The organism is Herbaspirillum sp. BH-1 (assembly GCF_002870055.1).
GTDB classification, from domain to species: domain Bacteria; phylum Pseudomonadota; class Gammaproteobacteria; order Burkholderiales; family Burkholderiaceae_D; genus Herbaspirillum; species Herbaspirillum frisingense.
Window position 1 is genome coordinate 458,619 of sequence record NZ_PKOI01000001.1, and the last position, 57,671, is coordinate 516,289.

Below are 57,671 nucleotides of genomic sequence, written 5' to 3' on the forward strand. Positions count from 1 at the left end.
TGGCCACAGTGTTGCGCGAGTTCTTCCTGCGGCGTGCGGCGGCCGGCAGCCAGGGACGGGTGGCGATCCTGGCCGGCAACGGCATGGTGTCGCTGCAGATCGCACTGGCCTTGCAGAGCATGAAGCTGCGCTTCCCCGATGATCTGGGGCTGTTGTGCTTCGATGAACTGGCCTGGTCGCCGTTGGTGGGCAGCGGCATCAGTACCATCGAACAACCGACTTACGAAATCGGCTTTACCGCCATCGAGCGCCTGCTGGTACGCATTCAGGGCGAGCGTTCGGTGCGCATGGAACTCCTGCTGGATGGGCGACTGATCCATCGTGGATCGTCGGCCAGCGTGGCCGAGCATCCAGAGCGCGCCCGGGTGGCAGGCATCAGCGAAAAAATCCACACGACGAACACCCTCCAGTACGCCACAGCCTAGCGTGCGTCTGGAACCGGTACCACCGGCAGTCGAGGAAATACAGACTACTGGTAAGACCTTAGAACAGGACGGAGGATCAGATGCCGTCGGGGTTCGTCAACAGCAGCAAGCCCGGCCTGGCCGGGTTACAGACCTGATCGCGGGATCAAAGCAGGCACAGGCAATAAAGAGGGGCGCAAGAATTCATCCGGCGACCAGCGGGAGGGGTTCCGAGCCAAACGGACTGCCGTCACCACGGCAACTATCGAGGAGACCTACATGAGCATCAAGAAGATTTTCAACGCCAAATTCGTCGCACTGACGCTGGCAGCCGCCTGCGCGGTCGCCGGTGCCGCCAGCGCCAGCGCGCAGAGCATTGCCGAGCTGACCAAGAAGGGCAAGATCACCATCGGTGTGGTGAGCGGCACGCCGCCGTTCGGTTCGGTCGATGCCAAGGGCGTACCCATCGGCTACGACGTGGACGTGGCCAACCTGATCGGCAAGTACCTGGGTCTGCCGGTGGAAATCGTGCCGCTGGTGCCACCGGCCCGTATCCCGGCGCTGGAGTCGGGCAAGGTCGATATGCTGGCCGCGACCCTGGCGCCTACGCCTGAGCGTGCCAAGTCGGTGCTGTTCACGATCCCCTACAGCGGTTTCGAGCTGTCCATCGTTGGCCCGGTCGGTTCCAACTACAAGAAGCTGGACGACCTGGTGAAGAAGAAGGTGGGTGTCTCGCGTGGTTCGACCAACGACACCGCGCTGACCCGCCTGGCGCCTCCGGGTACCGTGCTGGTACGTTTCGAGGATGACTCCACCGTGACCCAGGCCCTGCTGTCGAACCAGGTCGATGCGATCTCGATTCCCAACACCATGGCCAATGAAATCGTGAAGTCGCGTGGCCAGGGCAAGATCGAAGTCAAGTTCCCGTACTCGGTGCAGCCGAACTCGATGACCGTGCGCAAGGGCTCCTACGAGCTGCAGCAGTGGCTCAACAACTTCATCTACTACGTCAAGCTCAATGGCGAACTGGATGCGATCTCGCGCAAGTGGTCCGGCCCGCTGCCGAACCTGCCAGTGTTCTGATGGCTGGTGCCGGTTGCGTCGCATTTGACGGAACCGGTCTGGCAGAAGCGGCTGCACGCAAGGCTTGGCTCTGCGGTGCAGCCTGGGTAGAACAGATCACGCGCCGGTCGGGAAGGAACGGCTGGCGCGGGTTTGTGGGAGGAGCACACGATGCATTACGATTTTCAGTTCGCGTTCATCTTCCAGCATCTTGATCAGTTGCTGGTTGGCGCGCTGCTCACCATACGCTTGAGCGCGCTGTCGATGATCTGCGGTTTGGCGGTGGGTATCTTCGGCGCCATCATTTCCATCCACGGCAGCGCGCCGGCGCGCTTTGCGGTCACCTCCTATGTGGAACTGATCCGCAGCACGCCTTTCCTGGTGCAGCTGTTCATCATCTTCTTCGGCCTGCCTTCGATCGGGGTGCAGGTCGATGCCAACATTGCCGCGCTGGTGGCGATGACGGTCAACCTCGGAGCCTATTCGACCGAGATCGTACGGGCCGGCATGATGGCCATCCATCCCTCGCAGATCGAGGCGGCGCAGGCGCTGGCCATGACGCGCGGGCAGGTGATCCGCCACGTGGTGCTCACGCCCGCGCTGGAAAAGGTCTATCCGGCCCTGGCCAGCCAGTTCACGCTGATGATGCTGGCCTCCAGTATCGTCTCGGCGATTTCGGCGGAAGAACTCACGGCCACGGCCAACCTGCTGGACGCCGAGACCTTCCGCAGCTTCGAGATCTATCTGGTAGTGATGGTGCTCTACATCCTGCTGGCATTGCTGTTCCGACTGGCCTTCTGGCTGATCGGTCTGGTGGTCTTCAAACGCCGTCGCCGTCTGGGCGTGGCGCGTCCGAGGAGAATGTAATGCTCGCCGAATTTTCCCTTGATAACTTCATCTTCCTGCTGGAAGCGGCGCAGTGGACGCTGTTGCTGTCGGTGCTGGCCTTCGTGGGCGGTGGCATCGCCGGCTTCATCGTGGCGCTGATGCGCACTTCCCATATCGGCGCGCTGCGCGTGCTTTCGACGGTCTATATCCAGATCATCCAGGGCACGCCGGTGCTGATCATCCTGTTCCTGTCCTTCTACGGGCTGGCGATCTTCGGTTACAAGCTGCCGCCGATGGTGGCGGCCACCATCGCCATGACGATCTACTCCAGCGCCTACCTGGGCGAGATCTGGCGTGGTTGCATCGAGGCCGTGCCGGTGCAGCAGTGGGAAGCCTCGACCGCGCTGGCGATGACCCGCTGGCAGCAGTTGCGCTACGTGATCCTGCCGCAGGCGGTGCGCATTTCACTACCGCCCACCGTGGGCTTCCTGGTGCAGATCGTCAAGAACACCTCGATTGCCTCCATCATCGGTCTGGTGGAACTGGCCCAGGCCGGCAAGCTGGTCAGCAATGCGACCTTCCAGCCCTTCCTGGTCTTCCCCATCGTGGCCGGTATCTACTTCGTTTTCTGCTATCCGCTGTCGCGCTTCAGCTTTGCCTTAGAGAGGAAATTACATGCCCATCGTTGAAATTGACAACATCACCAAGCGCTTCGGCAGCAACCAGGTGTTGAACGGCATTTCGCTGTCGGTCGAGCGCGGCCAGGTGGTGGCCATCATCGGCCGTTCCGGGTCCGGCAAGAGCACCATGCTGCGTTGCATCAACGGCCTGGAATCCATTGACAGCGGCAGCATTACCGTGGCCGGTCACAAGCTGACCAACAAGCATGAACACCTGATCGAGCTGCGCAAGGATGTGGGCATGGTGTTCCAGCATTACAATCTCTTTCCGCACCTGACCGTGGAGGAGAACATCATGTTGTCACCCCGCATCGTGAAGAAGACCGCCACCGAGACTGCCCGCGAGACCGCCATCAAGGTCTTGAAGCAGGTCGGCCTGGACCACAAGCGCGACGCCTATCCCGAGCAGCTTTCGGGTGGTCAGCAGCAGCGCGTGGCGATTGCCCGATCGCTGGCCATGGAGCCGCAGGTGATGCTGTTCGACGAGGTGACCTCGGCGCTGGACCCGGAACTGACGGCCGAAGTGCTGAAGGTGATGGAAGAGCTGGCCCGTGGCGGCATGACCATGCTGCTGGTGACGCACGAGATGGAGTTTGCGCGCCGGGTGGCGGACCTGACGGTCTTCATGCACCAGGGCAAGGTGTGGGAGGCGCGTCCTTCCCAGGAGTTCTTCGCCGATCCGCAGACGCCGGAGGCCAAGCAGTTCATCGGTGCGGGAGCGATCAAGTGAGCCCGGTCCTGGTCGCCGCTTCGGCCTATGGCGCCGACCTGGTGCGACGGGTCGGCCATGCCGATCTGGTGCCGATGGTGGCGGCGGCCGGGGCGGCGGGCCTGGAGATACGACGCGAGCTGTTCGATGGTCCGCAGGATCTGACAGCGCTGCGTGCGCTGCTGGCGCAGCACAAGCTGTTCGCGGTGTATTCGGCGCCGCTGGAGCTGTTCGGCGCCGATGGCCGTTTTGACCACGTACAGATGACCCAGACGATGGCCGAGGCCGAAGAGGTGGGGGCGCGTTTCCTGAAGGTGTCGCTGGGGCATTTCTCGGCGGGCAGCGATCTGCAGTCGCTGTTGCGCTTCCTCTCGCATGCCCCCATCGAAGTCCTGCTGGAAAACGACCAGACCCCGCAAGGTGGCCGGCTGGAGCCTATCGTCAGCTTCCTGGCGCTGTGCACCGGCAATGGCTATGCCTTCGGCATGACCTTCGACATGGGTAACTGGCGCTGGCAGGGTGTCGACCCCGAGACCGCCGCGCGCTCGCTGGCGCCGCACGTGCGTTACGTGCATTGCAAGGGCGTGCAGGAGGATCGCGGCAAGCTCAAGGCGGTGCCGCTGCAGGCGCAGGACAGCCACTGGCAGGCCATGCTGGCGCATTTCCCCACGGGCATCCTGCGAGCCATCGAATTCCCCCTGGTGGGCAGCGATCTGGAAGAGACCACGCGCCGCCATGTCGCCATGCTGGCGGCAGTCTGAGGACAACAACAATGACGATGCAACTGGATGTGGTGACCTGGGGTGAAGCCCTGGCACTGCTGGTGGCCGATGAGGTCGGCCCCTTCGAGGAAGTGGAAAAATACACGCGCCGCCTGGCCGGGGCCGAGACCAATGTAGCCATCGGGCTGGCGCGCCTGGGCCTGAAGGTGGGCTGGGCCAGCCGGGTGGGCAATGATGCCTTCGGGCGCTTCATCCGCCAGCGGGTGGCGCAGGAGGGCGTGGATGTCAGCCGTGTGCTGACCGACAGTGAATTCCGTACCGCCATCCAGTTGAAGGCCAAGGCCGTGGATGGGGCCGATCCGGCCATCGAGTATTACCGCAAGGGCTCGGCGGCCAGTCATCTGTCGCTGGCCGATTTCGATCCCAACTACTTCGGTGCGGCGCGGCATCTGCATGCCACCGGCATTGCACCGGCCCTGTCGGCCACGACCATGGCGTTTGCCCATCATGCGATGGATTTCATGCGCAGCCAGGGCAAGACGATTTCCTTCGACCCCAACCTGCGGCCCATGCTGTGGCCTTCGCAGGAAGTGATGGCCCAGCAGTTGAATGCGCTGGCCTTCAAGGCTGACTGGGTGTTGCCGGGCCTGGCCGAAGGCAGGATTCTGACCGGCCGCAGCGAGGCACGCGATATCGCCGCCTTCTATCTGGAACGCGGCGTGCAGATGGTGGTCATCAAGCTCGGAGCAGAAGGCGCCTACTGGCGCAATGCGCAGGGCGAGGGCAGGGTGGCCGGCGTCGCGGTCAAGGAAGTGGTCGATACCGTGGGCGCCGGTGACGGCTTTGCCGTGGGCGTGATCAGCGGCATGCTGGAAGGCTTGCCGGTGGAGCAGGCAGTGATGCGGGGCAACCGCATCGGTGCCTTCGCCATCCAGGTGGTGGGCGATATGGAAGGCCTGCCGACACGGGCCGAGCTGGAGGCGGCTTCGGCCTAGTTTCTTCCGGCGGGTTTTAATACACAGGGATAACGATGAAGCAGCGTGTAGTGGTCTACAAGAAATTGCCCGAAGCGTTGGCGCAGCGCCTGCAGTCGGAGTTCGACGTGAGCTGGTTCGACCGCGTCACCGAGGCCAATCGTGCCGACTTCATCGCCGCGCTCAAGACCGCGCACGGCATGATCGGGGCCAGCCTGCCGATCACCAATGCCATGCTGGAGGGGGCGCCGGAGTTGAAGATCGCCTCCACCATCTCGGTCGGGGTGGACAATTTCGACCTGGAGTATTTCCGCCAGCGCGGCCTGATGCTGGCGCATACGCCCGGCGTGCTGACCGAGGCGACCGCCGACACCATCTTTGCCCTGATCCTGTCCACCGCCCGCCGGGTGGTGGAGCTGGCCGGGTACGTCAAGGCCGGTCAGTGGAAGGGCAGTATCGGCGAGGCCCAGTTCGGCGTGAACGTGCACGGCAAGACCCTCGGCCTGATCGGCATGGGACGCATCGGCAGCGCGGTGGCGCGCCGGGCGCATCATGGTTTCGGCATGCCCATCCTGTATCACAATACCCGCCCCAATCCCGAGACCGAGCGCGAACTTGATGCACGTTATGTCAGCAAGGAAGAGCTGCTGGCGCAGGCCGACTTCGTCTGCCTGATGCTGCCGTTGACGCCCGCCACCGAGCGCATGATCGGCGCGCGCGAATTCGGGATGATGAAGCGCAGTGCCATCTTCATCAATGCCTCGCGGGGGCGTATCGTCGATGAGGCGGCGCTGATCCGGGCGCTGCAGGACAAGACCATCTACGGCGCCGGCCTGGATGTGTTCGAGGTCGAGCCGCTGCCGGTCGAGTCGCCCCTGCTGACATTGTCGAACGTGGTGGCCTTGCCCCACATCGGTTCGGCCACCCACGAAACCCGCCTGGCCATGGCCGAACTGGCCGTCACCAACCTGATTGCCGGCCTGCGCGGCGAACCGGTTCCCCACCTGGCAGTCTGATCCCCACGGATATTGCCCGCAGGCACAGCCCGGGCGATTCCGCTGCATGAAGTTTTTTTCACTTGCGCAGCATTTCCTCTTCCGTTCACGTGAATCTTTGGTGTATGCTGCGAACATTAAAAAGAACGATCGTGCTAAAAAACGGTAGGCAGTTCGTTTTGCTTTTATAATCCTGCGGAAGTTTACGTTTACGTCAATTCCTTTTTGCAAGGGCCATGCGATGAAAGTATTAGTACCAGTCAAGCGCGTCGTGGATTACAACGTCAAGGTGCGCGTCAAGAGTGACGGCAGCGGCGTCGATATCGCCAACGTCAAGATGTCGATGAACCCGTTTGACGAAATCGCGGTGGAAGAAGCCGTGCGCCTGAAAGAAGGCGGCAAGGTCACCGAGGTGATCGCCGTCTCGGCCGGTGTGACCCAGTGCCAGGAAACCCTGCGCACCGCCATGGCCATTGGCGCCGATCGCGGCATCCTGGCTGAAGTCGGTGCCGATGTGGAACTGCAACCGCTGGCCGTGGCCAAGATCCTCAAGGCGCTGGCCGAGAAGGAACAGCCGCAGCTGATCATCCTGGGCAAGCAGGCCATCGACGATGACTGCAACCAGACCGGCCAGATGCTGGCGGCCCTGCTGGGCTGGCCGCAAGCCACCTTCGCCTCCAAGGTCGTGCTGGAAGACGGCAAGGTCAGCGTGACCCGCGAAGTGGACGGCGGCCTGGAAACCCTGGCCCTGACCCTGCCGGCCATCATCACCACCGACCTGCGCCTGAACGAGCCGCGTTATGTGACGCTGCCCAACATCATGAAGGCCAAGAAGAAGCAGCTGGACACCGTCAAGCCCGAGGAACTGGGCGTGGACGTCACCCCGCGCGTGAAGACGCTCAAGGTCACCGAGCCGGCCAAGCGCAGCGCCGGCGTGAAGGTGCCGGATGTCGCGACCCTGGTCGCCAAACTGAAAAATGAAGCCAAGGTGATCTGATCATGACCGCACTCGTTATTGCTGAACACGACAACGCCAGCCTCAAGGGCAGCACCCTCAACACCATCACCGCCGCCGTGCAGGCCGGTGGTGACGTCCACGTGCTGGTGGCCGGTTCCAATGCCAAGGCCGTGGCCGACGCCGCTGCGCAAGTCGCCGGTGTGGCCAAGGTCCTGTTGGCCGATGGCGCGCAATTCGTCGATGGCCTGGCCGAGAACGTGGCCGAACAGGTCCTGGCCATTGCCAAGGACTACAGCCACATCCTGGCGCCCGCCACCGCCTACGGCAAGAACATCCTGCCACGCGTGGCCGCCCGCCTGGACGTGGGCCAGATTTCCGACATCACCAAGGTGGAGTCTGCCGATACCTTCGAGCGTCCCATCTACGCCGGCAACGCCATCGCGACCGTGCAGTCGATCGACCCGATCAAGGTCATCACCGTGCGTACCACCGGTTTCGATCCGGCTGCACAGGGTGGCTCGGCCGCCGTGGAGAGCATTGCGGCGGTGGCCGATTCGGGCAAGTCCAGCTTCGTCGGCCGTGAAGTCGCCAAGTCGGATCGTCCGGAACTGACGGCCGCCAAGATCATCGTCTCCGGTGGTCGTGGCATGGGCTCGTCGGAAAGCTTCAAGATCCTGGAGCCGCTGGCCGACAAGTTGAACGCCGCCATGGGCGCCTCCCGCGCCGCTGTCGATGCGGGTTACGTGCCCAATGACTGGCAGGTTGGCCAGACCGGCAAGATCGTGGCGCCGCAGCTGTACATCGCCGTCGGTATCTCCGGCGCGATCCAGCATCTGGCCGGGATGAAGGATTCCAAGGTGATCGTCGCCATCAACAAGGACGAGGAAGCGCCGATCTTCTCGGTGGCCGACTACGGCCTGGTGGGTGACCTCTTCGAGGTCGTGCCGGAGCTGGTCAAGCAGCTCGGTTGATCGCCCCGTACCGTAGTTTTCGCCCCGGCTTTCGCCGGGGTGTTTTCATGCAAGCAAGGAATGCCGCCAGAGCGTTCCCTATTGGAGGTTGGAGATGAGTTACACCGCGCCCGTGAAGGATATGTTGTTCGTCATGAACGAACTGGCCGGCCTGGCTGCCGTCAATGCACTGCCTGGCTGCGAAGATGCCACGCCGGAAACGGCCGAGGCCATCCTGGAAGAAAACGCCAGGTTCTGCAGCGAGGTGGTCGCGCCGCTGAATCATTCTGCCGACAAGCAACCCAGCTCCTGGGCCGATGGCAAGGTGACCACCAGCCCCGGCTTCAAGGAAGCCTTCAGGCAGTTCGGCGAGGCCGGCTGGCAAGGTGTGCAGCACCCGGTGGAGTTCGGCGGACAGGGCCTGCCCAAGCTGCTGGCCACGCCCTGTATCGAGATGCTGAACTCGGCCAACCTGTCCTTCGCGCTGTGCCCGCTGTTGACCGACGGCACCATCGAGGCGCTGATGACGGCCGGTACCCAGCAGCAGAAGGAAACCTTCATCGCCAACTTCATCTCCGGCAAGTGGACCGGCACCATGAACCTGACCGAGCCGCAGGCCGGCTCCGACCTGGCGCTGGTGCGTACCCGTGCCGTGCCGGAGGGGGATGGCACCTACAAGCTCTTCGGCACCAAGATCTTCATCACCTACGGTGAGCACGACATGGCCGAGAACATCGTCCATCTGGTGCTGGCCCGTACCCCCAATGCGCCTGAAGGCGTGAAGGGCATTTCGCTGTTCATCGTGCCCAAGTTCCTGGTCAATGCCGATGGTTCGCTGGGTGAGCGCAACGATGTGCATTGCGTGTCCATCGAACACAAGCTGGGCATCAAGGCCAGCCCGACGGCCGTGCTGCAGTTCGGCGACCATGGTGGTGCCATCGGCACGCTGGTGGGCGAAGAGAATCGCGGCCTGGAATACATGTTCATCATGATGAACGCGGCGCGCTTCGCCGTGGGCATCCAGGGCCTGTCGGTGTCGGAGCGCGCCTATCAACAGGCCGTGGCCTACGCCCGCGACCGCGTGCAGTCGCGGGACCTGGCAGGCTCGCCGGGGCCGGTGGCGATCATCCGCCAGCCGGACGTGCGCCGCATGCTCATGTCCATGCGCGCCCAGATCGAGGCGGCGCGTGCGCTGGCCTACGTGGCCGCGGCCACCTCGGATGCGGCGCACTTCAGCGACGACGAGGCCACCCGCAAGGCCAATCAGGCTTTCTATGAATACCTGGTGCCCATCGTCAAGGGCTGGATCACCGAGCTGTCCATCGATGTCACCTCGACCGGCGTGCAGGTGCATGGCGGCATGGGCTTCATCGAAGAGACCGGCGCTGCGCAGTATTATCGCGACGCCCGCATCCTGCCCATCTACGAAGGCACCACGGCCATCCAGGCCAATGACCTGGTCGGCCGCAAGACCACCCGCGATGGTGGCGCAGTGGCCAAGGGCATCCTGGGTCAGGTGCGTCAGACCGTGTCCGAGTTGCAGGGTGATGCGCAATTGCAGCCCATCGCCACGCGCCTGGCCGAGGCCGCTGATGCGCTGGAACAGGTGGTCGATTATGTGGTGGGCAACGTCAAGGGCGACATCAAGGCGGTCTTCGCCGGCAGCGTGCCTTACCTGAAGATGGCCGGCGTGGTGCTGGGCGGCTGGCAGATGGCGCGCGCGGCAGCGGTATCGGCCTCCAGGATCAAGTCCGGCGAGGGTGACAGCAAGTTCTATGAGGCCAAGCTGGCCACGGCGCGTTTCTATGCCGAGCAGATCCTGCCGCAGGCGCTGGCCTATCGTACGGCCATCGTCGAGGGTGGACAGGCGGTGATGGCGCTGGACGAAGACCAGTTCTGACCCGGTCTTGAGCCTGTCAGCCCGGAAGGCCGCTCTGGCGGTTTTCCGGGCTTGTGTCTTTCTGGGGAGTTTGCGTGGGCCTTCAGCCAAAGGCGCCGCCGGTGAAGAGCAGGTCGAAGCTGCGCGCCAGCAGGGCGATCACGCCCATGGCACCGAGGCCGACGGTGAGCACCAGGATCACCGCCAGTATCCAGTGCGACTCCGAGGTCTTGCCACTGCCGGCATTGTGCCGGGCATCCCATTTCTCGTCAGGCGTGAGGCCGATCACCAGCGCTTCCAGGCAGGCGATCAGCGCGGAGAGCACCAAGGGCAGGGCGGTGAACAGTCGGGGAGCTTCCGGTTGCGCCGCCATCAGGGCCAGCGACAGCGGGATGGCCAGGATGTGCAGCCAGCCGAAGCGGTCGCGTCCGCCGTACAGATAGAAACGATGCAGGCCGATGCTGCCGGTCACGGTGGCCAGGAAGGTCGTCAGGGTCTTGTTCTTGTGGCGGGGTGCTGAAGGCATACCGGTTGTCTCTTTGTTCTGGTTGTTGCCGTGGCGCATGAAGCTCCCGGCAATGTTGTTGTCAAGCTGTCGGCGCAGTATAGCCGAGGCGCTGGTGCAGGGGGCTTGCCGGCGGGATAGCCCAGAAGGCCTGTCGTGGCCGATGTGGCCGCTGATCTGATGTCATTTCGCATCAGATTTGCTGCTCTTTGGGGCGTTTTGGGGAGTTTCTGCGTTGGTCAACTGCACAAAAGCGCCAAGCAGCTTGCCCGAGGGTGGGGAAGTCCGTTATAATCTGCGGCTTTTCCGTGTCCGTATTCTTACTGGAACCATTATGGTCGTTATTCGTTTAGCTCGTGGCGGCGCCAAGAAGCGCCCCTTCTACAACATCGTTGCAACCGACTCGCGCAATCGTCGCGATGGCCGTTTCATCGAGCGCATCGGCTTCTACAACCCGGTCGCTTCGGGCAAGGAAGAAGCAGTGCGTATCGCTGCTGACCGCCTGGCTCACTGGCAAGGCGTTGGCGCACAACTGTCGCCGACCGTTGCTCGCCTGGTTGCCCAAGCTGGTACCAAGGCTGCTGCCTGATCAAGTTTTTCCTGTCTGATCCGGCGCTGCGACCTGTCGTGGCGCAAGTGTGAAGAACAGGTCTGGCGTACTCATGACTTATCCAGCCCAGGCGGGTTTCTCCGCACCCGACGATCTCGTGACCGTCGGCCATGTGACAGGAGCCTACGGAATCCAGGGCTGGATTCGCGTGCGTCCGTATTCTGCGGAAGCGGATGCTTTGCTCAATGCCAAGACCTGGTGGCTGGAGAAACCCGGCCAGCCCAAGCAGGACGTCGATGTCATGCAGTCCAAGGGGCATAGCGGCGATATCGTCGCGCGCCTGACCGGGGTAGCCGACCGCAATGCGGCCGAAGCGATGAAGGGAACGGTGGTCTCCATCTCCCGCAAGCACTTCCCGGTGCTGGATGACAATGAATTCTACTGGGTCGACCTGATCGGCTCGGCGGTGGAAAATCTCCAGGGTGAACAGCTGGGCGTAGTGTCCGACATGATGGACAACGGCGCACATCCCATCCTGAAGGTGACGGCTCCGGCGCAGGAAACTGCGGTCGAGCCCGAAGACGCTGTCGAAGCAAAGCCCAGGAAGGGCGCCAGGGAAAAATCCGTGGCTGCGCCTGAGATGCTGATCCCCTTCGTCGACCAGTTCGTCAAGACGGTACTGCCGAAGGACAAGAAGATTGTCGTCGACTGGGGCAAGGACTACTGAATGTTGGAGAACTACTGACCGCTCAGGTCAGTTTTTCTTTTCCGCCCTGGCCGATGTCGAGAGTTACCTGGAAATGGAGGCGTGATGCAGTTTGATGTCGTCACTCTGTTTCCCGAAATGTTCGCCGCGCTGACGCAATCCGGCATTACCCGCCGGGCGCTGGAGCAGAAGCGCTGGGGCTTGTCGCTGTGGAATCCGCGTGAATTCACCACCGACAACCATCGCACCGTGGATGACCGTCCCTATGGGGGTGGTCCCGGCATGGTGATGCTGGCCAAGCCCCTGCAGGCCGCCATCGAGGCTGCCCAGGCACGCCAGCAGACGCTGGGCCTGGACAAGCCACGGGTGATCTACCTGTCGCCGCAAGGCGCGCCGCTGACCCATGAACGGGTGGTGCGGCTGTCGCAGGACAGTGGGGCCGTGCTGCTGTGCGGCCGCTATGAAGCCATCGACCAGCGCCTGCTCGACAAGTGCGTGGACGAGGAAATCAGCATCGGTGATTTCGTGCTTTCCGGCGGCGAACTGCCCGCCATGGCGCTGATGGATGCAGTGATCCGGCTATTGCCGGGTGCGCTCAACGATAGCGCCTCGGCCGTGGAAGACAGCTTCGTCAACGGGCTGCTGGATTCGCCGCATTACACGCGTCCGGAAGTCTATGAAGGTGAGCCGGTGCCGGCCATCCTGTTGGGTGGTCACCATGCCGAAATCCAGAAATGGCGCCGGCAGCGTGCGCTGGAAGCCACCTTGACCAAGCGCCCCGATTTGATCGTCAGGGCCAGGGAACAGGGCCTGTTGAGCAAGACCGATGAAAAGTTTCTGAGCAGCCTGCCACAGCCGTAGTCAGTATCGCCGGCATGCAGGCCGCCAAATCGAAGTCGTACCAGCAGTACCGCAGGTCCAGCGATGGACCCGCACCGTGCAGCGGCCTGGCCGCTGCGTTTGAAACCCCATCCTCTACCGGGCTACACAATCAGCCTTCGGGCAACGGCGCCGGCAAGATGGTTACAGGAGCAAAAAATGGATCTGATCCAGCAACTCGAGCAAGAAGAGATCGCGCGTCTCGCCAAGAACATTCCCGACTTCGCCCCCGGCGACACCGTGATTGTCAGCGTCAACGTGGTTGAAGGCACCCGCAAGCGCGCCCAGGCCTACGAAGGCGTGGTCATCGCCCGCCGCAACCGTGGTCTGAATTCCAACTTCATCGTGCGCAAGATTTCGTCCGGTGAAGGCGTTGAGCGTACCTTCCAGCTGTACTCGCCGCTGATCGCTTCGATCGAAGTCAAGCGTCGTGGCGACGTGCGTCGCGCCAAGCTGTACTACCTGCGCGAACGTTCGGGCAAGTCGGCACGTATCAAGGAAAAGCTGCCCAGCCGCGCTGCAAAGGCTGCTGCTGCCGAGTAATCGGTTGCATGTTGATGCGTCAGAAAAAGGGGTGTCTCGCGACACCCCTTTTTCGTTTCCGTCAGTTGCATTGCATTCTTCGTTGAATTCCGATTAACAGATATCAGATCAAGCGAGCACATCGTGGCCAGTTTCGATCCCGTCAACCTGCCGGTGGATGCCGTCGCCGGCGAAAGCGCCCTGGAAGCGGCGCGCCTGAACGCCGACTGGCTGCGCCAGCGCTTTGCTACCCCTCCGCGCTGGGAACCTGAGCACAGCGGCGACCAGTTGGCACGCATGGCCGAGACCAAGGGCCGCTTCCGACTGGCTTCGGTGTTGATTCCGATCGTTCTGCGGGAAGAGGGGATGACGGTACTCTTCACGCGCCGCACAGCTGACCTGAAGGATCATGCGGGCCAGATCAGCTTTCCCGGCGGTCGTCGCGAAGACTATGACGGCTCGGCCATCGAGACCGCCTTGCGCGAAACCGAGGAAGAAATCGGCCTGGCCCGCCAGTACGTCGAAGTCATCGGCTCCCTGCCGGACTACTTCACCGGCACCGGCTATCGCGTCACCCCCGTGGCCGGCCTGATCCAGCCACCGTTCGAAGCAGTCGGCGACCCGCGTGAAGTGGCGGAGATCTTCGAGGTGCCGCTGGCCTTCCTCATGGATGGCGTGAACCATCAGCGCCGTTCGGTGGAACTGCCCGCGCCCGTCGGGCGCCGCAGCTTCTATACGATGCCCTACGACCGTTATTTCATCTGGGGCGCGACGGCAGGGATGCTGCGCAATCTCTTCCATTTCCTGCGTAGCTGAACTGTCCGTTACCTTTGGTTGTCACTCTGTATCGAATAAGATACGCAAAGTCGTTGTTGATGTTCAAACACGTAAATATTGATGACATTGCGAGCTTGATTCTCGTCAACAAATCAATTGTTTGATTCCCATCTTGCACTGCGCTATCGTACGGGCTACAGAGACACCTAAGGCTGCTTGATGACATTTCTATCCATTCTCTTTGCGCTGTTAATCGAACAACTCAAACCACTGCGTGCGGACAATCCGGTTTATGCATCCATCAAGTCTTTCGCGGCCACGATAGAGGGCTGGTTCAACGCCGGCCACGTTCATCACGGCCGACTGGGCTGGGTGGTGATGGTCGGTGCGCTGACCGTGCCGGTAGCGCTGGTGTACTGGTTGCTGCTGCATGTGAGCCTGGTGGCGGCGTTCGCCTGGAACGTGCTGGTGGTCTACATGACCCTGGGCTTCCGTCATTACAGTCATTACTTCACTTCCATCCAGCTGGCCCTGAACACGGGCGACGAGATGACTGCCCGCACCCTGCTGGCCGAATGGACCAAGCTGGATACCGCCGGCATGGACGTCAGCGAGATTTCGCGTATCGCCTCCGAGCGCGCCCTGATCACCACGCATCGCCATGTGTTTGGCGTGTTCTTCTGGTTCCTGATGCCGGTCGGCCCGGCACTGGCGGTGATGTATCGCATCGCCGAATATCTCTCGCGCGCCTGGAACGAGCCCGATCACATGAAGTTCGAGGCCTTCGGCCGCTTCGCTGCCCAGGCGTTCTACTGGATCGACTGGATTCCGGCACGCCTGACCGCCTCCGCCTTTGCCGTGGTGGGTAACTTCGAGGATGCCATCTACGCCTGGCGCAACTTCGCCAACCGCTGGGAGGACGAGGCCGCCGGCATCATCCTGGCCGCCGGTGGTGGCGCCATGGGCGTGCGCTTCGGCACCGAGAATCAGGCTGCAGCCGGCATCATCCTGCCGGCCGATGCGGCCACGGTCGATTCCATGCCCGAGGAAACCGACGGCCTGCCCGGCGACACACCGTCCCCGCGCACCCTGCAGAGCACCGTGGGCCTGGTCTGGCGTGCCTTGTTGCTGTGGATGTTCCTGTTGCTGCTGCTGTCGGTCGCGGTCTGGATGGGCTAGTTCTTTTGCATGTAGACGAGCGGGCGGTGGCCCGCTTCGTTTTTTGGGGGACGTAATTCCCGCCAACCCGGTATACTTCCGGATTCACATCACCAAGATCGCATCCCGCCCGGCAGCAGCTCAGCCCGGGCCAGGAACGAGCGACGCGCAGGGCCAGGCAAGGCAGAATGGCTGGAGGCGAGGAGACCGGTAGAAGCCAAGTCTTCTATAAGATATAATACTCAACACCGCAGGCACCCCCGCGACAAGTCGCGCAGGCACCGCGGAATCCAGGGCTCGGGTCTCACCAGGACCGGGGCATTCGGTTGCAAGCGCTATAGAAGAACTGCACGTATGGCTGATCCCATCAAACCCGCAAACGCACCGGCCAAAGAATTCATCATCCTGGGCAAGACCTCGGATGGCCGGCAGTTCCGCCCCAGCGACTGGGCGGAGCGCCTGTGCGGCGTGATGTCGTGTTTCCGTCCGGAGGGCAGTGGCGGGCGCAATGCACACCTGAAGTATTCTCCCTACGTCTTGCCGACCCACATCGATGGCGTGCGCTCGGTGGTGGTCAACGAAGCCCTGCGCGAGCTGGAACCGCTGGCGTATCACTTCGTGGTCAACTTCGCCAAGGACAACGACCTGCAGGTGATCGAAGCCTGTGTCCTGCCTGACCCTCCCAAGGAAAACAAGGCGCCCTGAGCCTTGACATCCCCGCTGGGCGGTTTGTATCGCCCGGGCAATACCCCGCCAGCTTCATGCCGCCCCTGCAGGCGGTCCCGCCAGCAGTTACACTAGAACTTACCGTCTTCACTTCCCGCGCTCAGCCGGACACATCAGCCAGCGCCAGCGGGATCACCTGGCCGCACGCGGCCGCCTAATCACGGAGAAGAAGCATCATGAACGACCGCATGGAGCGCGACACCTTTGGCCTGATCGAAGTCCCGGCCGACCGCCTGTGGGGCGCGCAGACCGAACGTTCGCTGCACCACTTCCACATTTCCACCGAGCGCATGCCAGCCGAGCTGATCGTGGCACTGGCTGCCGTCAAGCGCGCCTGTGCCAGCGTCAATCGCGACCTGGGCAAGCTGGACGGCAAGAAGGCCGAGGCCATCATCGCTGCCGCTGATGAAGTGATCGCCGGCAAGCATCCGCTGGAATTCCCGCTGTCGGTCTGGCAGACCGGCTCCGGCACCCAGAGCAACATGAACATGAACGAGGTGCTGGCCAACCGCGCCTCAGAGCTTTTGGGTGGCGTACGTGGCGAAGATCGCCTGATCCACCCCAATGACGACGTCAATCGCGGCCAGTCCTCCAACGACATCTTCCCGACCGCCATGCACGTGGCCGCCTGCATGGCCGTGGCGACCCACCTGATTCCCTCGCTGCACAAGCTGCGCGGTACTTTGGCGGAGAAATCCACCCAGTTCGCCGACATCGTCAAGATCGGCCGCACCCACCTGCAGGACGCCACGCCGCTGACCCTGGGCCAGGAGTTCTCCGGCTACGTGGCCCAGCTGGAACATGCGGAGTCGGCTGTCATCGCCACCCTCAATGCCATCTCCGAACTGGCCGCCGGCGGCACGGCGGTCGGCACGGGCCTGAATGCCCACCCCGAATTCGGCGAGCGCGTAGCAGCCGAGCTGGCCAAGTTCTTCGGTTTCCCCTTCAAGACCGCGCCCAACAAGTTCGCCGCACTGGCCGGCCATGATGCCCTGGTGGCGTCGCATGGCGGCCTGAAGACGCTGGCCGCGGCGATGATGAAGATTGCCAACGACGTGCGCTGGCTGGCATCCGGCCCGCGTTCGGGCCTGGGTGAGATCACCATCCCCGAGAATGAACCGGGTAGTTCCATCATGCCGGGCAAGGTCAATCCGACCCAGTGCGAGGCCATGACCATGCTCTGCGCCCAGGTCTTCGGCAACGATGTTGCCTTGAACATCGGTGGCGCCAGCGGTAACTTCGAGCTCAACGTCTTCAAACCGGTGATCATCCATAACTTCCTGCAGAGCGTGCGCCTGCTGGCCGACGGCATGGCCAGTTTCGAGGAGCACTGCGCCCGCGGCATCGAGGCCAACCGCAGCCGCATCGGCGAACTGATGGAAAAATCGCTCATGCTGGTGACCGCCCTGGCACCGCACATCGGCTACGACAAGGCCGCCAAGATCGCCAAGCAGGCGCATCACGACGGCACGACCCTGAAGCAGGCCGCGCTGGCCCTGGGCTATGTCACTGAAGAGCAGTTCGTGGAGTGGATCAAGCCGGAGCAGATGACGCGGCCGGGTTGAGCCAGGTTCAGTGTTACCGGGGTACCGGCGTTCCTGAGTTGCCCTGGCGTGATACGCATCAACGGCCTTGCAAAAGGCCGTTTTTGCTTTTGTAGACCTTGGAGGCAAGGCCTTGCCCGGCTGAAGTAGCACGCTGCACATTGCTGCGAAGCACGGTGATTTGCAAAGCCTTTTCAACCCCATGTATATCAATATTGATTAGGGTTACGAATTGAAACATCTCAAGATTTAAGACCAGCCCCGGCGTATATTGCTTTCATGCGCCAGATGCGTCTGCAAGCCGCGCCCGACAAGGAGTTTCGGGCGATCGGGGAAAGCGGCGGCGATGTCATCGGCGATAATTCCAGACATTCAGAGACACTCCCAAAGGCAATAACATGAAGAAAATAGCGGCAATCGGCGTCTGCGGCGTGCTGGCGGTGGCCGGCCTGGTGGCTAGCGCGTCGGTGTATGCGCATGGGCGCTTCTATGGCGGCGTGGTGATCGGCGGGCCGATCTGGGTGCCGCCGCCGGTCTACTATCCGCCTCCGGTCTATGTGGAACGGGTGCCGGCACCGGTCTACGTGGAGCCGCCGCGCCAGGATTACTGGTACTACTGCCAGGAATCCAAGGCGTATTACCCCTATGTCCAGAACTGCCCCAGTCCCTGGATGAAGGTGGTTCCCAATACCCCCGCCGTTCCCGGCGGTCCGCCGCCGCAATAGCCTGGCGATCGGATCGCGCAGGCCGTTCTCAGATGCTCTGCGCTATAGCAATACCTTCACAGATAAAGGAATCAACGTGAAACCCATCTACAAGACCGCCGCTACCGTCACCGCCGTCGGCGCCATGCTGGCGCTCGGTGGTTGCGTCAGCGTGCCGACCGGACCGTCAGTGATGGCGATGCCGGGCAAGGACAAGAGTTACGAGCAATTCCGTGCCGACCAGCAGCAATGCCAGCAATACGCCCAGGACGCCATTGGCGGGCAGGCGGCGCAGACCCAGAACAATGCGGCCAACAGCGCCGCGGTCGGGACCGCCGTGGGTGCGGTGGCCGGCGCACTGATCGGCGCGGCTTCCGGCAATGCCGGTGCCGGGGCGGCCATCGGTGCCGGTGGTGGCCTGCTGGTGGGCAGTGCAGCAGGCAGCAACGCGGCTGCGGGCGGCAATTATTCGATGCAGCAGCGCTATGACATGACCTATACCCAGTGCATGTACAGCAAGGGCAACCAGGTGCAGCAGCCGGTCCAGACCACCACCGTCTATACCTACCACCCGCGCTACTACTACGCTCCGCCGCCGCCTCCGGGCTACTATGGTCCGCCGCCGACGTATTACGGCCCGCCGCCGGGTGCATATTGAGCACGCAGGATGGTGAAGAAATCAAACCGCATCCCCGGATGCGGTTTTTTCTTATGCAACGCAACATGGCTGCCCGCCAGTGCTATACTCGCCGCCATGCTTTTCCGAACCCAACTTGCGAAAACCCAGCATTGGTGGCGCGCCTGATCTTGGCGGCCCGTTTTCACACAGCTTGACCATGTGATGCCGCCGGTTCCGGCGGCATGTTTTTTTCAGCTTCGGACCGGCGGCATTCCAGACAGATTAACGATCAGGAATGACCATGTCTTCGAATGCCACTAGTTCCGCCTCCAGCACGACCTCCGCTTCCACCTTGCCCGTGGTCCTTACCGGCGACCGTCCTACCGGTCCGCTGCATCTGGGTCACTATATCGGCTCGCTCAAGTCGCGCGTGGCGCTGCAGGAGACTTCGCGCCAGTTCCTGCTGCTGGCCGACACGCAGGCCATGACCGACAACGTCGGTCGCCACCAGAAGGTCACCGACAACGTGCTGGAGGTGGCACTGGACTACCTGGCCGTGGGCATCGATCCCGAGAAATCGACCATCTTCATCCAGTCCCAGGTGCGCGAGCTCTACGAACTGTCGATGGTGTTGCTGAACCTGGTGACGGTGTCGCGCCTGGAGCGCAATCCCACCATCAAGGAAGAGATCCGCCTGCGCGGCTTCGAGCGCGATATTCCGGCTGGTTTCCTGACCTATCCGGTCAGCCAGGCGGCGGACATCACCGCCTTCAAGGGGCAACTGGTGCCGGTGGGCAGCGACCAGTTGCCGATGATCGAGCAGACCAACGAACTGGTGCGCAAATTCAACGCCACCGTCGATCGTGAAGTGCTGGTGGAATGCAAGGAAGTGCTCTCCGAAACCGGCCGCCTGCCCGGCATCGACGGCAAGGCCAAAATGAGCAAGTCGCTGGGCAATTCCATCGCCCTGGGGGCGACGCCGGCCGAGATCAAGCAGGCCGTGCACCGCATGTACACCGACCCCAACCACCTGCGCGTGGACGATCCGGGCCAGGTGGAGGGCAATGTGGTCTTCACCTTCCTGGATGCCTTCGACCCCGACCGCGATGCCGTGGCCGAGCTGAAGGCCCACTACACCCGCGGCGGCCTGGGCGACAGCGTGGTCAAGCGTCGGCTGGAAGGCATCCTGCAGGAATTGCTGGAGCCCATCCGCACCCGTCGCGAAGAGTTCGCCAAGGACCGTGGCGAAGTGCTGGCCATCCTCAAGCGCGGTACCGAGCGCGCCAGCGCCGTGGCCGCGCAGACCATGTCGGAAGTCAATGCCGCGCTGGGCCTGAACTATTTCGGCTAAGGCGCGCAGGCGACTGCGGGCAGGAAACGAAACCGCCGCTTCCCGGCCAGGGGAGCGGCGGTTTTTTCATGCCTGCGGAAGAGTTCAGTGTGCCTTGGCCGGTGTCATCTGCGGCAGTTCCAGCAAGACTTCCAGCCCACCTTCAGCCAGATTGCGCAGGCGCAGCTGGCCATGATGGTTCTCGGCGATATTGAGCGCGATGGTCAGGCCCAGCCCGGTGCCACCGGTATCGCGTGAACGCGAGGTTTCCAGCCGATAGAAGGGTTCGAAGACTGCCTCCAGCTCGGCATCGGGGATGCCCGGCCCCTGGTCGCGGATACGGATGGCGATCTTCTGTTGCTCCAGGGCGATGCTGACCCGCGCCTGGCGGCCGTACTTGCAGGCATTGTCGATCAGGTTGGTCAGGCAGCGCCGCAGCGCCCCCGGCTGGGCCATCACGAAGGCGCGGGTGCTGCCTTGCAGGCTCACGTCCTGGCCGGCGTCGGCGGCATCGGCACAGACGCTGTCGAGCAGGGAGTCGATATCCAGGGCCTGCACCTTCTCCGACGAATCCATGCTGCGCGCCAGGTCCAGCCCCTCGCGCACCATGCCGTGCATCACGCCCAGATCGTCGATCAGCTTTTGCTGCAGTTCGGCGTCGGTGACCTTTTCCAGGCGCAGGCGCATGCGCGTCAGCGGCGTCTGCAAATCGTGGGTGATGGCCGCCAGCATGTGGGTGCGATGCTGGATCTGGCGCCGGATGCGGCCCTGCATGGCATTGAAGGCATGTGCCGCCTGCCGGATTTCGGTGGGACCGGTCTCGGCCAGTGGCGCATGGTCGATGTCGCTGCCCAGGCGCGATGCGGCCTGGGCCAGCTGGCGGATCGGGCGGGTCGCCATGCGCGCCACCAGCCAGGCCAGCATTGCGATCAGCGCCAGGAACAGCAGGATGTACTGCAGGCCGAACGGGCCACCCGGTCCGCCGCGGCCGCGCAGGGCAGGGGGCTCGCCCGGCTGGTGCAGGCGCAGGCGCATCAGGGCCTGGTCGTGCAGGCTCACGTAGATCACGCGGCAGGTGTCGCGGCGCGGGGCGTGGGCATCATCGGCCCGCAAGGGCGGGCATTCGCTTTCGCGCTGGACGGCGATCTTGCGATCCTCCCCCAGACGTGACTGCAGCATCTCGATGAGCGGGCTGGTGCTGGCGTTGGGGCCGATGGCGTCATTCATGTCGTCCACCATGCGCGCCTCGAAACCGAAGTTGGTGGCGGCCTGCAGCACGATGGGACGTTGCGGCGGCGGGATGTCGTCCACCGCCTGGACGATCTGTTCCACGCGGTCGGCGAGATGCTGGAAGCGCAGTTCGCGCAAGGTGCTGCGGCGCTCGTTGCCAGACAACCAGGTGGTGGCCATGACCGCCACCACGATGCCCGCCAGCAGCAGGAAGAAGATGCGGTTGCCGATGGAGCCCAGGAAATCCTTCATGCCGGCCGGCCTGCACCTTCCGCGCTGACCGTGGTGGCCAGCACATAACCCTCGTTGCGCACGGTCTTGATGATGGTGGGCGTGCGCGCATCGTCACCCAGCTTCTGGCGCAGGCGGCTGATCTGGATATCCACCGAGCGGTCGAAGGGGTCGGATTCGCGGCCCTGGGTCAGCTCCAGCAGCTGGTCGCGGTTGAGCACCCGGTTGGGATGATCCAGGAACACCTTCAGCAGCCGGAACTCCGCCCCCGACAGGGCCACCACCACGCCATCGCGGTTCACCAGGTGGCGCGCCGTCAGGTCCAGCGTCCAGCCGGCAAAGCGCATGGTGGCCACGTCCGGCTGGGCCATGTTGGGCGGCAGCGCCTGGGTACGGCGCAGCACGCTGCGGATGCGGGCGAACAGCTCGCGGGGCTCGAAGGGCTTGGCCAGGTAGTCGTCGGCGCCCATTTCCAGGCCCAGGATGCGGTCCAGCGGCTCGCCGCGCGCGGTCAGCATGATCACCGGCACCGATGAGGTGGCGCGCAGGTTGCGACAGAGCGTCAGGCCATCTTCCCCGGGCAGGGTCAGGTCCAGCACGATCAGGTCCACCCGCGACTCTTCCAGCACCCGTCGCATCTCGCTGCCATTGGTGGCGGTCAGGGTGCGCAGGCCGTTGCTGTCCAGGTATTCGGCCAGCAGTGTGCGGATGTCGCGGTCGTCATCGACGACGAGGATGTGAGTATTTGTATCCATGGGACGCATTATGCCGAACTTGTCCGTACGTGCAGGATGGATTTGTATCGGGTCTTTACAAGGAGGGGGGTGGAAATAAAACGATACCTGGGAGGCCTGCGGATATACAAAACGATACAAATGACGGCACAGCGGAAAAATCGCCGATACACGCCACCGGTTTAATGGGAACCGTGCCAAGACAGCACTTCGCTGTATGACAGTACAAGCGCAGTACAAGCACAGTACCAAGCGCAAGACCCACTGAAAGGAGCAACACATGTTGACATTCAAGAACCGTATCCTGGCCGGCATCGCCGCCGTAAGCATCAGCGCCGTGACCCTGTCGGCCTTCGCCCAGATGCCCCCGGGCGGCCCGCAAGGCCACGCCCCGAGCCCGGAACAGATCGCCAAGTTCGAGCAGATGCGCGCCAAGCACCAGGCCCAGCTGCACGACAAGCTCAAGATCACCGCCGCCCAGGAAGCCGGCTGGAAGCTGTTCCTGGACAAGACCAAGCCGGCCCCGTTTGACCGTGCCGCCCGTCCCAACAAGGAAGAATGGGCCAAGCTGTCCACCCCGGAACGTCTGGACAAGCAGCTGGACATGATGCGCAAGCGCGAATCCTTCGCCGAACAGCGCATCGCCGCCACCAAGGAGTTCTACGCCACCCTGTCGCCGGAGCAGCAGAAGACCTTCGACGCCGAGTTCGCCAAGATGCAGCACCATCGCTGGGAACAGATGCATCACGGCCAGCGTGGCGAGCACAAGGGCCCGCCGCGTGACGGCAAGCCCGCTCCCGACGCTCCGGCCAAGTAAGGCACACGGCAGCATTCGCCCGTGCGTTGCAAGTGCGGGCGTTTTCCACCCCGACAGCCTTGCGCTTGACCCGCAAGGCTGTTCTCATTGGCGCGGCCGGCAATAGCTGGGTACACTGCGTGCCAGCCGATGCAGGTGGCATGCGTGGTTGCAGAGTTGCAAGCCGCGCTGGAGAGAATAGCGGAAGGCGGCCGGAGACGGCCGGATGCGGCAGGATGGGCCGCCTTCCCTTATGCTCTTGCCTTTGCGTGACCGGATAACGGCACGCTGACGCGATGGCAGAGCGCTGCATCGACTTCCCATGAGACAAGGCCGCCTTGGTGGCGGCCTGCATACGTGATCGGTTTACTGGTTTCCCTGACATGACAAATACTCCCAATCCCGGCCAGCCATCTCCTTCCCCATCTCCTTCTCCCTCGCGTTCCCGTGGCAGTATCCTGCGACGCTGGTGGTTCTGGGTCCTGGTGGCCGCGCTGGCCGCCGGTGGCGGCTACAAATACTGGTCCAAGAAGAAGGCCGAGCAGGAGCAGATGAGTGCCATGGGTGGTCCCGGTGGCCCCGGGGGCCGTCCAGGTGCTGGCGGTCCGGGGGCCCGCCGCCCGGGTGCCGGCGCCTTCGCTGGCCAGACCATGCCGGTCGGGGTGGCCAAGGCCCGGGTGCAGGATGTGGATGTCTTCCTCAACGGACTAGGGGCAGTCACCCCCACGGCCACCGCCACCGTGCGCGCCCGGGTCGATGGCCAGTTGATGAAGCTGCATTACAAGGAAGGCCAGGTGGTCAAGGCCGGTGAGCTGCTGGCCGAGATCGACCCGCGCTCGCTGCAGGCCGCGCTGACCCAGGCCGAAGGCCAGCTGGCGCGCGACCGTGCACTGCTGAGCTCGGCCCGGCTTGACCTCAAGCGCTACCAGACCCTGCTGTCGCAGGACTCCATCGCCAGCCAGCAGGTCGACACCCAGGCCGCGCTGGTCAAGCAATATGAGGGAACGGTCAAGGCCGATGAGGGCAGCGTCGCCAGCGCCCGCCTGCAGTTGTCGTTCACCCGCGTGATCGCCCCCATCAGTGGCCGCCTGGGCCTGCGCCAGGCCGACGTCGGCAACAACGTCACCACCAGCGACACCAACGGCCTGGTCATCATCACCCAGCTGCAGCCGATCACCGCCATCTTCAGCATTCCCGAAGACAATATCCCCAAGGTCTTGCAGCAGCTGCAGAGCGGTCGCAAGCTGCCGGCCCAGGCCTGGGACCGTGAGCAGAAGAAGAAACTGGCCGACGGCGTGCTGCTGACCATCGACAACGTGGTCGATTCCACCACCGGCACGGTCAAGCTCAAGGCCCAGTTCCCCAATACCGACTACGCGCTGTTCCCCAGCCAGTTCGTCAATATCCGCCTGCAGCTCAATACCGAACAAGGTGCCACCGTCATCCCGACGGCCGCCATCCAGCGCGGGGCCAAGGGTTTGTTCGTCTATGTGGTCAAGGAAGACAACACCGTCACCGTGCGCCCGGTCAAGACCGGCCCGGTGCAGGATGACCTGACCGTCATCACCGACGGCGTGGCCGCTGGCGAGACCGTGGTCATCGACGGCATCGACCGCCTGCGCGAAGGCGCCAAGGTCGAGGCCGTGGCACGCGGTGGCGCCGACGACCCGGCCAACAAGCTCACCACCGAGAACCCCGACGCACGCCGCCATGGCAAGCGTGGTCAGGGTCAAGGACAAGGGCCGGGGCAGGGCGCAGAAGGCGGCCAGGGCGGCATGAGCCCGGAAGAACGCCAGAAGCGCTGGGCCGAGCTCAACAAACGTATCGATGCCGGCGAATTCGGCGAAGAGATCAAGAAACTGCCTGAGGACCAGCGTCGCCAGAAGATGATGGAACTGCGGCGCCAGCGCGAGGCAGGCAATGCCAATGGCGGCACCGGTGGTGCCAGCAACGCAGGCAACGCCAACGGCGCCAAGTAAGCACAAGGCTCACGCATGAATCCCTCGCGCCAGTTCATTCTGCGGCCGGTCGCCACATCCTTGCTGATGCTGGCGATCCTGCTGGTGGGCATCGTCGCCTACCGGCTCCTGCCGCTGTCGGCCCTGCCTGAAGTCGATTACCCGACCATCCAGGTGGTCACCCTCTATCCCGGGGCCAGCCCGGATGTGATGACTTCCTCGGTCACCGCGCCGCTGGAGCGCCAGTTCGGCCAGATGCCGGGCCTGAAACAGATGTCTTCCACCAGTTCCGGCGGAGCCTCGGTGATCACGCTGCAGTTCAACCTCGACCTGAGCCTGGACGTGGCCGAGCAGGAGGTGCAGGCCGCCATCAACGCCGGCAGCAACCTGCTGCCCTCGGACCTGCCGATGCCGCCGGTCTACAGCAAGGTCAACCCGGCCGATACCCCCATCATCACGCTGGCGGTCACCTCCAGGACCATGCCCCTGCCCAAGGTCCAGGACCTGATCGACACCCGCCTGGCGCAGAAGATTTCGCAATTGTCGGGCGTGGGTCTGGTGAGCCTGTCGGGCGGTCAGCGCCCGGCCGTGCGCATGCAGTTGAATCCGCGTGCCGTGGCCGCGTTGGGCCTGAACCTGGATGACGTGCGTACCGCCATCGGCAATGCCAACGTCAATCAGGCCAAGGGCAGCTTCGACGGCCCCACCCGCGCTTCCACCATCGATGCCAACGACCAGCTACGCACCGCCGACGAATATCGCAACCTGATCATCGCCTACAAGAACGGCGCGCCGATCCGGGTCTCCGACGTGGCCGACGTGGTCGACGGCGCCGAGAACGTGCGCCTGGGCGCCTGGGCCAACCAGCAGCCTGCGGTGATTGTGAACATCCAGCGGCAGCCGGGTGCCAACGTGATCGCCGTGGTCGACAGCATCAAGAAGATCCTGCCGCAGCTGCAGGCCAGCCTGCCGGGCTCTATCGACGTCCACATCCTGACCGACCGCACCACCACCATCCGCGCCTCGGTGGCCGATGTGAAGTTCGAGCTGCTGTTGTCGGTGGCGCTGGTGGTGATGGTGATCTTCGTCTTCCTGCGCAACGTGCCGGCCACCATCATCCCCAGCGTAGCGGTACCGCTGTCGCTGGTGGGGACCTTCGCCATCATGTATCTGGCCGGTTTCTCGATCAACAACCTGACCCTGATGGCCCTGACGATTGCCACCGGTTTCGTGGTCGACGACGCCATCGTCATGATCGAGAACATCTCGCGCTACATCGAAGAAGGCATGAAGCCCATGCAGGCGGCCCTGAAAGGTGCCGAGCAGATCGGCTTTACCATCATCTCGCTGACCTTCTCGCTGATTGCAGTGCTGATCCCGCTGCTGTTCATGGGTGACGTGGTGGGGCGCCTGTTCCACGAATTCGCGGTGACCCTGGCGGTCTCCATCCTGATCTCGGCCGTGGTCTCGCTCACGCTGACCCCGATGATGTGCGCGCGCCTGCTGCGCCATCAGCCGGAAGAACAGCAGGGCTGGTTCTACCACAAGAGCCAGGTCTTCTTCGATCGCATCATTGCCCGCTACGGCGTCATGCTGGAATGGGTGCTGGAGCGCCAGAAGCTGACCCTGCTGGTGGCCGTGGCCACGCTGGGCCTGACCGTGCTGCTGTACGTGTTCGTGCCCAAGGGCTTCTTCCCGCTGCAGGACACCGGGGTTATCCAGGGTATCTCGGAAGCCACGCAGTCCATTTCCTTCAGTGCCATGGGAGAAAAACAGCAGCAACTGGCCAAGGTTGTGCTGCAGGACCCGGCCGTGGAGAGCCTGTCCTCCTTCATCGGCGTGGATGGCACCAACGCCACCCTGAACAGCGGGCGCATGCTGATCAACCTGAAGCCGCACGAAGAACGCGACGTTTCCGCCGCCGACGTGATCCGTCGCCTGCAACCCACGCTGGCGCGGGAAGTGCCGGGCGTCACCCTCTACATGCAGCCGGTGCAGGACCTGACCATCGAGGATAGCGTCTCCCGTACGCAATACCAGTTCACCCTGGAAGACGCCGATCCGGCCCTGCTCAGTACCTGGGTGCCGAAGCTGATCGCGCGCCTGCAACAGGTGCCGGAACTGGCTGACGTGGCTACCAACCTGCAGGACCAGGGCTTGCAGGCCTATATCCTGATCGACCGCAACGCCGCTTCGCGCCTGGGTATCACTACCGCCGCCATCGACAACGCGCTCTACAACGCCTTCGGCCAGCGCCTCATTTCCACCATCTATACGCAATCGAACCTGTATCGCGTGGTGATGGAGGTCAAGCCGGAATTCCAGCGCGGCCCCGAAGCGCTGGACAGTATCTACCTGGTCACCTCGGGCGGCGGCAAGGTACCGCTGTCGTCGATCGCCACCGTCACCGAACGCACCGCGCCGCTGGTGGTGAACCACATCGGCCAGTTCCCGGCGGCCACCGTGTCCTTCAACCTGGCCAAGGGCGCCTCGCTGGGCAAGGCGGTCGAGGCCATCAAGGCCGCCGGGGCCGAGATCGGCGTGCCGGCCTCCACCGTGACCAACTTCCAGGGCGCCGCGCTGGCCTTCCAGGCCTCGCTGTCCAACACGCTGTGGCTGATCCTGGCGGCCATCATCACCATGTACATCGTGCTGGGCGTGCTCTACGAGAGCTATATCCATCCCATCACCATCCTCTCCACGCTGCCCTCGGCCGGCGTGGGTGCGCTGCTGTCGCTGATGATCTCCGGTACTGACCTGGGCATCATCGGCATCATCGGCATCATCCTGCTGATCGGCATCGTCAAGAAGAACGCCATCATGATGATCGACTTCGCCCTGGAGGCCGAACGGCACGAGGGCAAGAGCCCGCGCGAGGCGATCTATCAGGCTTGCCTGTTGCGTTTCCGGCCGATCCTGATGACCACCATGGCAGCGCTGCTGGGCGCCTTGCCGCTGATGCTGGGCACCGGCGTGGGCTCCGAACTGCGCCAGCCGCTGGGCATCACCATGGTGGGCGGCCTGCTGGTGTCGCAGGTGCTCACGCTCTTTACCACGCCGGTGATCTATCTCGGCTTCGACAGCCTGGGCCGTCGGCTGCGCGCACGCTTCGGGCAGCGCGCGCCTGGGCATGGCGGCGAGGACGATGATGGTGAAGACGGCAAGCCGGCCACGCTGCCGCCGGCGGTGTAGGCGGATGCGCGCATGAATATCTCGCTTCCCTTCATCAAGCGGCCCATCGCCACCACGCTCTTGACCATCGGCATCGCGCTGGCGGGCATGGTGGCCTTCCGCCTGCTGCCGGTCTCGCCGTTGCCGCAGGTGGATTACCCGACCATCTCGATCTCTGCCTCGCTGCCCGGCGCCAGCCCCGAGACCATGGCCGCGACCGTGGCCACGCCGCTGGAACGCGCCATGGGCGCCATCGCCGGGGTCACCGAGATGACCTCCACCAGCTCCCAGAACTCCACCCGCATCACCCTGCAGTTCGACCTGAGCCGCGACATCGATGGCGCCGCCCGCGACGTGCAGGCCGCGCTCAATGCCGCGCGCAGCCTGCTGCCCACCGGCATGCCGAGCAACCCGACCTATCGCAAGGTCAACCCGGCCGACGCCCCCATCCTGATCCTGGCCATGACCTCCGACACCATGACCCAGGGGCAGATGTACGACGCCGCCGACAGCATCGTGGCGCAGAAGCTGTCGCAGGTGCGCGGGGTAGGGCAGGTCAGTGTGGGCGGCAGTTCGCAGCCGGCAGTGCGCATCGAACTGAACCCGACCGCCCTCAACAAGTACGGCATCGGCAGCGCCGACGTGCGCACCGCAGTGGCTGCCACCAATGCCAATCGCCCCAAGGGTTTGCTGGAAGACGACGGCCGCAACTGGCAGATCTACGCCAACGACCAGGCCAAGACCGCCGCCGAATACGCGCCACTGATCGTGTCCTACCGCAACGGCACGCCGGTGCGGGTGCAGGACGTGGCCGAGGTGCGCGACTCGGTGGCCGATGTGCGCAACGCCGGCTCCTCCAACGGCAAGCCCTCGGTGCTGATCATCATCAACCGCCAGCCCGGCGCCAACATCATCGACACCGTCGACAACGTGCGCGAGCTCTTGCCGCAGCTGCAGGCCTCGATCCCGTCCGCCATCGACATGAAGGTCGTGCTGGACCGCACCCCCACCATCCGCGCCTCGTTGAAGGAAACCGAATTCACCCTGATCCTCTCGGTGGCGCTGGTCATCATGGTGGTATTTCTGTTCCTGCGTAACGCCCGTGCCACGCTGATCCCCGCAGTGGCCGTGCCGGTGTCCCTGATCGGCACTTTCGGCGTGATGTACCTGGCCGGCTTCAGCCTGGACAACCTGTCGCTGATGGCGCTGACCATTGCCACCGGCTTCGTGGTGGACGATGCCATCGTGGTGCTGGAGAACATCTCGCGCCATATCGAGTCCGGCATGAAGCCCTACAAGGCGGCCCTGCTCGGTGCGCGCGAGGTCGGCTTCACCGTGCTGTCGATGAGCATTTCGCTCATCGCCGTGTTCATCCCCATCCTGCTGATGGAAGGCATCGTCGGCCGCCTGTTCCGCGAATTCGCCATCACCCTGTCGGTGGCCATCCTGGTCTCGCTGGTGGTGTCCCTGACCACCACGCCGATGATGTGCGCGCAGTTGCTGCGCCATGACCCGGAGGCCGACGCAGCGCGTCGCCAGCGGCGCCATCCCTGGCTGCAGAAGATTTCCGACCAGACCGCCGCCATCTTCGAGGACATGCTGCTGGCCTACGAACGCACCCTGGCCTGGGCCTTGCGGGCGGCCCCTCTGATGATGCTGATCCTGCTGGCCACGATTGCCCTGAACGTGTATCTTTACAAGGCCATCCCCAAGGGCTTCTTCCCGCAGCAGGATACGGGGCGCCTGATCGGCGGCATCCGCGGCGACCAGGCCATTTCCTTCCAGGCCATGCGCACCAAGCTCAACGACTTCATCGACATCGTCAAGGCCGACCCAGCCGTGTCGGATGTGGTGGCCTTTACCGGTGGGCAGCGGCGCAATGGCGGCTTCATGTACGTGACCCTGAAGCCCCTCACCGAACGCAAGGACAGCGCCGACAAGGTGGTAGCGCGGCTGCGCATGAAGACGGCCAAGGTGGCCGGTGCCCGGGTGTTCCTGGTACCGGTGCAGGACATCCGCATCGGTGCCCGCCAGAGCGACTCGCAGTATGAATACTCGCTCAAGTCCGACGATGTCGGCCTGCTGCGCATCTGGGAACCCAAGATCCGCCTGGCCCTGTCCAACCTCAAGGAACTGGAAGACATCAGCACCGACCAGCAGGACAACGGCCTGCAGACCACCCTGACCATCGACCGCGAGACTGCCATGCGGGCCGGCGTGACGCCGCAGCTGATCGATTCCACGCTGTCCGACCTGTTCGGCCAGCGCCAGATCTCGACCATCTACAGCGGCATGAACCAGTACCACGTAGTGATGGAAGCCGCTCCGCAATACTGGCAGAGCCCGGAAACCCTGCGCGATACCTATGTCAGCCTGGCCGGCTCGTCCAACCTGTCGCCGACCACCTCCAGCCTGTCCACGCCACCGGCCCTGTCGGCGGCCGGCAAGCTCAATGCCAACACCGGCCTGGCGCAGACGATTTCCACCGCGCCGTCGCGCCAGATTCCATTGGCCGCGTTCTCGCGCTTCGAGCCGACCACCACTGCGCTATCGGTCAGCCACGAGGGCCAGTTCGTGGCCTCCACGCTGTCCTTCAACCTGGCCGAGGGCGTGTCGCTGTCGCAGGCCACCGAAGCCATCGACCGCGCCATGGCGCAACTGGGCGTACCCACCAATGTGCTGGGCACCTTTGCCGGTACCGCCAATGCCTTCCAGTCCTCCACCTCCAGCCAGCCCATCCTGATCCTGACGGCATTGCTGGCGGTGTACATCGTGCTGGGCATACTCTACGAGAGCCTGATCCATCCCATCACCATCATCTCCACCTTGCCCTCGGCCGGTGTGGGCGCCTTGCTGGCACTGATGGTGACCGGTACCGACTTCAGCCTGATCGCGCTGATCGGCGTGATCCTGCTGATCGGCATCGTCAAGAAGAACGCCATCATGATGGTGGACTTCGCCATCGATGCCGAACGCAATCGTGGCCTGTCCCCGCGTGACGCCATCTTCGAAGCCTGCCGGCTGCGCTTCCGCCCGATCATGATGACCACCATGGCCGCCTTGCTGGGCGCGATCCCGCTGGCCATGGGCCACGGCGACGGCGCCGAGCTGCGCCAGCCGCTGGGTATTTCCATCGTCGGCGGACTGGTCGTGAGCCAGCTGCTCACCCTCTATACGACCCCGGTGGTGTACCTGTACATGGAACGCCTGCGCGCCTGGGGCCAGCGCCGCTTCGGCCGCAAGAACCAGACAGAAACCTCGGCGGCCTGAGGCTGCCGCCATGGAGAAACGCATGACGCAACAAGACCTGTTCAAACTCAAGCCCGTGCTGATGGCGCTGGCGGTCAGCCTGGCGGTGACGGCCTGCGCGGTCGGCCCCGATTACGTCCGACCGCAGATGGACGAGGCCACCATGGCCCCGGCCGTCTTCAAGGAGGGCCAGAACTGGAAGCCCGCCCAGCCGCGCGACCTGATGGCCGACGGCAAGTGGTGGGAGATGTTCAACGATGCCCAATTGAATGCGCTGGTGGCGCAGGTGGACGTCTCCAACCAGAACCTGGCGCTGGCCGAAGCCAACTTCCGCAGCGCCGTGGCGCTGGTGCAGAGCTCGCGCTCGGCCTATTCGCCCACCTTGTCGGCTTCGGCCGGCGCTTCGCGGGGCCGCTCCGGTTCGGCCGGTTCATCGACCTCGTCCGGTACCTCGTCGTCGTCGTCCGGATCGTCCGGCGGCGTGCGCAATTCCTATACCTTCTCGCTCACCGCCGCCTGGGAGGCCGACATCTGGGGCAAGGTCCGGCGCGACGTCGAATCCAGCCAGGCCAGCGCCCAGGCCAGCGCAGCGGACCTGGCCGGCGCCCGCTTGTCGGCGCAGGCGCAAGTGGCGCAGAACTACCTGCAGCTACGCGTGCTGGACGCCCAGCAGCGGTTGCTGGATGACACCGTGCAGGCCTACCAGCGCTCGCTGGAGGTAGCGCAGAACCAGTACAACGCCGGCATGGTCGCCAAGTCCGACGTGATCCAGGCACAGGCCCAGCTGAAATCGGCGCAGGCCTCGGCCCTGGACAACGGCGTCACCCGCGCCCAGATCGAACATGCCATCGCCCTGCTGGTGGGCAAGACACCTGCCAGCTTCTCCCTGCCCAGGTCGCCGCTGACCGCCGTGGCGCCGCCGGTCCCGCAGGGCGTGCCGTCGATGCTGCTGGAGCGCCGTCCCGACGTGGCCGCCGCCGAGCGCCGCGTGGCCTCCGCCAATGCCAAGATCGGCGTAGCCAAGGCCGCCTATTTCCCCAGCCTGACGCTGTCCGCCTCGGGCGGTTACCAGAGTTCCACCTTTGCCGACTGGTTCACACTGCCGGGTCGGGTGTGGTCGCTGGGACCACAGCTGGCACAGACCATCTTCGACGGCGGCGCCCGCCAGGCCGCCACCGATCAGGCCATCGCCAGCTACGACGGCACGGTGGCCACCTACAAGCAGACGGTGCTGACCGCCTTCCAGGAGGTCGAAGACAACCTGGCCGCATTACGCATCCTGGAGCAGGAAGCCGCCGTGCAGGGCGAAGCGCTGCAAGCGGCGCGCCAGGCCGTCACGCTGGTGACCAACCAGTACAAGGCTGGCACGGTCAGCTACGTCAACGTCATCACCGCCCAGGCCACGGCCCTGTCGGCCGAACTGAATTCATTGAACATCCTCAACCGCCGCATGGCCGCCAGCGTGTTGCTGGCCAAGGCACTGGGCGGTGGCTGGGACGGACATAGCCTGGATGACCTGGGGCCGCTGGAGCAGCAGAGTGCAGAGCAGGCCAGGGGCTTGAAGGAGAATGCGGGATTGAGGTAGAGGAGGCATTAATCCTCAGGAATCAGCGCCCCGGTCTGAACAGAGAAATTTCGTTTGACCTTCTTGAATGAATGACGACCCGAGCATGCGCTCGTGGCGTCGAAGACGATCGTCAAGGTGTCACCCGACTCAGTGGCTTCTAGAAGCTCGAACTCGTAGCCCCACGGAATGTTCTTCGGGGGCGTATTGCATTGCCGCGACTTGGCATAGAAGCTTGCAGAGAGTTGTTTAAGTTGCGCGTTGATCTTGTTGGCCGACCTGGTGTTCAGATATCTGGAGGGTTTTACGGTCACCTTCTCGATATAGATCCGGTTCATTGCATCTCTTGCCCCTGTTTGTTTATAAACGGAAGTCTCCAGCTTGATATCGCCGAGATCCAGTTCTTCCCCGAAGCTGGGTTGAAAAATCGACGGTATTAATACGGTGATTGCCAAGGCTAGGTTTTTTTTCAGCATTCTGTGATCTCGAAAGTTTGGGTTGAATGGGTTAAGGCTGAGACCCGAATCCAGGCCGAACTGGACGCGTCGTTCTGGCCGACCCGGTCCCAGTGGAATTGCACCCGGACCCGGCCGTACGGATCGGTATGGATGCGGTCGCGCCCGGCGATGCCGACTACGGTCGCGGTCTGGGGGGCCAGGATGCGCGTGTCCGTGCTGTTGAAACCTCTTCCCGGTCGCCATTGCACGCTCCTGCGGGAGCAGGTGAACCAGTTGCGGTACGTCGGTCCGGCCAGGCCATCGCGGGCAAGATAGTTATTGCAGACCCGGTGTCTGATCGACAGCACCAGAAAATCATTACGGCCGTCTAGTGCGTCCCTGCCATAACGCTCGTGGTTGAAATGGTCCACCAGACGGAAATAGCGTCCTGCTTCCAGCGTGCGGCAATTTCCCTCCGCTTCGAAATACTTGCCGACGGCTTCGATCTCTTCCATGCGCAGCTTGGCTTGTCCATAGGCATCGTCGAAATTCTTGCAGCCATAGGAGCCCGCATATTCATACTGTTCCATGCGCGGGGCGCTGCCTTGCTGATTCAGCGTCGGCGCGGTGCGCAAGACCTGCCGGGGCTCGCAGAAATTGTATGAGCTCACGCTGAAGCTGGACGGTACGAGCTCGCGCACGGCCACCCAGCGATCGACGGCGTCTTCCTCGACGCTGCCACCTTGTGCGTGGAAGCGCACTTCCAGATCGCCGTCGATCGGAGCGGACCGATAGGGGTCATCGGCGATGACCAGGGTATGGCCTTGCTCGTCGTGCCGGAAAGAGTAAATCCAGCCCGCCGCTTCCCAGCGCCGGCTGAGGTAATTGAAGTCGGTTTCGTCAAACTGGCAGGCGTAGGTCATGGCGGCACTGCCGCCGTATATCTGCCACTCCCAGTTGGGATAGGCCGAATAGTCCCTGAAGATGCTGCTGGTCTGATCCTTCAAGGACTTGTAGTGGAAGACGTAGTTGTCCTTGCGCAGGTTGAGGAAACGCAGCCAGGGGCCGAGTGTGGCCTCGTAGAGCGCGATGCCACCGTCCGCATGGCATCTGCGGAAGCTGAATACGTAGCCTGAGAAGTAGCGCAAGCTGCCATCTGCGCGCACCAGCTCGATGTTGAGCAGCTTGCCCTGCATGTCCTTGAGTGCAATGCTGGGGTCGTCGGAGAGCAGCTTGACCTTGTATTCGAAGTCGCGGGAGATACTTTCCACGGCGTCGATGCTGTCGACGACCATCTGCGCATCGGGTGCATCACGGTGGGGGAATGACAGGCGCAGCATGCGGTTGTGCTGCCGTCCTTTGATCAGTTCCTGAAATCTGGGAATGGTCTTGGTCATGCGGGCTCCGGGTAGATTCCGGGTGCGCATCAAGCGGCGTCAATGGCCAGGGCCATTCATGAAGTCAGCGCAGACGGAGGATGGGGACAACGAGAAAGGGGAGATGGTAGCCAACGCAGAACACTCGCCATAGCGATGGAATTCTAGAAACGCGGACAGAATGCGAAGGAGGGGCAGGGGAGAAAAAGCAAACCGCAAAGAGACCATGCTGGCGGCCCGGGATGGATGTCGAATCCCTTCAGAGCGCCAGTCCACGGCGTGGATGCGACAGTGGTCGCGTGACTATGCGGAGCTACGCGTCGCCGGGCGTGACCAGGCGTGAACAGGCGTGATTATTTATGAGGAAACCTGGGCCTGCAGCACGCCCCGCAACGCATTGCACACCACCACCTCCTGCGCACGCATCAGGTCGGCGCGGGTGATCACGGCTTCGCTGGCCTGCCAGTGTGGGTCGGCCAGCAGGACGCGGCGCATCACGCCCGGCAGCACACCGGCGGACAGGGGCGGGGTACGCCACTGCCCGTCAAGTCTGACGAAGACATTGCTGCGTCCCCCCTCGGTCAATTCATCGCGCTCATTGAAGAACAGCATGTCGAAGCCGCCACGCCGTTCGGCTTCTTTCCAGGCGGCGTCGTAATGTGCGCGCCGCGTGCTCTTGTGGCGCAGGAAAAGGTCGTCGCTGGCGCAACGATGCTCGGCCAGGAAGACCGTCACCGGTCCCGTCAGCGGTAGCAACGGTGCATGCTGCAGGCTGATGTTGCCGCCTGCATCCAGTGCCAGTCGCAGGCGCAGGACTACGTCCTTGGGCAGGCCGGCGCAGAGCGCATCGATCTGCTGACGCATCGCCTTCTCGTCGCAGGGAAAGCCGAACACCGCCGCGGAGGCCTGCAGGCGCTGCAGGTGCAAGTCCAGATGGCGGCAGCCGGCGTGGTTGGCGTGCATGGTTTCGAAGAGGCTGAATTCCTGTTCCAGCCCGGTGAGGAAGGCCGATTTCAGGCGGCATTCGGCAAATTCGGAGGCGGCGTCACTGTCGTAGACGATGCCGGCGCCCACGCCCATCACGCCCTGTCGCAGGCCATGCTCAGGCGCTTGCAGCTCCAGTGTGCGGATCGGTACCGACAGGCAGAAGTCGCCGATGGTGCCGCCGCCTTCGCGTGGCGCGTCGAACCAGCCGATGGCGCCGGTGTACAGGCCGCGGGTCTCGGTTTCCAGTTCGTTGATGATTTCCATGGTGCGCCGCTTGGGTGCGCCGGTGATGGAGCCGCAGGGATAGAGGGCGGCGATGACGGTGGTCAGCGTGGCGTCCTCGCGCAGGCGGGCGCGGATGGTGGAGGTCATCTGCAGCACCTGCCCATAGCGGCGCACGTCGAACAGGTGCGGCACCTGGACTGAACCGGAGCGGGCCACGCGGCCCAGGTCGTTGCGCAGCAGGTCCACGATCATCAGGTTCTCGGCGCGGTTCTTTTCGTCGTTGGCCAGGGCCAGGGCGCGTTGGGCATTGATCGTGTCGGCAGCGTCAGCCTGGGGATCCATGGCACGAGCGGTGCCTTTCATCGGCTTGGCCTTCAACATGCCATCCTGGTGCGAGACGAACAGTTCCGGCGAGCAGGACAACACCATGCCACCCTGCGCATCGCGCACCAGCGCACCGTAGGGCACCGGCTGGCGTGCCCGCAGGCGGCGGTAGAGGGTGATGGCGTCACCATGGACCTGGAAGTGCAGGCGATAGGTGTAATTGACCTGGTAGGTGTCGCCGGCGGCGATGTAGTCGCGGATGCGTCCGATGGCGGCGCTGAAAGCGGCCTCATCGACGCTGCTGCGCAGGTTGACGATGCCGGCCGTTTCAGTGGCGCACTGGCCGGCCAGCCAGGCATCGACCTCGGTCGCACTCAGGCGCTGGCAGTGCTGGAACAGCAGGACGCGCGCCAGCGGGGCCGTCAGCGGCCGATGCGGCAAGCCCTGCAGTGCCGCGCCCAGTTCATAGCTCCACAAGGCGACCGCATGCTGGCCAGCGGCCAGCGCTGCCTGCATCTGCGCCAGCAGGGCCCCAAAGCTGGCGGCGTCGGTGCAGGCCAGCGTGCGCAGGTGGCCGGTGTAGAGGCGCGAGCGCGGTTCGGCCGGCGTGGCGAGATGGTCGTCGAGGAGGGCGAAGCAGTCGGTCATGGAACAGGGGGCAAGGACGGCAAGGGCAGGCAGGGCGGGCAGGGCAGCGCAGCACCGCCGGCAGCATGATAGCGTAAAAGGTATACTTGAAGGCTTGCCACGCTGCCAGGGCGCTGTCCCTTCACTACCTAGTCCGATGCCCATTCCACGCACCTTCATCATTCCCCTGATCGTCGCCTGTGCGCTGTTCATGGAACAGATGGATTCCACCGTCATCTCGACCTCCCTGCCGGCCCTGGCGCTGGACATGAATGTCGACCCGATTTCGCTCAAGCTGGCACTGACCTCCTACCTGGTCAGCCTGGCCGTCTTCATTCCCATCTCGGGCTGGATGGCCGACCGCTTCGGCTCGCTCACCATCTTCCGCACCGCCATCTGTGTCTTCATGCTGGGCTCCATCCTGTGCGGGGCTTCCTCGACCCTGCCGCAGTTCGTGGCGGCGCGGTTCCTGCAGGGCATCGGCGGCGCCATGATGGTGCCGGTGGGGCGCCTGGTGATCCTGCGCAGCGTGGAAAAGGTCAACCTCGTCAAGGCACTGTCCTACCTGACCATTCCTGCGCTGTTCGGGCCGGTGCTGGGGCCGCCGCTGGGCGGCTTCATCACGACCTACTTCCACTGGCGCTGGATCTTCTTCATCAATATTCCGATCAGCATTCTCGGCCTCTACCTGGCTACGCGCTTCATTCCCGACCTCAAGGCCGAACAGGTGGCGCCGCTCGATTTCAAGGGCTTCGTGCTCTCGGCACTGGGTTGCTCGCTGCTGATGATGGGGCTGGCGACCTCCGGCCGGCATCTGGTGTCGGGCGATGTCTCGCTGGCCTGCGTGGTGGCGGGCGTGCTGTTCCTGGCAGCTTACGTGTGGCATGCGCGTCGTGCCACGGCGCCGCTGATCGACCTGGCGCTGTTGAAGATTCCCACCCTGCGCGCCGGTGTCTTCGGCGGCTCGCTCTATCGCGTGGGGATCGGCGCCATCCCCTTCCTGCTGCCGCTGATGCTGCAACTGGGCTTTGGCTATACGCCTTTCCATTCGGGCCTGTTGACCTGCGCCTCGGCGGCCGGGGCCATGTTCATGAAGACCATCGCCGCCCGCTTCCTGCGTCGCTATGGGTTCCGCCGGGTGCTGCTGGTCAATGGCGCGCTGGGCGTGCTGGGTTTGTGGGCCATCGCCGGCTTCACGCCGCAGACGCCGTATCTGCTGATGGTGCTGGTCCTGCTCATCGGTGGCTGCTTCCGTTCGCTGCAGTTCACCAGCCTCAATGCGATTTCCTATGCCGATGTCGACAAGCAGCGCCTGAGCCAGGCCACCAGCATGGCCAGCGTGGCGCAGCAGTTGTCCATCGGCATGGGCGTGGTGCTGGCCGGCTTTGCCTTGCAGATGTCGAACGACCTCCAGGGCCACGCCACCCTGGTGGCCCAGGATTTCTGGCCGGCCTTCCTGGTGGTGGGCGCGGTGGCGGCGCTGGCGCTGCTGATGCTGCGCCAGTTGCCGCATGATGCCGGCGCCGAGATGGCCGGGCAGCAAGAGAACAAGTCGGCCTGACGGGGCCGCCACGACGAGGAGCGCAATGCGTAGCGATCAGCCCTACAAAGCCCTGTGGTTCCCGCTGGGTGCCGTCCTGATCTGGGCCGGCAACACGGTCATCAGCAAGATGTCGGCCAGCGTCATCGCGCCCGAGGATATTTCCTTTTACCGCTGGGTACTGGCGGCGGCGCTGATGTCGCCCTTCCTGGCGCGCTCGACCTGGGCCGCACGCGCGCAGATCCGACCCCACCTGGGCAAGATCCTGGTGCTGGCGCTGCTGGGCATGGTGCTGTTCCAGAGCCTGGCCTATTTCGCCGCCGCCACCGCCTCGGCCACCAGCATGGGCATCATTGCCTCGCTGATGCCTTTGCTGACGCTGGTGCTGAGCATCAAGCTGCTGTCCGAACCGCCCACCATCGGCACCCTGGCCGGCGGGGTGCTGTCGCTGTTCGGCCTGGCGGTGCTGATCGGACGCGGTCACCCGCAGAACCTGTTCGAGCAAGGCGTGGTCACCGGCGATCTGCTGATGCTGCTGGCCACCATCGCCTATGGCCTGTATGGCGTGATGCTGCGGCGCTGGGCGCTGCCCCTGCGCACTTGGCAATTGCTGTACATGCAGGTGCTCATGGCGGTGGTGCTGCTGTTCCCGGGCTTCGTGCTGGGCCATCATTCGCCCATCACCCGCGACAACCTGCCCATCCTGCTGTATGCGGGCATTGCCGCTTCCATCCTCTCGCAGTTTCTGTGGATGCGCGGCGTGGCCTACCTGGGCGCCAGCCGCTGTTCCATTTTCGTGAACCTGATGCCGGTGTTCACTGTCATCATTGCGGTAGCGGCGCTGGGCGAGCAATTGCATGGCTACCACGCCGTGGGCGGCCTGATCACGCTGGCCGGGGTGATCATGGCGCAGGTGTTCAAGCAGCGCCTGCGCTGGCCTGCCGGCTGAGCCAATCTCGCCGACAGAACCCGGTTGATCCGACAAGAACAGGTAGAGAACAGGAAAGAGACATGATCGATCCCACCATGATCGTCAATTGCACGGTCTACAAGAAGGGCAAGAAGCTGCGGGACATCACCCTCGATGAAATCAGCGACGTGCTGGAAGAGGAGGGGACCTTCGTCTGGCTGGGCCTGCTGGAACCCAATGTCGAGCTGATGAACAAGATCAAGGAAGAGTTCTGCCTGCACGAACTGGCGGTGGAAGATGCCTACGCCGCCCACCAGCGGCCCAAGATCGAGGAATACGGCGATACCCTCTTCGTGGTCCTGCACACGGCCCAGCTGGCCGGCGGCGAGGTGCAGTTCGGCGAGACCCACATCCTCACCGGTCCGCGCTTCGTGGTCACGGTGCGGCACGGTGCCTCGCGCAGCTATGCCAAGGTGCGCGAGCATTGCGAGATGCTGCCCGAGCGCCTGGTGCGCGGTCCCAGCTTCGTGCTCTATTCCATCATGGACTTCGTGGTCGACAACTACCGCCCCATCATGGATGACCTGGAAGCCAAGTTCAGCCAGTACGAGGAACAGCTCTTCAACCCCGGTGCCATCAGCGGCAAGGCCTACCTGCAGGAGCTCTACCAGTTGAAGCGCCAGCTGATCCGCCTGCGCTCGGCGGCCTCGCCGCTGCTGGATGTCTGCACCCAGCTGCTGCGTTTCCATGAAGGGCTGATCACCAAGGACGGCAAGGCCTACTTCCGCGACATCTACGACCACGTGGTGCGCTTCATCGACACCGGCGACCGCCTGCGTGAAATGGTGGAATCGGCGGTGCAGATCAACCTGGCCCAGGTCACCATCCACCAGAACGAGATCGTGCAGACCCTGGCCGGCTGGGGTGCCATCCTGGCCATTCCCACCATGGTCTTCAGCCTCTATGGCATGAACTTCGCCAACATGCCGGGGCTGTCGTGGCAATGGAGTTTCCCGCTGGTGTTGGGCGGCATCTTCACCGCCTGTTCGCTGCTGTGGCGGCGCCTGCGCAAGGCCGGCTGGCTCTAGGCCGGTCTTTCCTTTCGGGCAAACCGAGGTGGGTGCGACAATTGGTCGCAGCCGCCGGCTCGCCTGCGCTTTTATACTCGCGCCTGCCTTGATCGGCGGCACGATGAGGCGTCTTCAGGCATGCGGGACCGGGATGGGTCCAGCTTGCTCGTATTCGCGGTGAACGTCTTTTTTCTTGCTAAATGCAACACTGTTGCATAAAATGCCGCCCTGACCGCGTAGCACGGTCGCCACTCTCGCGGCAAGGCAGCTCAGCACCCAGCCGCAACACACAAAAAACACAAGGGAAAAGATGAAAATGACCGCACTGCGGGCGGCCGTGCTGGGCGCGCTCGCCATGAGCCAGGCCCACAACCTGGCCTGGGGCGCCGATACCACCACCAACACCGCCGCCACCTCCGCCACCTCCGCCAGCGCCGACAGCGGACTGGGGCAGGTCGTGGTGACCGGCACCGGCGAGCGCCAGCAATACCGCCAGAACGCGACCTCCAGCGCCACCCGCAGCGAGACCCCCTTGCAGGAATTGCCGCAATCGGTCCAGGTGGTGTCGCGCCAGCTGATCGACGACCTGGCCGCCACGCGGCTGGCGGACGTGCTGCTTTACGTGAGCGGGGTGGCCAGGCAGAACAATTTCGGCGGTCTGTGGGACAACTATTCCATCCGCGGTTTTTCCGGCAGCGAAAACGGCGGCATGAACATCCTCTGGAACGGCTTCGCCTCCAACCGTGGCTATGCGCCGCCGCGCGACATGGCCAATGTCGAGAGCGTGGACTTCCTCAAGGGACCGGCGGCGGCCCTGTACGGCAATAGCGAACCAGGCGGCACCATCAACGTGGTCAGCAAGAAGCCGCAGTTCAAGTCGGCCAATGCGCTGGACCTGTCCATCGGCACCAACAATACCTACCGCAGTGCCGTCGATTCCACCGGCGCCCTCAACAGCGAAGTGGCCTATCGCATCAACGCTGCCATGGAGCACAAGGGCAGCATGCGCGACGACGTCACCAGCCAGCGCGAATTCCTGGCGCCGGCCTTCACCTGGGTGTTGTCGGACCGCACGGTCTTGAACTACGAGGGCGAATTCCTGCGCCAGAAGGCGCCGCTGGATCGCGGCATCGTCGCCGTCAACGGGAATCCGGGCGTGCTGCCGGTCTCGCGTTTCCTGGGCGAGCCACGCGATGGTGACATCAAGATGGAAAACCGCAACCACCTGCTGACGCTGGAACATCGTCTGGATGAGAACTGGCATGTGCGCACCGGCGTGTTCCACAAGGATGGCAGCCTGGATGGCTTCTCCACCGAGGCCTCCGCCCTGCAGGCCGACAACGCCACCCTGCGTCGCCAGCGCCGCTATCGCGATTACAGCTGGCACGATACCTCGTTGCAGGCCGAACTGGGCGGCAAGCTGCAGACCGGCGGCATCGGCCATGAGGTGCTGGTCGGCACCGAGATCGACTGGCTGACGCTGGACCAGCGCATGCTGCGCATCAACCCCAGCGCCGCTGCGCCCTACGCGGTCAACATCTACACCCCGGTCTACGGCCAGGCGCAACCCACGCCCCTGCCCAACACTGATACCAGCGAGCGCCAGATCAGCACCGCGCTCTATCTGCAGGATCAGGTCAGCCTGTCGGATCGCTGGAAATTGCTGGCCGGCGTACGCGCCGATTCCTTCCGCTCCACCCTGAACAACTGGCGCAGCGGCGCGACCACGCGCCAGGACAAGAGCGCCGTTTCGCCGCGCCTGGGCCTGACCTACCTGATCACGCCCGCCTGGTCGGTCTATGCCAGCGCCAGCAAGTCCTTCCGCCCCAACAGCGGCAGCGACGTGCAGGGCAATGCCTTCAGCCCCGAGACCGCCCGTGCAGCCGAAGCGGGCCTGAAGTTCCAGAGCCAGGACCAGCGCAGCGGCGCCACCCTGGCCGTGTTCGACATCACCAAGCAGAATGTGCTGACCACCGATCCGTCCAATCCCTCGTTCTCGGTGGCGGCCGGCGAGGTGCGCAGCAAGGGTGTGGAACTGGATGCCAATGCCAAGCTCGGACGCCACTGGCGCCTGACCGGCAACCTGGCCTATACCGACGCCTATGTCGCCAAGGACAACACCCTCACCGTCGGTGCGCGGCTGGTCAACGTGCCGCGCGTGTCGGGCAGCCTGCTGGCAGTGTTCGAGGATGTCGATGCGCACGGCGCACCCTTTGGCGTGGGCGGCGGCGCCAGCTATGTCGGGGCGCGTACCGGCGACCAGGCCGGCAGCTTCCGGTTGCCCGCCTATGCCACGGCACGGGCGCTGGCCTACTGGCAGTTCACGCCGCGCATGAAGCTCTCGCTGGACGTCAATAATCTTTTCAACAAGCGTTACTACACCAGCTCCTACAATAACCTGTGGATCATGCCGGGTGACGAGCGCAATGCCATGCTGGCGTTGAACGTCCGGTTCTGAGGGCGGCCCTGTGTCCCATCACCTGAACGCAGCGCGCCGCCGGACCCTGCTGGCGGTCGCCGCCCTGGCCGCTGTCCAGCCCTGGCGCAGCGCATTGGCGCACGGCGACGATGCGCCGCATTCGCATGCCGTCACCCGGGCGGATGCCGGCGTGCTGACCGTGGTCGGCCCCTGGGAAATGACCGGCCTCGATCCCTCGCGCTCCGGCTACATGTTCGCCCGCATGGAAGTGGTGGAGACGCTGCTGGAGGTGGACGACAGCGGCCACTTGCGTGCGGGCCTGGCCACTACCTGGCGGGTCAGCGATGACGGTCTGCAATGGCGCTTCGCACTGCGCAGCGGGCGACGCTACCATGATGGTAGCGCGCTCACCCCGGCCAGCGTGCTGGCCTGCCTGCAGCGCGCCGCCCAGCGGCCGGGCGTATTGCAGCTGGCGGCGATCGCGACGATGCAGCTGGAGGGCAGCGACCTGGTCATCACCTTGCGCCAGCCCTTCGGCCCTTTCCCCTATCTGCTGACGCACTACACGACGCAGATCCTGGCACCGGCTTCCTTCGACGCCAAGGGCAATGTGCAGGCCATCATCGGGAGCGGGCCATATCGCATCCGCTCCCTGAGCCTGCCCCAGCAATTCGATGTCGAACGCGTGGCCTTGATCGAGTCCGGGCAGGGCAGGCCGGTCCAGCGGGCGCGCTACATCAGCGTCTCGCGTGCGGAGACGCGCACCCTGCTGGTCCAGAGCGGCCAGGCCGATCTCGCCTTCTCGCTGGACCCGCCCAGCATCCGGGCGCTGCAAGACCATCCACGCGCGGCCCTGCTGTCGACCATGCTGCCGCGTACCACCATCCTCAAGCTCAACGCCGGTCATCCCTTCCTGGCCGATGTGCGCGTGCGACGCGCCATCGCGCTGTGCATCGAACGCGAGGGCATCGCCCGCGCCCTGCTGCGCGACCCCGACCTCGGTGCTACGCAACTGTTCCCCCCTGCGCTGGCGCGCTGGCACGATGCCAGCCTGCCGCCCTTGCAGACTGACCTGAAACAGGCCCGCCGCCTGCTGGAGGAGGCCGGCTGGCGTCTCGGTACGGACGGCGTGCGGTGGCGTGAGGGCCAGCGGCTGGCCTTGAATCTGACGACCTTCGTGGATCGTCCCGAACTGCCCCTGATCGCCACTGCCTTGCAGGAAGAGATGCGCCAGATCGGCATTGCCGTGCGGGTGGTGATCGGCAATTCCAGCGATATCCCGGCCGGCCATCGCAGCGGCTTGCTGCAGATGGCGCTGGCGGCACGCAACTACGGCAATCTCCCCGAACCGGTGGCCAGCCTGCTGCAGGATTTCGGTCCCGAGGGCGGCGACTGGGGCGCCATGGGCTGGCGCAATACCGAGGTGCCGGCGCTGCTGGCGCAACTGGCGGCCGCGCCTGCCGACCGTGACCGCAGCCTGCGCCAGCGCATCACCGCCGTGTTGCAGGAGCAGTTGCCGGTGATCCCGGTGGTCTGGTATCGCCAGACCTGCGCCGTCAGCCGGCGCCTGCGTGGCGCCAGCATCGACCCCTTTGAACGCAGTTACCGGATATCTTCCCTGCAATGGACCTGAATCGATTATTGAGCGCGGCCACCCGGCGCCGCTTGCTGCTCGCGCTGGGGCAGCGCCTGCTGCAGGCCGCTCTGGTGGCGCTGCTGGTGGGCACGCTGTGTTTCTTCATGACGCGCATGCTGCCCGGCGACATGGCCTACCGCATTGCGGCCGGGCGCTACGGCTATGACATGGTCACCACCGAGGCCGCGCTGGCCGTGCGTGCGGAACTGGGCCTGGACCGGCCCTGGTTCATGGCCCTGAGCGAATGGTGGGGCCGCCTGTTGCATCTGGACCTGGGAATGTCCCAGGTCACGGCCTTGCCGGTGCTGGTGGAAATCGGTCATCAACTGGGCCCGACGCTGCGCCTGTCGCTGCTGGCGATGGCGCTGTCGCTGGCCATCGGCCCCACTGCAGGCGTGCTGGCCGGGCTGCACCCGGGCGGCTGGCTGGACCGTGCCACGCTGGCCGTGTCGGTGGTCCTGCGGGCCTTGCCGTCCTTCCTGCTGGGGCTGTTGCTGGTGCTGCTGTTTTCGGTGCAGCTGGGCGCCTTGCCGGCAGCCGGTCATGGTGACCATGGCGGTATCCTGCTGCCGGCCCTGACGCTGGCGCTGGGCCTGGCGGCGGTGTCCTGCCGCGTGGCGCGTGATGCCATGGTGCAGGTCCGACGTTCCGAATACTTCAGTTTTGCGCTGACCAAAGGTTTGACCTTATCCCAGGCGCTGGCGCGCCATGGCCTGCGCAATGTGGCCGTACCGGTGGTGGCTTACCTGGGCGTGCAACTGGTGATGCTGGTCGAAGGCGTGGTGCTGGTGGAAACCATCTTCGCCTGGCCCGGCATCGGCCACGCGCTGGTGCATGCCATCTTCGGCCGCGACGTGCCGATGATCCAGGGCACTGCCCTGGTGCTGGGCCTGATGTTCGTCCTCTTCAATGCGCTGGTGGATGCCACCTGCGCCTTCCTTGATCCGCGAGGCCGAGCATGAGCCGCCTTTCTGCTTCCGATGTTCTTGTCGAGCGCGGGGCCGCCCGCTGGACCTGCGGCCAGTCTGCCGGGCTGCTCCTGTTGCTGGCGGTGGTGCTGCTGGCGCTGGTCGGGCCGATCGCCCTCGACATCGATCCGGCGCGCCAGCATCTGGCGCGCTTCCTTGAAGCGCCCAGCCTGGCGCAGCCGTTGGGTTACGACCAGCTTGGGCGCAGCATGCTGGCCCGGCTGGCGCATGGCGCCCGGCTATCCTTGTCGCTGGCACTGGTAAGCGTGCTGTCGGCGGCCGTTCCTGGCTTCCTCATCGGTCTGCTGGCGGCCTGGTGCGGCGGCTGGACCGAGCGCGTGCTGGCGGCGCTGGCCGATGCCGTGCTGGCCTTGCCGGGCTTGTTGCTGGTGCTGCTGCTGGCGGCCTTGGCGCCGGGTGGCTTCTGGCCCTTGTACGTGGGCATTTCGCTGGCGCTCTGGGTGGAATATTTCCGGGTGGTGCGTGCCGCATGCCGCGTCCTGCTGGCCAGCCCGCAGGTGGAGGCCTCGCGCCTGCTGGGCTTTGGGCCTGCTTACATCATCCGTCGTCACGTATTGCCGGCCTTGCTGCCGCGTCTGCTGACGCTGATGCGCTTCGGCCTGGCCGGCGCGGTGCTGGCGATGTCGGCACTGGGCTTCGTGGGCGTGGGTCTGCAGCCGCCGACGCCGGAACTGGGCGTCATGATGATCGAACTGTTGCCCTATTACCGTGAGGCGCCCTGGCTGGTGGGTGCGCCGGTGCTGGTGCTGTTCATGACCCTGCTGGGTTTGCTGCTGCTGTCGCCGCAGAAGGAGGCCGCATGAATGCGCAGGCGCCGGTGCCGGCGCTGTGCGTGCAAGACCTCGCGGTGCTGCACGGAGAGGATGTGCTGGTCGATGCGACCAGCTTTTCCATCCCGGCTGGTGGCGTGCTGACGTTGCTGGGCGAGAGTGGCTCCGGCAAGTCCTTGCTGGCCCAGGCCATCATGGGTCATCTGCCGGCCAACCTGCGCTGTACCGGGCGCATCAGCATCGATGGCGAAGCGGGGGAGGCTGCCGATGTCGCCCCGCGCCAGGCAGGGTGGGGCCGGCGTATCGCGCTGCTGCCCCAGGAACCCTGGCTGGCACTGGACCCGACCATGACCGTGGCGCAGCAGGTGGCCGAGACCTATGAGCTGATCAGCCGGCCGGCCGTCGATACCCAGAACGACAGCCTGCGGACTGCCCGCAGCAACGCCCGGACGTCGGCCCTGGATGCGCTGGCCAGCCTGGGCCTGCGGGATGCGGCGGACAAATATCCTTTCATGATCTCCGGTGGCATGGCGCAGCGGGTGGCGTTCCTGGCCACGCATGCGGCCGGCGCACCGTTGCTGATCATCGACGAACCCACCAAGGGACTGGATGCCGACCGCCGTGGCGAAGTGCTGGCCCTGCTGCAGGCGGCCCGCAAGGAGGGTATGAGCCTCCTGTGCATCACCCACGACGTCTGGCTGGCGCGAGCGCTGGGCGGGCAGCTGGCGGTGATGCTGGAGGGGCGCATGGTGGAGCGGGGCGAGGCCGAGGCGGTACTGGCCGCGCCGCAGCACACCTATACCCGGCGCCTGCTGGCGGCCGATCCGGCGTGCTGGCCACTGCCTGCGCCAGTGCAGGCCGCAACCGGCGACATCGGCCGGGTCATCGCCGAGATCAGCGGCGTCAGCAAGGCCTTCGGCGAGCGTGTGCTGTTCAGCGATGTCAGTGCGCGCATCCACGCCGGTGAGATCCTGGCAATCAGCGGTCCCAGCGGGGTGGGCAAGACCAGCTTCGGCAATCTCCTGCTGGGCCTGCTCAAGCCCGATACGGGAACCGTCACCCGCGCCGTCGGCCTGGCGCGCACGGCGTTCCAGAAGATCTATCAGGACCCGGCGGCGGCCTTTGCGCCCACCGTCAGCCTGCGCCAGTCCCTGCGGGACGTGGTGCGCCTGCACCAGCTGGACTGGAACCGGCTGGAGGCGCTGCTGGCGCGCATGCGGGTCGATACCGGGCTGCTGGATCGCCTGCCGCGCCAGGTATCGGGTGGCGAACTGCAGCGCATTGCATTGGCACGGGTGCTGTTGATGAAACCGGCGCTGATCTTTGCCGACGAGCCCACCTCGCGGCTGGACCCGCTGACCCAGCAGGAAGTGATCAGCCTCTTGGTGGAAGAGGCCAGGGCAGCGAGGTGTGCGGTGCTGCTGGTGACGCACGATGCCGATATCGTGCGCTGCGTGGCGGACCGGCAGATACGCCTGGGCAACTGACCCTCAGGCGCGGGCGCCGAACTTGCGGCGCAGCCGCCGCCAGCCGATCACCACGGCACTGCCCGACAAGGCCAGCCCGCCGATGCTCAGCAGGATCAGCACGGCCTCGCGCAACCAGCCGGCGGCCAGCATCGGCCCCAGGTCCCAGCTATGCAGCAGGCTGAACAGCCAGCGCCCGATGCGCTGGGCGCGGTCGGCACTCAATTCCACCTGTCCGCTCTGCAGGTTGAGGTAGACCAGGGTATCACCGGCATCGGCAAACCTCAGTCTGAGCACGGGCAACTGTCGTTGCGCGCCACCCATCATGGCCTCGCTGTCGCGGCGGTAGTAATAGGCATCGTACTGCTCCATGCGCTCCACCTTCACCAGGGGCGCGTCCATCAGCCGGGCGCCGGCACGTTCCAGCGTGGCGCCAGACCAATGCTGCGCCACCAGCAGGCGCTGCCCGTGCGCATCGGCGGCCAGGACCAGGCGTGTTCCATCATGTGCGTCGCGGGCCAGCACGAAGGGCTGGCCGGCCAGCGTCAGCCATTCCAGTTCCACCGGACGAAACCCGCTATCGGCCAGGCTTTGCAGGATGGCTCCGGTAGGGGCCGCCAGCAGGCCGCCTTGGGCCGGCACCGCCGCATAGCGCGCCAGGTCGGGCCGTTGCGCGGCGGAGAAGATGCCCAGCGGGTTCATCGACATCAGGCCGCTGAAGATCCAGGTCAGGGTGATGGCCGCGAAGCCCAGGCCGAGCAGGTGATGCCAGCGCATCCAGCCGGGCGCGAAGGGGGAGTGCGAGCCGGACTTGTAGGGCCGGCCGAAGCGCCAGCGCCACAGTCCCACCACGATCCCGCTGCAGGCCACCAGCACGCAGCCGGCCGAGAGCGCGATCACGGTCCAGGTCCAGACCGGATCGACCGGCTGGTTCTTGAAGACGTAGAGCCAGTGCAGCCAGGCGCCGACATAGTTCCAGCCGCGTTGCAGGCGGGTCGCCTGCATCACCACTTCGCCGCTATGCGAGGAGACGTAGACCAGGGTGTGGGCGGCATCGTCCAGCATGATCTGGTGCAGTGGCCGATGCGCGTCCAGCGACCGGGCATGGGTCCAGCGGTCTTCGTGCAACTGACCCAGGTAATGGGCCTCGGCGCCCGGACGGAACAGCCGTGCCGAGCGCAGCGCAGCATCGCGGTCGAATTGCGTCTGGGTTGTGCCGGAAGCCGCATCCAGCGACAGCAGGCTGCCATCCTTCTGGCGCAGCAGATAGCGCGGCTGGCCACTGGCGGCGTTGAGCACCAGTGCGCCGGCACGCGCCTGCGGCGGTGCTCCCTGCAGCTGGCTGCCGGCTTCCAGCGCAGGGAGGGCTGCCAGCCTGTCCCAGGGCGTGAGCTTGGGATAGCCGACGAACAGCATCACCACGCCGCTGGCGAACCACAGGGCCATCAGCAGGCAGCCTGCCACGCCGCACCAGCGGTGGGTCAGGTAGGTCCAGCGGCGCAGGCGCGCCGGCCAGGAAGTCGCCGCCATCGATCAGAAGCGGTGGTTCACGCTCAACTGCAACTCGCGTCCCGGTCCGTACAGCCATTGGGTATTGGTGTAGTAGGCGGTGGTGAAGTAGTGCTTGTCGAACACGTTGTTGGCACGCAGGGTCAGGGTGGTGGCTTGCGTGGCCTTCCAGCGCAGGGCCAGGTCGGTAGTGGTGTAGGCCGGCAGCTTGAGGGTGTTGGCGTTGTCGGCATAGCGCGCGCCCACGTACTGCAGGCCGCCGCTGGCAGTCCAGGCGGGCAGGAAGTCCCAGCTCAGCCACAGGTTGGCCAGTCGTTCCGGCACGTTGGTGGGGACATTGCCGCTGCGCGAAACAGCCACGCCGGCCACCGCTTCGGCGAAGTCGTCGAAGCGCGCCCGCAGCACGGTGGCGTTGGCGTCCAGCTTCACGGTATCGGCCAGGGCCAGCGACAGGCTGGCTTCGACGCCGCGCGAGGATTGCTGGCCGACCTGGATGCTCTGGCTGGCATTGGCCGGATCGCGGGTGACCAGGTTGTTCTTGCGGATGTCATAGAGGGCCAGGGTCCATTGGCCGCGCTTGTTCCAGAACACCTGCTTGACGCCCACTTCCACCTGGCGACCGGTGGACAGGGCGAAGCGGCTGTTGGACTGGGTCAGCATGAGCAGGCCCGACACCGGTGCGGCGGCCTTGGTGTATTGGCCATAGACAGACAGGTCCGGCGTGATGGCATACACCGAGCCCAGGCGCCAGCCGAGGTTGGAGTAGCTCTGGCTGAAGTCGTTGGCGCTGTTGATCAGGTCGCTGCGGGAGACGTCGGCATGGTCGAAGCGCAAACCGGCCAGCACGCTCAGGCGCTCGGTCAGGTCCAGCTTGTCTTCGGAGAAGACCGAATACTGCGAGGCACTGTTGCGATAGCGTGGCCGGAAGGCGGGGACGCCGGTACCGCTGGCGTAGACGCCGGGGTCGAAGTCATAGGGATTGACGCTGCTGAAGTTGCCCACATAGGTGTTGTTGGTGTGGGTGAAGCTGCTGGAGTTGATATCGAAGCCGACCGAGACCTGGTTGCTCAGGCCCAGCAGGTGGCCCTTGAAGGTGGCGTCGGTGGTGTTGCCGGTCTGCGACTGGTCATGCCGGATCTGGGTCGCGCCGCTGCGGTCGACCAGCCCGGAGGCCGCGTTGTAGACGTAGGATTCGGCGTTGCGCCAGTTGCGCTCGCTATTGATCTGGTAGAAGCGGGTGCGCACGGTGGTGTCGGCGTTCGGTGTCCATTGCGCTTCCAGTTGCGCCCAGCGGTCTTTGTAGTCGATGTTGCCGTCACCGACATTGAAGTTCTTTTCGCGCAGCGCATCGACCTGCTGGCCATTGATCAGCGGCGTGCCGAAATAGGGCATGGGACGCTGGTGGCCCTGGGCGTAGCTGAGTTGCACGAACAGGTCGGGATTGACGTCCAGCCGCAGCGCGCCGGAGAAACTGAGGTTGTTGGAATAGCCGCGATCCACCCAGCCATCGGAGCGATCACCGCTGATATCCACACGGTAGGACAGCATGTCGTTGATGGCGCCACCACTGCCCAGGCCCAGGCGCTGCGTGTTGTGGCTGCCGATGCTGGCCTCGACTTCATTTTCGATCTTGCCGCGGGAAGGTTTCTTCGGCACCACATTGACCACGCCGCCGATGGCGCCATCGCCATAGATCACCGAGGCCGGTCCGCGCAGCACTTCGATGCGATCCACGCTCCAGGTGTCGAAGGGGAAGCTCACGCCGACGCCGCCGTACTGGCGCACGCCGTCGTACAGGCGCATGACCGAGGTGGTATCGGTAAAGCCGCGTGCCGACAGCGAGCTGCCGCTGTTGCCCGGGTGCGCCAGGCTGCTGTAGCCGGGGGCGCGGGTGATGGCATCGACGATGCTGGCGTCGCCGCGTTCTTCCAGCTGACGACGGTCGATCACGCTGACGCTGGCCGGAATCTGCAGGGGCGTGAGGTCGAGGTTGGAACCGGTGCTCACCGGATTCTGCAAGGGCGCGGTGCTGGTGGCGCTCACCGAGATGGTGGGCAGGGTGGCGTCGTTCTGCTGTGCCTGAGCACTGGCGGCGAGGCACAGCAGGGGCAGTGCCAGGTGGAAGGGGGAACGTTGCTGCTGGCCGGGGCTGCCCCGGTGCTGTCGTGTGGTCATGGTCGCAGTCTGAGTGGGCATGCCATGCATGCCTGCAGGAAGTAAAGAAATCGGATCGCGGCCGATTCTAACAACGCCGAGGGTCGGACTGGGGGCAGCGTGAATCGGGTGGAAATGCGCTGTCGCAGAGGGGAAAGCCGCTCCAGCAAAGGTTTTGCGGCTGATTTTGGAGGGTGATGGGAGGTGCCGGGTGCGACAATTAGCCGCAGCCCTGCAGCGACTAATCCAGGCGGCTGACGGGGCCCGACTCGCCCCCGCCCAGCAGCAGGGTCGTCCATCTTCCCTGGGCGGAAGAGGCGCCTTCGGGCAGGATCATGTAGGAGAGGCTTTTCAGTCCGCAATACTGTTCCAGATAGTCGCGCGCATGGGCCATGCGGTCGCGCAACTGGGTGATGCCGTCTTTCGCGCCAGGCTGCACGGGAAGGAATTCGAACATCACTTCAGGATGCAGGAATTCGGTGAGATGCCGGATCACCAGCTCGGTATCGGGGGCCTCGGCGTTGAACTCGTGGTGGGAAGGGAGTTCTTCCTCGCGCAGTTGATAGCGGATCAGGCAGCGCATGGGTCACCTCAGTCCGGGGATGTCCGGCAGCAGGGTCAGGCGCGGATACTCATGCTGGATGGCACGATCACGGCCCTGTTCCTTGGCCAGATAGAGGGCGGCGTCGGCACTGTCGATCAGGTCGCGGGCATCCACCTGCGCGCCCTTGCCGCTGGCCAGGCTGGCCGCGCCCACGCTGATGGTGACCTGGCCGACCGGGCTGCCCTCGTGGGGAATGCGCAATGCCCGCACCGCCTGCACCAGTCTGCCGGAAATGGCAGCCGCACTGGCGGCATTGCAGTTGGGCAGGATCAGGGCGAATTCCTCGCCGCCATAGCGCGCCACGATGTCGCCCTGGCGGCGCGCCACGCCATTGAGGGCGGCGGCCACCTGCTTGAGGCAGATGTCGCCGGCGGCATGGCCGTAGGTGTCGTTGTAGCGCTTGAAATGGTCCACATCCACCATGATCAGCGAGAGCGATTCGCCGGAACGGTTCAGGCGCGCCAGTTCTGCCGTGAGTGCGGCATCGAAGTAGCGGCGGTTGAAGACATCGGTCAGGCCATCCTTCTGCGACTGCGCTTCCAGGGTGCGGTAGAGACGTTCCAGTTCGGTGCGGGCGGTGATGGCTTCCATCTCTGCCGTTTCGCGCCCGGCCACCTGCGCCACCAGCCGGTTGCCGCCGTAGCCGATGACGATCAACAGCAACAGCACGGCAATGCCGCGTATCCAGACACGGCGCGTCCAGTCTTCCAGGATGTCGTCCTTGGCCAGCGCCACCGCCACGAACAGCGGATACAGGTTGCAGTGCCGGAAGCTGGTGATGCGCACGATGTCGTCGCGCGGCGAACGCAGCTCGAAGGAGCCTTGTTCGGCGTTGGTCAGATATCCCTGCAGTATCGACTTGGAGATGTCCAGCCCGATGGAATAGCTCAACAACGGCTGGCGGTAGATCACCGTGCCTTCATTCAAGCCGAACAGGATGGCACCATTGCGGCCGATGGCGAATTGCTCGTAGTAGCGCTGGAAGTGCGACAGGTCGATGTCGGCCACCACCACGCCGGCGAAGCTGCCGTCGGGATGATTGATGCGGCGGCTCATGGTGACGACCCACTGACCACTGACGCGGCTGCGCATGGGTTTGCCGAGATAGGCCTGGTTGGTGCGCAGGCGCTGGTGATGCAGGAAGTAGTCGTCCTGGATATAGCGGTGTTCCAGGGTGGCCTGCGAGGTGCCGATGGCCAGCCCCGTTTCGTCATAGACCATCAGCATGGCCAGTTGCGGCACCGCCGCCACCGAGGTAACCATGAAATCGTGCGTGCGCTGCCGTCCGGCGGCCTTGGTACCGTCATAGTCGAGGTGCTCCTGCACCCCGAGCAGCACCACGTCGACTTCCTTGAAGGTCTGGTCGGCCTGCTGGGTCAGCGCCAGGGCCATGTTGGAGGCGTCGCGGGTGGCCTCGTCCAGCGCCATTTCATAGGCGCGCCAGGCCGACCATGCCTCCAGCAGCAGGATGATCAGGCAGACCACGACCACGAACAGCTTGGCTGTTCGTGATGCGCGCTGGATTCTGTGTTCTGGCATGTCGCTTTCCCCGGAAACGGCCTTTCCCCGGCGCCATTGTTATGAAATCCTGCTGAAGCGTCCATCGGGGATTACCTGAACTTGTGAGGAGATTAACAGATTCCCCCTCTCCGGGGGCAAGCCTTGCCTGCCGGAAAGCGCCATCGGGGCGCTGTCCGTGGCTTTTCCACCCGAGTCGCTGCGCCCCTTGTCGCTGATCGCTAGTCGTAGCGACGGCTGAACAGGATGTTCAGGCCGTTGATGGTGCCGGCGCGGGCCACTACCGACCAGCGGCGCGAAATCTGCCAGGTCGCCTTGGCCACGCTGGCCGCACCCTGCAGGCTTTGTTCGTAGCCCAGGGTGATCTTCTGGGTGATGGCCTTGCCCAGGTTGACCACCTGCTCGTCGGTCAGCCCCGATTCGCTGGAGCCGATGCTGAACTGGTCCAACCCGATGTCCTTGGCGATGCGCTTGCCGCCCATGTTGCCCACCAGCGCCAGGGCCTGGCTGCTGGCGTTGCGCTGGCCGATGTTGGAGCTGTCGGTGCCATGGCCGAACATCATCCAGGACAGTTTTTCATCGTCCGGGACGTTGGGTTCGGACACCAGTTGCACGCGTGGCTGGTTGGCATTGCCGGTCACCGAGACGCCGGCTTCGACGTCCTGGTTGCGACGCATGGCCAGGATGTTGATGTTGGGATTGGCGATCGGCCCCTGGAAGTTGATGATGCCCCGCTCGATATTGAGCTTGGTGCCAAAGGCTTCATAGCTGCCCTCGGCCACGTTGATGGTGCCGGTGGCGCGCAGGGGGGAGAGCGGTTCGCTGCGCACCATCATGTCGCCGCGCAGGAGCAGGTCGGCGCCACTGCCGCGGAAGCGGAAGTCATTGCCCAGGTCGACCGCCAGGTTGATGACGGGTGCGAACTTGCTGGCCGGCTTTTCGGTCGCGGCTTCCAGCTTCTGTTGCGAGGAGGCGGCCGCCCCGACGCGGTTCTTGCCGCTGCGACTGACGATGACCACGTCGTCCCCCAGCTTGGGTGCGCTGCTCTTGGGCAGGTCGAACAGCCCACGGTCGACGATGAACTTGCCGTCCACGCGCAATTGTTCGTTGACGTTGCTGATCTTGCCTTCGCCGGAGAGCATCAATTGCCGGTCGGGACTGGCGAAGAGCTCCAGGTGATCGGCGGTGAGGGTGGCATTGAGGTCGGGATTGTCGGCACCCAGCTGGATCTTGCCACCGGCGCGCAGGGTGCCGCGCCCGCCATGGAACTCGATCTGGCGCAGTTCGATGACATTGCTGTCCATGACGATGCGCACGATGCCGTCCTTCAGCTGGATACCCTGGTCGAATTCGGTCAGGGCCAGGTTGTCGCCGTTGATGGCCCCCGACAGGCGGGGCTGGCCCAGCGTGCCGGCGGCATTGAGGTCGGCCGACAGCTTGCCGTTGAGGCTCAGTTGCGGACCGATCAGATCGCCCACCCGCTTGAGCTGCGGGACATCCAGGCGGGCCCGCAGGTTCAGCGGGGATGCCGCGTCCAGTGCCAGCAACTGGTCGATGCGACGCAGGCCGACTTCGCCGCCCAGGTCCAGGCTGCCGATGCGCGCGGCATCGACGCGGCCGCTCACGCGCATCTGTTCGCCCTGGAAGTCGCTGCGCAGCTTGAGTTCCGACAGGCCCAGCGTGGCTTCGCCGGTGCTGGTGGTGATCCTGACATCGCCCGATCTGCGGGCGATCTGCAGGTAGCCGCTGGCGCGTTCGGCCAGGCTGAAGTCCCAGTCGCTATCGAGCACCAGGTCGGTCTTGACCGGGGCGGGTGTGCCGCTGAATTGCTGCACCAGTTCCAGCACCCGTCCCAGGTCCAGCGCCCGAACCTGGCCGGCCGATGCCAGTCGGCCCTGCTGATAGGACAGGCGTTTGAGTTCGATGGCGGCACGGTCGATCTCGATGCGGGTGCTGCCAGCCTCGATACCGTCGGCCGAGGCATCCAGTGTCAGCGGACTGCCCAGGGCGATGCGCGGGAAGCCCTGGTTGCTGAACTGGTCGATGCTGCCGGCCCAGCCATACTGGCCCTTGGTCTTTTCGGTGACCTGGCCGTGGGCGCCCACGGCCAGGTCCAGGGTCTGATCCTGCAGCTTGCCCTTGGCCTGCAGGGCCAGCGTGTGCCGGGCGTAGGTGCCGTCCAGCTTGATCGCCAGGCGTGACAGTTCGGCCTGCGGGCCGCTGTAGCCGTCACCCTCCAGCGTGAGCGCCAGGCGGTTGTCGGGCGAGGCCACACCGGCGGCCAGGTTGCTGTGCAGTTCGCTCTGGCCGGCCAGGTGGTGCAGCTTGTGCGCGCCGAACTGCAATTGCTCCGCCTGGAAATTGGCCACCACATCGGGGCGCTGGCGCGTGCCGCTGACGGTACCGTCCAGGCGCAGCAGGCCGGACAAGCCGTAACCCAGGCGTGCCAATTGTGGCGCATCGACCTTGAGCCGCAACTTGTCCCCGGCCTTGCCGAAGCTGCCGTCCAGGTCCAGCGTATTGCCGGCAACCTGCAGATTGGCCCTGGAAGGCAGAAGACGCATGCCGGCCAGCTGCAGGTCACCCCGGCCGCTCATGGGCAGATCGCCATAGCTGCTGTCGTGGATGCGGAAACCGAGCTTGACCTTCAGCTCCGGCGAGAGGGCGCCGGCTGCGTCGAAGTCCATGTTGATGCGCGCGCGCACCGGTTGCGAAGGCGCTGCGCTGCGGGTGCGACGCCCCTTGTTGACCGGTGGCGGGGTGACGGCCTGCAGGACGGCCGTGGGGTCGAAGTCCAGCAGCCTGCCCTTGACGGCGTAATCCATCGCGCCCACGGTCTGCAAGGACCCGGCGGTTTCCAGGCGCGATTTGCCGGCGGTCAGGGAAGCCTCCCGCACCTGTACCCGATCGGCGCCGATGACGGTATCCACGTGAAGCTTCAGGGCGCTGTCCTGCAGGGTCAGCAGCAGTTGCTGGGCGTTTGGCGCCAGCGTCACGTCGACCGGCCCGGATAGCCGGGTGGGACGCACCTGCCGATGGATCTGGCTGAGATCGAGTTCGTTGACGCGCAGCTTGAACTGGCCGGCCATGGGGGACTCCCTGCCGGGCGCCGTGCTACCGGGGCGGAACTGGCCACCGCCTTCGATGCGGGCGTTGCGGGGCAGGCGGATATCCAGTCGCGACAGGGTCTGCTGTTGCAGGTCCAGTTGCAGATCGGCGCTGGCCGAGAGCAGGGGCAGCAGTTGCTGGTCCAGGCTGCCAGGGCGGGCATTGGTGATGTCCACCCGGCCGGCCACCTGCAGCGGGGCATTGGCGGCGAGTCCGGCCGGCGGAGCGAGGTCGGCGCCCAGGTTGAGGTCGGCTGCCGGCGCGGCGGCGTTGAAGGCCTGCGGATTGAGATGCTGCAGATCGACCCGGGCGCGCTTGAGCGGGACCGCGGCAAAGGGTGTGGCGACGACGTCGGCGTTGCCCTTGAGCTTGTCGCCCCCGGCGGTGAGGGCGATGCCCAGTTCCTCCAGCGAGCCAGACAACTGGGCGGCCAACTGGTATTGCTCCTTGAACTCGCCCTGCTGATAGGCGCCGGTCAGTTCCAGGCCGCCGCCGATGGCGAAGGGGCGCTTGCCGTTCAGATGCAGCAGGGCCGTGGCCTGGCCGTAGGGGGTCATGACGCGGTCCAGCACCAGCGTGTGTTGCACGCCGTCGGAGCTGCCGTGCAGTTTCAGGTCCGACAGTTCGGTGGTGGACGTCCCCTGGACCAGGCTCAGGTGGCCCAGGCTGATCTCGCCGATCTCCACGGCCAGGGGGATGTCCAGCGAGGTCGGCAGGGTGGTCGGCTCGGACGGCGAGGGCTGCTGTTTCAGCTGCACCGTGCCCACGCGCAGGTAGTCGATGCTGAACTTGCGCTGCAGCACTGCCAGATGCCAGCGGGCGTCGATACTGTCGATATCGAGGATGCGCTGCCCATCCTGGTAGTGTAAGGCGCGCAGGCGCAGACCG

At 64.6% G+C, this 57,671-nt stretch carries 46 protein-coding genes (2 of these 46 cut by a window edge); 35 read left to right on the forward strand and 11 right to left on the reverse strand.

Going from position 1 to position 57,671, the window contains the following annotated elements; translation table 11 throughout:
* The 11 genes from HBH1_RS02065 to HBH1_RS02115 form a co-directional block, all read left to right on the forward strand.
* Nucleotides 1–425, forward strand: the 3' end of a protein-coding gene (locus HBH1_RS02065; RefSeq protein WP_199181510.1) for a LacI family DNA-binding transcriptional regulator. The gene continues 703 nt to the left of window position 1, outside the view; only the last 425 of its 1,128 coding nucleotides appear in the window; its start codon lies off the left edge, out of view; it ends in the stop codon at nt 423–425.
* Nucleotides 426–683: 258 nt separating this feature from the next.
* Nucleotides 684–1,487: a transporter substrate-binding domain-containing protein gene (locus HBH1_RS02070; protein WP_006462394.1), complete on the forward strand. Its 804-nt coding sequence runs from the start codon at nt 684–686 to the stop codon at nt 1,485–1,487.
* Between the two features lie 150 nt (nt 1,488–1,637).
* Entirely contained in the window at nt 1,638–2,333 is a 696-nt protein-coding gene (locus HBH1_RS02075; RefSeq protein WP_006462395.1) for an amino acid ABC transporter permease, read from the forward strand.
* Complete coding sequence (locus HBH1_RS02080) at nt 2,333–2,983, forward strand: amino acid ABC transporter permease (RefSeq protein ID WP_006462396.1); 651 nt, start codon at nt 2,333–2,335, stop codon at nt 2,981–2,983. The genes HBH1_RS02075 and HBH1_RS02080 overlap by 1 nt, the downstream gene beginning before the upstream one ends.
* Nucleotides 2,970–3,704, forward strand: a complete 735-nt coding sequence (locus HBH1_RS02085) for an amino acid ABC transporter ATP-binding protein (RefSeq protein ID WP_102661389.1) — start codon at nt 2,970–2,972, stop codon at nt 3,702–3,704. Before HBH1_RS02080 ends, HBH1_RS02085 begins: the two co-directional genes overlap by 14 nt.
* Nucleotides 3,701–4,444, forward strand: a complete 744-nt coding sequence (locus HBH1_RS02090) for a sugar phosphate isomerase/epimerase family protein (protein WP_102661390.1) — start codon at nt 3,701–3,703, stop codon at nt 4,442–4,444. Before HBH1_RS02085 ends, HBH1_RS02090 begins: the two co-directional genes overlap by 4 nt.
* Before the next feature lie 11 nt (nt 4,445–4,455).
* Nucleotides 4,456–5,400: a sugar kinase gene (locus HBH1_RS02095; protein ID WP_102661391.1), complete on the forward strand. Its 945-nt coding sequence runs from the start codon at nt 4,456–4,458 to the stop codon at nt 5,398–5,400.
* A gap of 35 nt (nt 5,401–5,435) precedes the next feature.
* Nucleotides 5,436–6,395, forward strand: a complete 960-nt coding sequence (locus HBH1_RS02100) for a 2-hydroxyacid dehydrogenase (protein ID WP_102661392.1) — start codon at nt 5,436–5,438, stop codon at nt 6,393–6,395.
* A 220-nt stretch (nt 6,396–6,615) separates the two neighbouring features.
* Nucleotides 6,616–7,371: an electron transfer flavoprotein subunit beta/FixA family protein gene (locus HBH1_RS02105; protein WP_006462401.1), complete on the forward strand. Its 756-nt coding sequence runs from the start codon at nt 6,616–6,618 to the stop codon at nt 7,369–7,371.
* Between the two features lie 2 nt (nt 7,372–7,373).
* On the forward strand, nt 7,374–8,303 hold the full coding sequence (locus HBH1_RS02110; protein WP_102661393.1) for an electron transfer flavoprotein subunit alpha/FixB family protein: 930 nt from the start codon (nt 7,374–7,376) through the stop codon (nt 8,301–8,303).
* Between the two features lie 94 nt (nt 8,304–8,397).
* A complete protein-coding gene (locus tag HBH1_RS02115; protein WP_102661394.1) occupies nt 8,398–10,182 on the forward strand; it encodes an acyl-CoA dehydrogenase in 1,785 nt (594 codons plus the stop codon).
* A gap of 82 nt (nt 10,183–10,264) precedes the next feature.
* On the opposite strand, the gene HBH1_RS02120 is transcribed toward HBH1_RS02115, so the two are convergent.
* Nucleotides 10,265–10,687 (reverse strand): TM2 domain-containing protein, encoded by a 423-nt coding sequence (locus HBH1_RS02120; RefSeq protein ID WP_102661395.1) that lies wholly within the window; start codon nt 10,685–10,687, stop codon nt 10,265–10,267.
* Nucleotides 10,688–11,000: 313 nt separating this feature from the next.
* Here HBH1_RS02120 and rpsP point away from each other — a divergent pair, with 313 nt between their 5' ends.
* The 11 genes from rpsP (at nt 11,001) to trpS (ending at nt 20,202) form a co-directional block, all read left to right on the forward strand.
* Nucleotides 11,001–11,255, forward strand: coding sequence for a 30S ribosomal protein S16 (gene rpsP, locus HBH1_RS02125; protein ID WP_006462405.1), 255 nt, complete (start codon nt 11,001–11,003; stop codon nt 11,253–11,255).
* A 73-nt stretch (nt 11,256–11,328) separates the two neighbouring features.
* Nucleotides 11,329–11,943, forward strand: coding sequence for a ribosome maturation factor RimM (gene rimM / locus HBH1_RS02130; protein ID WP_102661396.1), 615 nt, complete (start codon nt 11,329–11,331; stop codon nt 11,941–11,943).
* A gap of 84 nt (nt 11,944–12,027) precedes the next feature.
* Nucleotides 12,028–12,783 carry a tRNA (guanosine(37)-N1)-methyltransferase TrmD gene (trmD, locus tag HBH1_RS02135; RefSeq protein WP_102661397.1) on the forward strand — a complete coding sequence of 252 codons (756 nt, stop codon included), beginning with the start codon at nt 12,028–12,030 and terminating at the stop codon, nt 12,781–12,783.
* A 177-nt stretch (nt 12,784–12,960) separates the two neighbouring features.
* On the forward strand, nt 12,961–13,344 hold the full coding sequence (rplS, locus tag HBH1_RS02140; RefSeq protein ID WP_006462408.1) for a 50S ribosomal protein L19: 384 nt from the start codon (nt 12,961–12,963) through the stop codon (nt 13,342–13,344).
* A 123-nt stretch (nt 13,345–13,467) separates the two neighbouring features.
* Nucleotides 13,468–14,139, forward strand: a complete 672-nt coding sequence (locus HBH1_RS02145; RefSeq protein ID WP_006462409.1) for a CoA pyrophosphatase — start codon at nt 13,468–13,470, stop codon at nt 14,137–14,139.
* A gap of 180 nt (nt 14,140–14,319) precedes the next feature.
* Nucleotides 14,320–15,279, forward strand: coding sequence for a CobD/CbiB family protein (locus tag HBH1_RS02150; RefSeq protein ID WP_102661398.1), 960 nt, complete (start codon nt 14,320–14,322; stop codon nt 15,277–15,279).
* Between the two features lie 333 nt (nt 15,280–15,612).
* On the forward strand, nt 15,613–15,963 hold the full coding sequence (locus HBH1_RS02155; protein ID WP_006462412.1) for a DUF3579 domain-containing protein: 351 nt from the start codon (nt 15,613–15,615) through the stop codon (nt 15,961–15,963).
* 197 nt (nt 15,964–16,160) lie between these two features.
* Nucleotides 16,161–17,549 carry a class II fumarate hydratase gene (gene fumC, locus HBH1_RS02160; protein WP_102661399.1) on the forward strand — a complete coding sequence of 463 codons (1,389 nt, stop codon included), beginning with the start codon at nt 16,161–16,163 and terminating at the stop codon, nt 17,547–17,549.
* A 377-nt stretch (nt 17,550–17,926) separates the two neighbouring features.
* Entirely contained in the window at nt 17,927–18,253 is a 327-nt protein-coding gene (locus tag HBH1_RS02165; protein WP_006462415.1) for a hypothetical protein, read from the forward strand.
* A 76-nt stretch (nt 18,254–18,329) separates the two neighbouring features.
* Entirely contained in the window at nt 18,330–18,890 is a 561-nt protein-coding gene (locus tag HBH1_RS02170; RefSeq protein ID WP_006462416.1) for a glycine zipper family protein, read from the forward strand.
* Nucleotides 18,891–19,152: 262 nt separating this feature from the next.
* Nucleotides 19,153–20,202: a tryptophan--tRNA ligase gene (gene trpS, locus HBH1_RS02175; protein ID WP_006462417.1), complete on the forward strand. Its 1,050-nt coding sequence runs from the start codon at nt 19,153–19,155 to the stop codon at nt 20,200–20,202.
* A gap of 84 nt (nt 20,203–20,286) precedes the next feature.
* Here the strand turns inward: trpS and HBH1_RS02180 are convergent, their stop codons facing one another.
* Nucleotides 20,287–21,663, reverse strand: a complete 1,377-nt coding sequence (locus tag HBH1_RS02180; protein ID WP_102661400.1) for an ATP-binding protein — start codon at nt 21,661–21,663, stop codon at nt 20,287–20,289.
* Nucleotides 21,660–22,397 carry a response regulator gene (locus HBH1_RS02185; protein WP_006462419.1) on the reverse strand — a complete coding sequence of 246 codons (738 nt, stop codon included), beginning with the start codon at nt 22,395–22,397 and terminating at the stop codon, nt 21,660–21,662. The genes HBH1_RS02180 and HBH1_RS02185 overlap by 4 nt, the downstream gene beginning before the upstream one ends.
* Nucleotides 22,398–22,656: 259 nt before the next feature.
* On the opposite strand from HBH1_RS02185, the gene HBH1_RS02190 reads away from it, so the two are divergent.
* The 5 genes from HBH1_RS02190 to HBH1_RS02210 all read left to right on the forward strand — a co-directional run bounded on the left by HBH1_RS02190 (nt 22,657) and on the right by HBH1_RS02210 (nt 33,135).
* A complete protein-coding gene (locus tag HBH1_RS02190) occupies nt 22,657–23,193 on the forward strand; it encodes a Spy/CpxP family protein refolding chaperone (protein WP_102661401.1) in 537 nt (178 codons plus the stop codon).
* Nucleotides 23,194–23,555: 362 nt separating this feature from the next.
* Nucleotides 23,556–25,151 (forward strand): MdtA/MuxA family multidrug efflux RND transporter periplasmic adaptor subunit, encoded by a 1,596-nt coding sequence (locus tag HBH1_RS02195; protein ID WP_102661402.1) that lies wholly within the window; start codon nt 23,556–23,558, stop codon nt 25,149–25,151.
* 15 nt (nt 25,152–25,166) lie between these two features.
* Nucleotides 25,167–28,322 carry an MdtB/MuxB family multidrug efflux RND transporter permease subunit gene (locus HBH1_RS02200; protein ID WP_102661403.1) on the forward strand — a complete coding sequence of 1,052 codons (3,156 nt, stop codon included), beginning with the start codon at nt 25,167–25,169 and terminating at the stop codon, nt 28,320–28,322.
* 12 nt (nt 28,323–28,334) lie between these two features.
* A complete protein-coding gene (locus HBH1_RS02205) occupies nt 28,335–31,571 on the forward strand; it encodes an efflux RND transporter permease subunit (RefSeq protein WP_102661404.1) in 3,237 nt (1,078 codons plus the stop codon).
* Nucleotides 31,572–31,593: 22 nt separating this feature from the next.
* Entirely contained in the window at nt 31,594–33,135 is a 1,542-nt protein-coding gene (locus HBH1_RS02210; protein ID WP_102661405.1) for an efflux transporter outer membrane subunit, read from the forward strand.
* 8 nt (nt 33,136–33,143) lie between these two features.
* Here the strand turns inward: HBH1_RS02210 and HBH1_RS02215 are convergent, their stop codons facing one another.
* The 3 genes from HBH1_RS02215 to pabB form a co-directional block, all read right to left on the reverse strand.
* Nucleotides 33,144–33,590: a hypothetical protein gene (locus HBH1_RS02215; protein WP_102661406.1), complete on the reverse strand. Its 447-nt coding sequence runs from the start codon at nt 33,588–33,590 to the stop codon at nt 33,144–33,146.
* On the reverse strand, nt 33,584–34,948 hold the full coding sequence (locus HBH1_RS02220) for a type VI secretion system Vgr family protein (RefSeq protein WP_102661407.1): 1,365 nt from the start codon (nt 34,946–34,948) through the stop codon (nt 33,584–33,586). Before HBH1_RS02220 ends, HBH1_RS02215 begins: the two co-directional genes overlap by 7 nt.
* 336 nt (nt 34,949–35,284) lie before the next feature.
* On the reverse strand, nt 35,285–37,111 hold the full coding sequence (pabB, locus tag HBH1_RS02225; protein ID WP_102661408.1) for an aminodeoxychorismate synthase component I: 1,827 nt from the start codon (nt 37,109–37,111) through the stop codon (nt 35,285–35,287).
* 136 nt (nt 37,112–37,247) lie between these two features.
* On the opposite strand from pabB, the gene HBH1_RS02230 reads away from it, so the two are divergent.
* The 8 genes from HBH1_RS02230 (at nt 37,248) to HBH1_RS02265 (ending at nt 47,911) form a co-directional block, all read left to right on the forward strand.
* Nucleotides 37,248–38,651, forward strand: coding sequence for a DHA2 family efflux MFS transporter permease subunit (locus tag HBH1_RS02230; protein WP_006462431.1), 1,404 nt, complete (start codon nt 37,248–37,250; stop codon nt 38,649–38,651).
* 25 nt (nt 38,652–38,676) lie between these two features.
* Complete coding sequence (locus tag HBH1_RS02235) at nt 38,677–39,579, forward strand: DMT family transporter (RefSeq protein WP_077237912.1); 903 nt, start codon at nt 38,677–38,679, stop codon at nt 39,577–39,579.
* 62 nt (nt 39,580–39,641) lie between these two features.
* On the forward strand, nt 39,642–40,628 hold the full coding sequence (locus tag HBH1_RS02240) for a magnesium and cobalt transport protein CorA (protein WP_077237913.1): 987 nt from the start codon (nt 39,642–39,644) through the stop codon (nt 40,626–40,628).
* Between the two features lie 298 nt (nt 40,629–40,926).
* On the forward strand, nt 40,927–43,068 hold the full coding sequence (locus tag HBH1_RS02245) for a TonB-dependent siderophore receptor (protein ID WP_369878591.1): 2,142 nt from the start codon (nt 40,927–40,929) through the stop codon (nt 43,066–43,068).
* A 10-nt stretch (nt 43,069–43,078) separates the two neighbouring features.
* Nucleotides 43,079–44,662: an ABC transporter substrate-binding protein gene (locus HBH1_RS02250; RefSeq protein WP_102661410.1), complete on the forward strand. Its 1,584-nt coding sequence runs from the start codon at nt 43,079–43,081 to the stop codon at nt 44,660–44,662.
* Complete coding sequence (locus tag HBH1_RS02255; protein ID WP_102661411.1) at nt 44,653–45,627, forward strand: ABC transporter permease; 975 nt, start codon at nt 44,653–44,655, stop codon at nt 45,625–45,627. The genes HBH1_RS02250 and HBH1_RS02255 overlap by 10 nt, the downstream gene beginning before the upstream one ends.
* Nucleotides 45,624–46,457 carry an ABC transporter permease gene (locus HBH1_RS02260; RefSeq protein WP_102661412.1) on the forward strand — a complete coding sequence of 278 codons (834 nt, stop codon included), beginning with the start codon at nt 45,624–45,626 and terminating at the stop codon, nt 46,455–46,457. Before HBH1_RS02255 ends, HBH1_RS02260 begins: the two co-directional genes overlap by 4 nt.
* Entirely contained in the window at nt 46,454–47,911 is a 1,458-nt protein-coding gene (locus HBH1_RS02265; RefSeq protein ID WP_102661413.1) for an ABC transporter ATP-binding protein, read from the forward strand. The genes HBH1_RS02260 and HBH1_RS02265 overlap by 4 nt, the downstream gene beginning before the upstream one ends.
* Before the next feature lie 3 nt (nt 47,912–47,914).
* Here HBH1_RS02265 and HBH1_RS02270 read toward each other — a convergent pair whose 3' ends face one another.
* From HBH1_RS02270 to HBH1_RS02290, 5 genes are all read right to left on the reverse strand, one after another.
* Nucleotides 47,915–49,420, reverse strand: coding sequence for a PepSY domain-containing protein (locus tag HBH1_RS02270; protein WP_102661414.1), 1,506 nt, complete (start codon nt 49,418–49,420; stop codon nt 47,915–47,917).
* Nucleotides 49,421–49,423: 3 nt separating this feature from the next.
* Nucleotides 49,424–51,595: a TonB-dependent receptor gene (locus HBH1_RS02275; protein ID WP_233207494.1), complete on the reverse strand. Its 2,172-nt coding sequence runs from the start codon at nt 51,593–51,595 to the stop codon at nt 49,424–49,426.
* Between the two features lie 199 nt (nt 51,596–51,794).
* Nucleotides 51,795–52,136 carry a hypothetical protein gene (locus HBH1_RS02280; RefSeq protein WP_006462441.1) on the reverse strand — a complete coding sequence of 114 codons (342 nt, stop codon included), beginning with the start codon at nt 52,134–52,136 and terminating at the stop codon, nt 51,795–51,797.
* Nucleotides 52,137–52,139: 3 nt separating this feature from the next.
* Complete coding sequence (locus tag HBH1_RS02285; RefSeq protein WP_102661415.1) at nt 52,140–53,696, reverse strand: sensor domain-containing diguanylate cyclase; 1,557 nt, start codon at nt 53,694–53,696, stop codon at nt 52,140–52,142.
* Between the two features lie 200 nt (nt 53,697–53,896).
* Nucleotides 53,897–57,671: the 3' portion of a translocation/assembly module TamB domain-containing protein gene (locus HBH1_RS02290; RefSeq protein WP_102661416.1), read on the reverse strand. The gene runs 281 nt beyond the window's last position; the window shows 3,775 of its 4,056 coding nt (coding positions 282–4,056); the start codon falls outside the window, past its right edge; its stop codon occupies nt 53,897–53,899.

Coding starts and splice junctions, on each gene's coding strand:
- trmD (WP_102661397.1), top strand. CDS start 12,028: ATGCAGTTTGATGTCGTCACTCTGTTTCCCGAAATGTTCGCCGCGCTG.
- HBH1_RS02255 (WP_102661411.1), top strand. CDS start 44,653: ATGGACCTGAATCGATTATTGAGCGCGGCCACCCGGCGCCGCTTGCTG.
- HBH1_RS02085 (WP_102661389.1), top strand. CDS start 2,970: ATGCCCATCGTTGAAATTGACAACATCACCAAGCGCTTCGGCAGCAAC.
- HBH1_RS02100 (WP_102661392.1), top strand. CDS start 5,436: ATGAAGCAGCGTGTAGTGGTCTACAAGAAATTGCCCGAAGCGTTGGCG.
- HBH1_RS02220 (WP_102661407.1), bottom strand. CDS start 34,948: ATGACCAAGACCATTCCCAGATTTCAGGAACTGATCAAAGGACGGCAG.
- HBH1_RS02080 (WP_006462396.1), top strand. CDS start 2,333: ATGCTCGCCGAATTTTCCCTTGATAACTTCATCTTCCTGCTGGAAGCG.
- HBH1_RS02190 (WP_102661401.1), top strand. CDS start 22,657: ATGTTGACATTCAAGAACCGTATCCTGGCCGGCATCGCCGCCGTAAGC.
- HBH1_RS02180 (WP_102661400.1), bottom strand. CDS start 21,663: ATGAAGGATTTCCTGGGCTCCATCGGCAACCGCATCTTCTTCCTGCTG.
- rimM (WP_102661396.1), top strand. CDS start 11,329: ATGACTTATCCAGCCCAGGCGGGTTTCTCCGCACCCGACGATCTCGTG.
- HBH1_RS02165 (WP_006462415.1), top strand. CDS start 17,927: ATGAAGAAAATAGCGGCAATCGGCGTCTGCGGCGTGCTGGCGGTGGCC.
- HBH1_RS02195 (WP_102661402.1), top strand. CDS start 23,556: ATGACAAATACTCCCAATCCCGGCCAGCCATCTCCTTCCCCATCTCCT.
- trpS (WP_006462417.1), top strand. CDS start 19,153: ATGTCTTCGAATGCCACTAGTTCCGCCTCCAGCACGACCTCCGCTTCC.
- HBH1_RS02205 (WP_102661404.1), top strand. CDS start 28,335: ATGAATATCTCGCTTCCCTTCATCAAGCGGCCCATCGCCACCACGCTC.
- HBH1_RS02235 (WP_077237912.1), top strand. CDS start 38,677: ATGCGTAGCGATCAGCCCTACAAAGCCCTGTGGTTCCCGCTGGGTGCC.
- HBH1_RS02275 (WP_233207494.1), bottom strand. CDS start 51,595: ATGCCCACTCAGACTGCGACCATGACCACACGACAGCACCGGGGCAGC.
- rplS (WP_006462408.1), top strand. CDS start 12,961: ATGGATCTGATCCAGCAACTCGAGCAAGAAGAGATCGCGCGTCTCGCC.
- HBH1_RS02110 (WP_102661393.1), top strand. CDS start 7,374: ATGACCGCACTCGTTATTGCTGAACACGACAACGCCAGCCTCAAGGGC.
- HBH1_RS02105 (WP_006462401.1), top strand. CDS start 6,616: ATGAAAGTATTAGTACCAGTCAAGCGCGTCGTGGATTACAACGTCAAG.
- HBH1_RS02285 (WP_102661415.1), bottom strand. CDS start 53,696: ATGCCAGAACACAGAATCCAGCGCGCATCACGAACAGCCAAGCTGTTC.
- HBH1_RS02070 (WP_006462394.1), top strand. CDS start 684: ATGAGCATCAAGAAGATTTTCAACGCCAAATTCGTCGCACTGACGCTG.
- HBH1_RS02115 (WP_102661394.1), top strand. CDS start 8,398: ATGAGTTACACCGCGCCCGTGAAGGATATGTTGTTCGTCATGAACGAA.
- fumC (WP_102661399.1), top strand. CDS start 16,161: ATGAACGACCGCATGGAGCGCGACACCTTTGGCCTGATCGAAGTCCCG.
- HBH1_RS02260 (WP_102661412.1), top strand. CDS start 45,624: ATGAGCCGCCTTTCTGCTTCCGATGTTCTTGTCGAGCGCGGGGCCGCC.
- rpsP (WP_006462405.1), top strand. CDS start 11,001: ATGGTCGTTATTCGTTTAGCTCGTGGCGGCGCCAAGAAGCGCCCCTTC.
- pabB (WP_102661408.1), bottom strand. CDS start 37,111: ATGACCGACTGCTTCGCCCTCCTCGACGACCATCTCGCCACGCCGGCC.
- HBH1_RS02265 (WP_102661413.1), top strand. CDS start 46,454: ATGAATGCGCAGGCGCCGGTGCCGGCGCTGTGCGTGCAAGACCTCGCG.
- HBH1_RS02240 (WP_077237913.1), top strand. CDS start 39,642: ATGATCGATCCCACCATGATCGTCAATTGCACGGTCTACAAGAAGGGC.
- HBH1_RS02200 (WP_102661403.1), top strand. CDS start 25,167: ATGAATCCCTCGCGCCAGTTCATTCTGCGGCCGGTCGCCACATCCTTG.
- HBH1_RS02280 (WP_006462441.1), bottom strand. CDS start 52,136: ATGCGCTGCCTGATCCGCTATCAACTGCGCGAGGAAGAACTCCCTTCC.
- HBH1_RS02120 (WP_102661395.1), bottom strand. CDS start 10,687: ATGCCTTCAGCACCCCGCCACAAGAACAAGACCCTGACGACCTTCCTG.
- HBH1_RS02185 (WP_006462419.1), bottom strand. CDS start 22,397: ATGGATACAAATACTCACATCCTCGTCGTCGATGACGACCGCGACATC.
- HBH1_RS02270 (WP_102661414.1), bottom strand. CDS start 49,420: ATGGCGGCGACTTCCTGGCCGGCGCGCCTGCGCCGCTGGACCTACCTG.
- HBH1_RS02075 (WP_006462395.1), top strand. CDS start 1,638: ATGCATTACGATTTTCAGTTCGCGTTCATCTTCCAGCATCTTGATCAG.
- HBH1_RS02230 (WP_006462431.1), top strand. CDS start 37,248: ATGCCCATTCCACGCACCTTCATCATTCCCCTGATCGTCGCCTGTGCG.
- HBH1_RS02215 (WP_102661406.1), bottom strand. CDS start 33,590: ATGCTGAAAAAAAACCTAGCCTTGGCAATCACCGTATTAATACCGTCG.
- HBH1_RS02245 (WP_369878591.1), top strand. CDS start 40,927: ATGACCGCACTGCGGGCGGCCGTGCTGGGCGCGCTCGCCATGAGCCAG.
- HBH1_RS02095 (WP_102661391.1), top strand. CDS start 4,456: ATGACGATGCAACTGGATGTGGTGACCTGGGGTGAAGCCCTGGCACTG.
- HBH1_RS02210 (WP_102661405.1), top strand. CDS start 31,594: ATGACGCAACAAGACCTGTTCAAACTCAAGCCCGTGCTGATGGCGCTG.
- HBH1_RS02150 (WP_102661398.1), top strand. CDS start 14,320: ATGACATTTCTATCCATTCTCTTTGCGCTGTTAATCGAACAACTCAAA.
- HBH1_RS02155 (WP_006462412.1), top strand. CDS start 15,613: ATGGCTGATCCCATCAAACCCGCAAACGCACCGGCCAAAGAATTCATC.